The following is a 56373-nucleotide window of genomic DNA, read 5'->3' as shown; positions in this document are numbered from 1 at the left end:
GTCCGACCCGCAGCCACGGCGCCGAACACACCCGGAGGCACGGCGGCGATCCCGGCCAGGGCACCAACCACGGCGGCGAGCACGGGCATGGAAATGGGTTCAGCCCCCAGCACGGCCAGGGCGGTGGGCACGGGCATGGAAATGGGCTCAGCTCCCAGCACGGCCAGGGCGGCGGGCACGGGCATGGACCTGGGCTCGCCTCACAGCACGGCCACGGACACAGCGAGCACCGGGACCGAAATGGGCACGGCAGCGGGCACAGCGGCGGGCACGGGCACGGGCACGGCGGGGCTCCGCTGGGCGAAGGGCTGTCGGAGATGCTCGACCTGGATGCCGAAGTGGCGGCCGAACAGGTGGCCGACCTCACCCGGCGGATCGCCGAGTTCGCCGGTGAGCGCACGGTCCGCACCGTGATCGACCTGGGCGCCGGGACCGGAAGTGGCTCGTTCGCGCTGCTCCGCCGGTTCCCGGAGGCCACGGTGACCGCCGTCGACACCTCCCCGGAGATGCTGGCCCACCTGGCCGCGAGCGCACGCCGCCACGGTCTCGCCGACCGGATCCACCCCACCGAGGCCGACCTCGACGCCGGATGGCCCGCGACCGGATCAGCCGACCTGATCTGGGCCGCCTCCTCGATGCACCATCTGTCCGACCCGGACCGGGTGCTTCGGGACATCCACGCCGCGCTCGTCCCCGGCGGCCTCTTCGCGATGATCGAGATGGAGGCGATGCCCCGGTTCCTGCCTGACGACCTGGGCTTCGGCGAACCCGGCCTGGAGGCCCGCTGCCACACCGCCGCCGAGCAGGCCCGCGCCGAGCACCTCCCGCACATGGGTTCCGACTGGCCGGCCCGCCTGACCGCCGCTGGTCTCCACATCCTGGAGTCCCGTGACCTGACCGTCGACCTGCCTGCCCCGCTTCCCGAACCGGGGGTCCGTTACGCGCTGGCCACCCTGCGCCGGTTCCGCTCCGGAATCGCCGACCGCATCTCCCCCGACGACCTCGCCACCTTGGACACCCTGCTCGCCGACGACGGCCCGTACGCCCTCCGCCACCGCACCGACCTGACCGTCCGCAGCACCCGCTCCGTCTGGATCACCACCCGCACCGCCTGACACTCCCCCGGGAGCTCAGCAACCAGTGGCGGGCGGTTCAACCCCCGTACCCGCCGGAGATCCCACCCCGATCACCAGCCGTCGCCCAGCCCCGTCACCGCCAGCCGATAACCGGCCTGCCGCACGGCCGACCTCCCCAGCCGTCGCCCAGCCCCGTCACCGCCGGCCGATAACCGGCCTGCCGTACAGCCGACCTCCCCAGCCGTCGCCCAGCCCCGTCACCGCCAGCGGGAAGCCGGCCGGCCACGGGACGCGGCGCCGTGGGTCAGGCGGACGCGGTTTCGGCGGCGCGTTCCTCGATGGCCGCCTTCAGGCGGTCGGCCTGGACGCGGCTCTTGATGCCGGTGACCGCCTGCACCTTGTACCTGGTGAGCCGGCCGGTGGTACGGAGGTGTTCGAACAGTTCCGCGCCGTGCATCTCCAGCAGTTCCTCGTCGCTGGCCGGGCGGGCCGGCCGTGGGCGGGGCAGCAGGCCGGCCCACGGCTGGTCGCCGGTGACGGTCATGCCGTTCAGGGCGAGCAGGTAGTCGCTGATGAACTCGCGGATGGTCCGGTCGTCGAGGCGGGGCGCGCTCGGGGCGAGCAGTTCGGCGAGGGCTTCCGGGTCCATCGGCTGGCCTTCGCCGAGTTCGTCCTCGAGGGCGGCCCGGAGGGCGGCGAGGGCGGCGTGCCAGGCTTCCGAGCCGGGCGGGGCCGGGAGCGGTGCGGGCAGGAAGTCGCGCCACGGGTACGCCGATTCGACGTGCTCCCCGTCGAGTTCACGGACGTACTCGTTGATGAATGTCCGGACGACGCCTTCGCCGAGTTCCGACACCCGGGGCGCGAGTTTGCGGGCGAGTTCGTTGATCCGCAGGTAGTTCATCTCCGGCAGATCCTCGGCGTTGATCTCCTGGGCGACCATCTTGCTCAGCCGGTCGACGGCGAGCCGCCACCACGGCGATCCGGCGATGCTCACCGCCGGCCGCGCGCCGGTGACCGTCGACGCCCAGGCGGGTACGGCGGGAGGGGCGGCCGCCGAGGGGGCCACCGGGTCCGGGCCGGGCTCGGTGGGGACCGGTTCGGGCGCGGCGCCGGGAGAAGGGGCGGGCCGTTGCGCCGGGACCACCGCGACCCCGTTCGCGGGCATCGGAACGGTCTCCTCGACGGCGACGGCGGCGGCGACGGCGGCAGCGACGGCGGCAGCGGGCGGCGGTGACGGCTGAACGAACTGCACCGGTTCCACGAACTGAACCGCCTGCCCCACTGGTGGAGCAGCCGGCTCCACGGAGGACGCCGCCTGCTCCACGGGGGGAACCGGCTCGGCGGGGCGCACCGGTTCCGGAGCTTCGGGAGCCGGCGTGACAGGCGGGGCGGCGACGGTCACCGCGGTCAGGTCCCGTACCGGCACCGTGATCCGCGGCGCGCCGGGCACCAGCAGATCCATCACCCGCTGGATCCGGTCGAGCTGTTCGATCACCTCGTCGACCACCGGCTCGCCGGCGGTGCGGGCGTCCTTGAGCAACCGCGACCGCCACCACGCCTTCGGGAACCGGCCCGCGCTGACCCGGTGGTAGTTCACGACCATCCGGCGGACCTGGCGCTCGGCCCCCATCCGTACCAGATCGGGGTCGTCGTCGGGGATGAGCCATCCCCACCGCTCGGCGAGCCGGCGCGGGCTGTAGGCGAACCGTCCCCGCCGCACCCGCTGCCCCGCCGCGGTGAGGGCCGCCCACCACATCAGGAAGATCATGCAGGGTACGGCGAGCCGCAGCAGTTTCTCGGTGAAGGTGGCCGCGTTGCTGGCCACGATGACACCGGACAGTCCCGCGATGAGCGCCGCGATGTACAGCATCGCGCCGGGGTGGCCGGGTGTGACGATGGTGCCGTCGGGGGCGTGCACGGAGGTGCGCCGGTACTGTTCGGCCGCGAGGGACGTCGCCGTCAGGAAGCAGATCTCGAACACCGCGAAGACCAGCACCGCGAAGATCGCCGGCAGGTTGAGCTGGTCGATCGCGATGACCCACATGCCTTCGGCGTTGAGCAGCAGCGCCAGGTTCATGCTGAAGGCCAGGGCGAGGGGCCGCAGCGGCTTCTTCGAGCGTTTCGCCCAGACCGCGAAGGCGATCAGCAGCACCACGCCGAGCAGGCCGGCGGCCAGCAGGACCACTGCGGCGTAGTCCCGCCAGAAGTCCGCTATCAGGTCGTTGAACTGCTTCACTCCGGATGCCTTTCATCGCGGCCGGCCGCATGCCGGCCGGCTGGCTTTCTACCACGCCCGGGTTACGCCTACGAAGTCCTGCGAGCGACGAGGAAGACTAGCGGAACCCTCGATGGACGCGCCGTCTCCGGTGTCCGTCCTCACCTCGCGGCGGCGGCGGCGCGGATGAGACAGCGCTCACGGTTGATCGGCGTGTGCCGGAGTGGCGGGCGGCGGGCGATCCAACCTACGGTCGGAGGATCGATGGAAGTCGAGGCTGAAGGGGATCAGCGGGCGATGGTCTGGGAGTTGGCGGCCGTCGCGGCGATGGCGATCGGGGTGGTGCTGGCGTGCGTGGCGGTGGTGGCCGCCTGGCAGCGGCCACGTCGGGGGACGGCGCCGGGCGAGGTGGACGAGATGATGGCCGACGTCGAGGCGGTCCGGTCGGCGGCGAGCCGGGCGGCGGCGGAGGCCGACGAGGCACGGCGGCGGGCCGAGCAGGCCGCCGGTGTGCGGGACAAGGCGGAGGATCGTTATCTGGAGGCCCGCTGGGAGGCCCGGGTCGCCACCGCTGACGAGGCGCATCTGCTGGTCCAGCGGGCGGCGCTGGCCGCCTATCGGCGCGGTGAGCTGTCGGTGGAGCAGCTCAACGGCATCTGGCATCACGCCGGGCCGCCGGCGGAGGAACTGGACGACGGCCGGGTGCGTGCCGCCCGCCGGGCGTACGAGCGGGCGGTCGCCGAGACCGTTCAGGTGCGGGAGCAGGCGCACGTGGCCGCGGTGGCCGCGGAGGTGCTGGTGGAGGAGGCCCGGAACGCCGAGGAGGACGCGGTGGTGGCGTGGGAGGCCCGGGAGGCGGCCCGGCCCACCCTGGACAAGTTCTTCGACGAGTAGCCTCAGCGCCCGGCCACGTCGAGGTAGACGAGGAAGATCATGCCGGCCAGGACGAGCCCGAACGAGCCGACGATGACGGTGAGCTGGAGGGCGTTCTCGATCCGGTCGCGCCACGGCGTCTCCGGAGCCCGGGCCGGGGCGGGACGGGTGACCGGGGCTGCGCGCGGCGCCACGGGAGGGCGGTACGCGCGGACGGCCGGGGCGTCCCGGCGGACCCGCGCGGGGCGCGGTGGCTCGGTGGCGGCCTGTTCGGCCAGTTCGGCGTAGCGGGGCCCGGCGAGCGTCCCGAGTTCCGGCGGGTTCTCCCCGCGCAGGTTGAGGCTCCGCAACCGCTCGGCCGCGGACGGGTAGGCCCGGGTGAACGCTTGGATCTCGTCCGGTTCGGCCTCCTCGGTGAGGAAGGCCCAGCGCCCGGCCTGCGGCCGGTTGCCGATGTGGCGGTGCACGGCGGCGATCCGGGCACGTACGCCGAGGTCGCAGGGGTCGGCCGCGTGCAGGCCGGACAGGCGCTGGAGGGCGCGGCGGGTGTCGCCCCGTCGCAGGTCGGCGTCCACTCTGGCCAGTACGTCGGACTTCGCCATACGGGGATTGTCTCCGGGGCTGTCCACCCTCGGAGGAACCAGCGGACGACGGTGACGAGGCCGAGGCCCATCAGGGCCGCCAGCACGCAGAGCGCTCCGATGACGAGGGACACCCCAGCGGCCGGCTTCACGACGGTTGCCGGTCCGGCGGTGCACGGCGGCGAGGCGGGCAGGCCGCCGGGCGGAAGTGCGGGTACGGACGACGGCCCGGCTGCCAGGCAGCCGGGCCGTCGGTCTCGTCAGGCGGGACGCGTCACTTGTTCAGGTTGCAGGCGGACAGGCCTTCGGCGTTCAGGTTCGGCTTCGCGGCGTTGCGGCCGATCGCCGTCTCCATCCGGTTGATGGCCGCGAACCGCTTGTCCTTCAGCGGGCCGAGGATCGCGTTGTTGATGAAGTTCACGCCGCCCTGGAACGCCGTGCTCTTGATCCGGGCGTTGGCCTCGTTGATCTGGGTCTGCAGCAGCGCCAGGTTCTGGTTGACCTCGGCCGCGGCCTGCGCCGGGATCGCCCCGTTGATCACGACGGCCGGGCAGTCCACCTGCGCGGTGCCGTCGTTGATGCCGACGTTGCCGGTGTTGCGGCTGGCGGCGGCCTGGTTGTTGCCGTTGCCGTTGTTGCCGGCGTTGCCGTTGCCGGCCGGGGCCTGCGTGGTCGGGGCCGCGGTCGGCTGGGCCGCGGCGCCACCGCCACCGGCGTTGAGCGAGCAGGTCGACAGGCCTTCGGCGTTCAGGTTCGGCTTCGCGGCGTTGCGGCCGATCGCCGTCTCCATCCGGTTGATGGCCGCGAACCGCTTGTCCTTCAGCGGGCCGAGGATCGCGTTCTGGACGAAGTTGGCGCCGCCCTGGCCGACGGAGTTCTTGAGGCGGGTGTTGGCCTCGTTGATCTGGGTCTGCAGCAGCGCCAGGTTCCGGTCGATCTCGGCCTTCGCCTGCGCCGGGATCGCCACGTTGATGACGACGTTCGGGCAGACGATCGTGCCGGTGTTCCCGGCTGCGGCGGCGCCGGCCGAGACGGAGGCGGCGGGCACCTGGTTCGGCTCGGGCGAGGCGTTGCCGCCGCCCTTGGTGTTCAGGGTGCAGCCGGAGAGGCCCTCGGCGTTCAGGTTCGGCTTGGCGAGCGTACGGCCGATCGCCGTTTCCATCCGGTTGATCGTGGCGAACCGCTTGTCCTTCAGCGGGCCGAGGATCGCGTTCTGGATGAAGTTGGCGCCGCCCTGGCCCTGGGTGTTCTGGATCCGGGTGTTCGCCTCCTGGATCTGGGTGTTCAGCAGCTGCAGGTTGCGCGAGATCTCCGCCTGCGCCTGGGCCGGGACCGCGCCCAGCTTGTCGGCGACCGTCGGGCAGCTCACCGTGGGCACCGCGCTGTCGGCGGCGGCCGCCACGCCCAGTCCCACACCGACCAGGGCCACCGCGACACCCGCCACGCCGGCGACCCGCCAGCGCCGGATGTTGGATCCCCCCGTGTTGCTCCGGTAGCTCCGGTAGCGCTTCATCTGCGTGCCTTCCTGTTGAACCGCCTTCTCGATCGGTCCATACGGGAACGCTCCCAGCGCCGGATCACCCTAGATCGAAATAAAGAGAAACTTAAGGTTCCAGGGCTGGATCTTTAAAGGAACTTCACCATACGAAGGTCTCCTCGGCGCCCACGCTCGTCGCCCGGGCACGCAGGATCCCGTACTGGCTGCCGGTGAACGTGACCTCGGCGGACACCCAGCGCCTGGTGTGCCGGGCGTAGAACGAGAAATGCTCGCCGGGCGGGCTGTTGGAGTAGTACCGCTCCCAGCCGCCGACGTTCTCGGCCTGGGCGCGCAGGAGGCCGTACTTCGCGCCCGCGTTGTCCAGCTCGGCCGAGACCCAGTCGCCGTTGGCCTGGGCCCGGATCCGGGTCACGCCGGTCTCCGGATCCCGGCAGACGGTGAACTTCTCCCAGATGCCGGGGCTGGCCGACCGGGCCCGCAACGATCCGTGGTCGGCGCCGTCCCAGCCGATCTCCGCCGTGACGTACCTGCCGTTGGCGGTGGATCGGATGGTGATGTTGCGCCAGCACGGGACGTCGGCGCCGATCTCGTGGCGCATCTTCTCCAGGGCCGGGGAGCCGGCGCCGGGCGGGATCCGGATCGCTGCGGCGGAGGCGGGCGTGGCGAGACCGGTGAGAGGCAGGAGAGCGGCTGCGGACACCGCCGCGAGGCGGCGGGTGGCAGAATTCATGAGACTCACTCCGCACATTACGTAAATGTCGGGAATGAGTGGAGCGTAGTGGAGTGGCAACCCCGGTGTGTGGAGTTCGGCCGCTATGCGCGCCCGAACTCCACACACCGAAAGTCGCCGATCAGATCCGCCCGGCTCCGGCGCTCCGGGTGACCAGGTCCGGCACCTGCGCGGTCGGGGTGACCGGCCCGGCACGCAGGACGGGGGTCCATCCGGCGTCGGTGCCCAGGTCCGGGTCGTGGGTGGCGTTGTACTCGGCGAGCAGGCTGACCGCCCGCACCGGCCCGGTACCGACCCGGGTCAGCGTGCCGATCTCGGTGATCGCCGTGCCGCCCCAGTCGTAGACGAAGTCCTCGAGGGCCAGATCCGAACTGCGGAGCAGGAAGTTGTTCTCGGCGTAGATGGCCGAGTAGACGCCCGCGCCCCACGAGTACGCATAGGTGTCCTCGTCGGTCTGGTAGTAGTAGTTGTTGTAGACGTCGACCTGCCCGAAACGCACCCGCGGGACACGCTGCCCGACATTGGCGAAACGGTTGTGGTGCAGGGTGACCCGCAGTTTCCCGACATCCGCGCCGACCGTGTTCGTCGAACCGATCAGCATCGTCTTGTCGTGCTCGGAGAAGACGTTCCAGGAGGCGGTGACGTAATCGGACGCCCGGATGATGTCGAGCGCCCCGTCGTGCACCTGGTACGGCCGTCCGAAATAGAGCGGCTGGTTCTCGTCGACGTTGTTGCCGTCACTGAAGGTGTTGTGGTCCGCCCACACGTGTGTGGCCCCGGTCAGGGTCACCAGGTCGTAGGCGGAGTTCCAGTTCCCCTGCGATCCGTCGGTCGGGTCCCACAGCGGGAAACAGTCGGCCGCGTCCTCGAAGCGCACGTTGCGCACGATCACGTTGTCGACGTTCTGGACCAGCAGGTTCGCGCCGACCAGCCGGGCGTTGGGGAGTCCGTAGATCGTCGTGTTCGCACCGACCTTGAACTGGACCCGGGCCGCCTGGGTCCGCGCCGACCGCACGCGCGCCTCTTCGAGCGGCCCGCTCGGCCGGGTGGCACGGCCCCAGACCGCCGGGTCGTAGGCGGCCAGGTAGGCGTCCAGGGAATAGGCCGGATCCGCGTAGTCGTCACACGTCAGCGGATTTCCGGCGTCGTCCTCATTGGCCCGGATGGTGCCCTTGATCAGCACGATCCGAGGGGTCGGATCGGTTCCGCCGGCCAGGGCGGCGGCCAGTTCGGCACGGTTGCGCACGACGAACACGTGCGCGTCGTCGGCCGCGGCGCCACCGGTGGTCCCGGTCGTCGCGGCAGCCCATCCGTCATTGACGGGCAATACGTCCCGGGCCGCGGACGGAATGCCCGCGGACGCCGAGGCGGGAATGGCGGCGGCACCGGCGGTGAGGACGAGGCCGATGGCCGCTGCGAGAGCGGTTCGCACGGTATGCATCAATACCTTTCTTCTCGATTCGAACCCTTTCCCTGTACGGGACGGGCCGCCCGGTGAAAAGCGCCCGTCCCGCTTACTTCCGCGTGTGGGGTTCGGCCGCTATACGCGCCGCAACTCCACACGCTGAAACGGGGTGGACCAGGGGACGCCGAGTTCGGACGGGAGCCGTCCGGTGCCGGCGACCTCGCGGACCAGTTCGTCGATGCCGGGGACGACCGAGCCGCCGCCGTCCGGGTGCGGCTCCAGGAAGGTCTCCGGGATCCGTGCGGGCTCGGGCGCCGCGACGATCGCCTCGGCCACCGCTGTGAAACCTGACGTCCGTTCCAGGGGCGCGAGCAGCGGCTTCTTCGGGTCGTCCCGGTGTTCGAGGAGGTTCTCCAGCAGATTGACCCGGCCCGGTACGTGCGTGAAATCGTCCTCGCCGGGCAGCCGCAGCCGGTCGGTCGGGTACTCCAGGACGGCGTCGCCCGCACTGATCTCCCCGGCGATGAACACCTGCGACGCGAGCGTCACGGCGACCGTGATCCGCCGCCCGCCCGCTCCGGTGATGCGCAGGAACGTGGAGTCGTCGGTCTCGATGTCCCGGGACCGGTACCGTTCCAGCTCGAGCAGCTCCGGCCGGAAGTCCGGGCCGGCGCTGCCGGCCACCACCAGCGCCTGCATGAGCGCGTGCGCGAACGGGTTGACCAGCGCCCCGTCGAACACCGGCCGCCCGCCGACACTGCGCCTACCGGCCCAGGGGGTCCGCCGGTAGTAGGTGTCCGGCCGCCACCAGGCGCCGGAAACCCCGATGTCACCGGCCGGCGCGGCCACGCACAGTTCGGCCAGGGCCGCCGACCCGAGGGCCTGGAATCCGATCTGCAGGATCCGGCCGGTGGACGCGACCGCCGACGACAGGCGCTCGTGCTCGGCGAGGGACATCACCGGCGGCTTCTCCAGCAGCAGGTCGGCTCCGGCGGCGAAGACGTCGAGCGCGATCGGCAGGTGCGTGTGCGGGGGTGTGCAGACCACCACCACGTCCGGCCACACGGTCGACAGCAGTTCCCCGTGGTCGGTGAAGAACGGCACCCCGTCGAGCGGGGCGTCCGGGTGCGGCTCGACCGGCTGCCGGTCGCAGAGGCCGACGACGTTGATCTGCCCGTCGTCCCAGAGGCGTTGCAGCACCCGCCGGTGCCAGAGGCCGTGACCTCCGGCGCCGACGAGTGCCACCCGCGTCGCCACTGTGCCGGCCTTGGGCATGCCCTTCTGGCCCTCGCTGTCACGATCGCCGGCAGGTTGCGGTTGGCGCGGCTCGGTGCAGTCGGTCATGCCGCGAGACCCCGGATGGTGGCTTCCGCGCCGTGTCGTTCGAGTTCGCCGTACCACTTGATCAGCTCGCGCTTCAGCTCGTCGTCGCCGGCCAGGGCGGGCGGGAAGATCTGGTCCAGGGCGAGCAGCGCGCCGACCACGCCGGCCGGGGTGTCCGGGGCGGCGGCGAGCGCGGCCCGGATCCGGTCGGCCATCGGGTCGTCCAGCGGGAGGGTGGCGCCGGAGTCGGCGTACCCCCGCGCGAAGCGCATCCACGCGGCCAGCACGAAGGCCGCCCACCCGGGGAACGCGCCCGCCCGGCGCCGGTCGGCGATGGTGCCCAGCAGCCGGTGCGGCAGCTTCTGGCTGCCGTCCATCGCGACCTGCAGGTTGCGGTGGCCCAGCTCGCGGTTGGCGAAACGCTCCAGGACGGTCTCGCCGTAGCCCTCGACGGTGACGCCCTCCGGCGGCCGCACGGTCGGGGCGATGTCCTCGGCGATGAACCGGCGCAGCACCGCGGGCAGCCCGGCCAGCTCGAGCGAGTCGGCGATCAGCTCGCGGCCCGCCAGCGCCCCGAGATACGCGCACGCCGAGTGCACCGAGTTGAGGGTCCGCAGCTTCAGCTTCTCCCACGACGTGACGTCGTCGGTGAAGATCGCGCCGGCGGCGGCCCAGTCGGGACGGCCGCCCGGGAAGTCGTCCTGCATCACCCACTGGGTGAAGGGTTCCGCCACGACCGGCGCGGCGTCGTCGGCGCCGAGCGCGAGCGCTGTCCGCCGCAGGTGGTCGGCGCTGGTGGCGGGCACGATCCGGTCCACCATGGTGGCCGGGAACGACACCCCGCCCGGCAGTTGCGCGCCGGCCACGTCGAGGGCCTGTTCGACCAGGCCGCGGATGCGCGGGCCGTTGCCCTGCAGGTTGTCGCAGCAGAGCACGGTCAGCGGACCGGCGCCGGCGGCCTGGCGCCGCAACAGACCACGAACCAGGAGAGCGGGTACGGACACCGGTGGCGCGTCGCCGGTCAGCTCGGCCCGCAGCACGTCGTCGAGCAGCAGCCGGCCGGACGGGTCGAGCCGGTACGCCTTCTCGGTCACGGTCATCGACACGATGCGTACGCCGGGGTCCGCGATCGCGGCGACCACCCCGTACGGATCGCCCGCCGCATGCCCGAACCCGGCCAGGACGCCGACGGCCTTGGCCCGGTCCTCTCCCCCGCCGACGGTGAGGACGCTGTAGAGGCCGTCCTGGGCGCGCAGCTTGTCGAGGATCTGCCGGGAGCGCGGGGCCACCCCGATGATCCCCCAGTCGCCGCCGGACGCGGCGATCGCGGTCTCGGTGAAGACGGCCTGATGGGCCCGGTGGAAGGCGCCGAGTCCGAGGTGGACGATGCCGGGGCGGACGGAGCCGGGTTCGACGGCGGGACGGCTGGCGGCGGCGATCGAGCTGAGCGCGCCGCGGTCGAGTCGATAGGTCACCGTCACGAGTTACCCCCATCAAGGCGGAAGACCTTCTTGGGCAGGTGGTACGCCAGGTCGGCGATCGTCTCGGCGGCCTCGTCCAGCGGCAGGGTGCCCTGGGCGACCAGCTTCGCGAGGTATCCGGCGTCGACCCGGCGGGCCACGTCGTGCCGGGCAGGGATCGAGCAGAACGCGCGGGTGTCGTCGACGAAACCGGACGTGTTGTAGAAACCGGCCGTCTCGGTGACCGTCTCCCGGAACCGGCGCAGGCCCTCCGGGCTGTCCAGGAACCACCAGGGGGCGCCCAGGAACAGCGACGGGTAGCCGCCGGCGAGCGGGGCGAGTTCCCGGCTGAACGTGGTCTCGTCCAGGGTGTACAGCACGATCCGCAGGCGCGGGTCGGTGCCGTACGCGTCGAGCAGCGGCCGCAGCGCGTGCACGTAGTCGGTGGCCGACGGGATGTCGCCGCCGGTGTCCCGGCCGTGCCGCTCGTACAGCGCCTTGTTGTGGTTGCGCACCGAGCCGGGGTGCAGCTGCATGACCAGGCCGTCGTCGAGCGACATCCGGGCGAACTCGACGAGCATGTGCGCCCGGAACGCCTCCGCGTCGGCCGCGTCCGCGCCACCGCCGAGCGCCTTGCGGTAGAGCACCGCCGCGTCGGCGTCGGACAGCTCCAGAGTGCCGGCGGTCAGGTGGCCGTGGTCCGAGCTGGTCGCGCCGGCCTCGATGAACGCCTGGCGGCGGCTGCGCAGCGCGGTCAGGAAACCGGGGAAGGTGCCGACGTCGAGGCCGGTCAGCTCGCCCAGTTCGGCGACCCGCCCGGCCCAGCCCGGCCAGTCCGGGTCGACCAGGTTGTCCGGCCGGAACGTGGTGATCACCCGGCCGCCGGGACCGCCCCAGCCGTCGGCGGCCAGCTTGGCGTGCGCCTGCAGCTCGTCCAGGGGGCTCTCGGTGGTGGCGAGCACCTCGATGTTGAACCTGGTGAACAGGGCACGCGGCCGGTACTCCGGTTCGGCGAGACGGGCGGACAGCTCGTCGTAGATCTCGTCCGCCGTACTCGCGCTCAAGGTCTTCTCGATGCCGAAGACGTCGGCGAGCACCTTCTCGGTCCAGAGCCGCGACGGCGTGCCCCGGAACAGCTTCCAGTTGCCGGCGAGCAGCCGCCAGATCTCCCGGCCGTCGGTCTCCACCGCCGAGCCGTCCACACTGGGCACCCCGAGGCGCGCCGGCGGGATGCCCTGGCTGGCGAGCATCCGCGTGACGTAGTGGTCGGGGACCACGAACAGCCGGGCCGGGTCGGGGAACGGCTGGTCGTCGGCCAGCAACAGTGGGTCGACGTGGCCGTGCGGGCTGATCAGGGGCAGGTCCTTGGCGTGCCGGTACAGCTCACGCGCGATCTGCCGCTGGTTCGGCTCGGCGGGAAAGAGATGGTTCTCGTCGGTCACCTGATCTCCTCAAGATCTAGGAGGTCTTGCACGCGGATCGCCTGCCCTTGGGCCAGGGATTCGTTGGCGGCCAGACCGGTCAGCAGGGCGCGGGCGCCGTCGACGGCGTTCGCGGTCCGGCCGAGCGGGTCGGCCGGGGCGTCGGAGCGGATGAGGTCGGCGAGCATGCGCACGTCGGCGCCGCCGTGGCCGTGCCGGGACAGCCCGTCCACGGCGATCTCGCGCGGCGGCGCCCAGAACGGGCGGACCAGCAGGCGCTTGAAACCCTGTTCGGCTGTCGACTCGGCGCCCGGCTCGCCCTTCACGCCGGCGGCGGCGCCCGGGGCGACGTGGTCGCTCTCGACCACCTCGAGTTCGAGGCGGCCCTTACTGCCGTTGAACATGACGCGGTAGCCCTCCCACGGCGCGTACGCGGTGAGGTGGTAGGTCATCGACGCCCCCCGGGCGTAGCGGACCAGCACCGCCATGTCGTCCTCGATGGTCACGCCGGGCGCGAACACGTTGCGGTCGCGGTGGTAGCCGTCGTGGTCCTCGGCGTCGAGGTACAGCTCCTTCATGTTCGGCTCGTCGGCCATCCGCAACGCGAACGGGTCGCCCTCGGCGGCGGGGGCGCCGTGCGCGCGCTCGTAGTCGCGGGCGTACCCGTGCCGCCGCCCCTGATCGCCGTAGAAGAACAACCGTCCCGCCGCGAAGACCTGCGCCGGGCTGTCGTCGAGCCACCAGTTGACCAGGTCGAAGTGGTGGCCGGCCTTGTGCACCAGCAGGCCGCCGGAGTTCGCCTTGTCGCGGTGCCAGCGGCGGAAGTAGTCGGCGCCGTGCCGCACGTCGAGCAGCCACTCGAAGTGCACCGAGCCGATCTCGCCGATCTCGCCGGAGGCGAGGACCCGCTTCACCGCCTCGTGCAGCGGGTTGTAGCGGTAGTTGAACGTGACCCGGACGTCCCGGCCGGTGCGCCGTTGCGCGTCCAGGATGCGGCGGCAGCCGTCGGCGTCGACGGTCATCGGCTTCTCGGTGATGGCGTCGCAGCCGGCCTCCAGCGCGGCCACCACGTAGTGGTCGTGGTAGCGGTCCACGGTCGCGACCAGCACCACGTCGACGCGTTCCCGCTTGAGCATCTCGGTGAAATCGGCCGCGCCGTAGACCGGGACGGGTTCGGCCAGCCGCCTGTTGTGGGCGGCGAGCCGGGCGGGATTGATGTCGGCCATGGCCACCAGCTCGGCCACATCGGCGTGGTCATCGGTGATCGCCCGGACGAACATTCCAGCCCGTGCGCCGGCGCCCACTAGGGCGTACCGGCGACGTGGGGACGGGGGCATGCCGTCGCCTCCATTCGGCAAACGTTTGCAACAGATTAGGGAGTGGACTGCGACCAAAGTCAATGCACCGCACTGATTTGTCCAAGTTTGCCCGCGCTCAGTGATGATCACGCAACAGAGGCGACATCGAGAGGCGTTGACACCACCGCAACCGTTTGCATTAATGGCTCTCACCAAGAGATCCGGGTCACACCGGATCGCCATCGAGGAGGCATCGTGGCCGTGACCATCCGGGACGTCGCAAGGGCGTCCGGAGTGCACATCTCCACGGTGTCGCGCACCTTCTCCGCCCCGCATCTGGTCAACCCCGAGACCCGTTCCCGGGTGCTGGCCACCGCGGAGCAGCTCGGTTACCGCCCCAACCGGGCGGCCCGGGCACTGATCACCGGACGCACCCACAACATCGGCCTGATCGTGGCCGATATCGCCAACCCGTTCTTCCCGCCGCTGATCAAGGCGGCCGAGACCCACGCCCGGCGGCGGGACTACCACGTCTTCGTCGCCGACACCGACGAGGATCCGATGGTCGAGGCCGACCTGGTGCAGGCCCTGGCCAAGCAGGTCGACGGGATCCTCCTGTGCAGTCCCCGGATGAGCGACGACCAGATAGAGCTTCTGAAACGAGAGGTTCCGCTGGTCGTGATCAACCGCCCGATCACCGGCCTGCCGTCGGTGGTCATGGATGTGGGACTGGGGGCGCGGGAAGCCGTGCAGCACCTGCTCGGCATGGGCCACCGCCACCTGGTCTACCTGGCCGGGCCACGTGGCTCATGGACCAACCGGGAGATCCGCCGGGCCGCCGGGGCCACCGCCCGCACGGCAGGCGCGGACCTCACGGTCCTCGGCCCGAACCAGCCGGTCGAGGAGACCGGCGCCGCGGCCGCCGAGGCCGTGCTCAAGACCGGCGCCACCGCGGTGCTCGCCTACAACGACCTGATGGCCATCGGCCTGCTCCAGGCGTTGCAGGACCGCGGTGTCGAGGTGCCCGGGCAGGTGAGTGTCGTCGGGATCGACGACATCGCGTACAGCGGCCTGGTCCGCCCACGGCTGACCACCGTGGCGAACCCGACCGGCGCCGCCGGCCGCACCGCCGTCGACATGCTGCTGCAGCAGGGCGACGACGGGGCGACCGGGCAGGTCACCCTCCGGACCGACCTGATCATTCGCAACTCCACCGGCCCGGGGCCCTACGCCCCGGCCGGAGCGCTCAACGCTGAGGTTGCCGCACACGTCAAGGAGTGACGAACCCCATGACCGCATCCCACCCCCTTCCCCGGCGCCGCGTGCTCAGCGGCGTCGTGGCCGCCATGCTGGCGCTGCCCCTCGCCCTCGGTGCCTGTGGCAGCGACGACGACAAGGCCGCCGCCGACGGCAAGGTCGAGCTGAGCTTCTTCTGGTGGGGCGGCGAGGCCCGCGCCCAGCTCACCGAGCAGGCTCTCGCGCTCTACACCTCGAAGCACCCGAACGTCACGTTCAAGAAGACGTGGCAGGCCAACCAGGGCTACTTCGACAAGCTGGCCACCCTGACGGCCGGCAACGACGCCCCGGACATCTTCCAGATCGACGACAACTACCTGGCCGAGTACGCGACCCGCAACGTCACCGCCGACCTCGGCGAGTACACCAAGGCCGGAAAGATCGACACGTCGAAGTTCCAGAAGGGCCTCGTCGAGTACGGCACCGTCGACGGCAAGCTGGCCGGCCTGGCGATGGGTGAGAACACCCAGGGCCTGGTCTTCAACAAGGCCAAGCTGGACGCCGCCGGAGTCGCCGTGCCCAAGACCGGGCAGACCTGGGAGGAGCACATCGCCTGGGCCAAGGACGCCGCCGTGAAGACCAAGCTGGCCGGCACCATGGACCCGAGCGCCGACTACAAGGCGTTCTGGGTGTGGCTGCGCCAGAACGGCAAGGAGTTCTACAACGGCGCGGAGCTCGGCTTCACCCAGGAGGACGTGCAGAAGTGGTTCGAGCTGTGGAAGGGCGCCCGGGACACCCAGGCCACCCCGACCCCGGACGTGATCCACGAGGGCAACGCCACCGACGTCACCAAGCAGCTGGTGGTGACCAACAAGGCGCTCACCTCGTGGGTGTGGGCCAACCAGCTGCCCGAGCTGCAGAAGAACACCAAGGACGACCTGAGCGTCATCGCGTACCCGGGTGACGCCACCAAGCAGTGGGCGCGCGCCTCGATGTACTTCTCGGTCTACCGCGGCAGCAAGAACAAGGACGTTGCGGCCGACGTGCTGAACTTCCTCGCCAACGACCCGGAGGCCGGCAAGATCCTCGGCACCGACCGTGGCCTGCCGTCGAACCTCGACATCCGCACCCAGGTCGCCGCGACCACCGACAACGCGGCGATGAAGGAGAGCATCCAGGTGACCACCGAGCTCGGCAAGAACTTCGGCCCCGCGCCGTCGGTTCCGCCGAAGGGTCACAGCACCGTGCGTTCCGAGCTGATCAAGGCCGCGGAAGAGGCCCAGTACGGGCGTGCCACCCCGCAGAAGGCCGCCGAGCAGTTCTTCAGCGCCGCCCAGGCCGCGATCAAGCGGTGAGTCCAGTGGCAACAACAACGGCCCGGCCCCAGCCGACCCGGCCGACGGCCGGCCCCGCCGCTACCAAGCGGCGGGGCCGTCCCGCCAAGCAGAAGTCGGACGGCATCGCCGGTTACGTTTTCCTCTCCCCCTGGCTGCTCGGGCTGCTGACCATCACGGCCATCCCGATGCTGATGTCGCTGTACCTCAGCTTCACCAACTACGACGTGCTCTCGGACTGGGAGTCGATGAAGTGGGTGGGGCTGGACAACTACCGGACGATGTTCACCGAGGACCCGTCGTTCTGGCACGCGGTCCGTACCACCCTGGTGTTCGCTCTGGTGGCGACGCCGCTCAAGCTGGCCGCCGCGCTCGGCGTGGCGGTGCTGCTCAACGCGTCGTTCAAGGGATCCGGCCTGTTCCGGGGCCTGTTCTACCTGCCGTCGCTGCTCGGCGGCAGTGTGGCGCTGGCGATCGTGTGGGTCAACATGTTCAACCGGGACGGGGCGTTCAACTCGTTCCTGAGCTGGTTCGGCATCGAGGGCAAGGCCTGGGTCAACGACCCGGACTTCGCGCTCGGCACACTGATCCTGCTGGCGGTGTGGCAGTTCGGCGCCCCGATGGTGATCTTCCTGGCCGGCCTCAAGCAGGTGCCGGGTGAGCTGTACGAGGCCGCCTCGGTGGACGGCGCCAGCCCGTTCCGCAAGTTCCTCAGCATCACCCTGCCGATGCTGTCCCCGGTGATCTTCTTCAACCTGGTCCTCGAGACGATCAACGGGTTCCAGGGCTTCACCTCGGCCTTCGTGCTCAGCAACGGCACCGGCGGCCCGGTGGACTCGACCCTCATGTACACGCTGCACCTCTACATCAAGGGCTGGAACGAGTACCAGATGGGCTACGCCTCGGCGATGGCCTGGGTGTTCCTGCTCTTCATCGGCCTGGTCACCGCCGTCGTCTTCCGGACCGGCAAGTTCTGGGTGCACTACTCGGACGGAGAAGACTGATGACCCTCCAGCGCCTGGCCCGGCCTCTCACGCTGGTCCTGCTCTCGGCGGTGGTGCTCTACCCTCTGGTGTGGATGCTCGGCAGCTCGTTCAAGTCGCCTCAAGAGGTGCTGAACAACATGTCGATCCTGCCGAACGAGTGGACGCCGGGGAACTACTCCGACGGCTGGTCGAACTTCGACGTCAGCTTCGGCCGGTTCTTCCTCAACAGCGCGATGGTCGCCGGCCTCACCGTGGTAGCGAACTGCATCTCGTGCCTGCTGGCCGCGTACGCCTTCGCCCGTCTGAAGTTCAAGCTGCGCGGCTTCTGGTTCGCCATCATGATCGGGACGCTGCTGCTGCCCGGACACGTGCTGATCGTTCCCCAGTTCGTGATGTTCAAGACGTTCGGCTGGGTGGGTGGCGACTGGCCGTACGCCCCGCTGATCGTGCCGCAGCTGCTGGCCACCGAGGCGTTCTTCGTCTTCCTGATGGTGCAGTTCATGCGGGGTGTGCCGCGCGAGCTCGACGAGGCCGCCACGATCGACGGCTGCACGCCCTACGGCGTGTTCCGGCACGTCATCCTGCCGCTGTCGCGGCCGGCCCTGGTGTCGACGGCGATCTTCTCGTTCATCTGGACCTGGAACGACTTCTTCCGGCAGCTGGTCTACCTGTCCGACCTGGAGAAGTACACCGCCCCGGTGGCGCTGACGCTGTTCATCGACTCCAGCGGCCAGTCGTCGGTGGGCCCGATGTTCGCCATGTCGGTGCTGTCGCTGGCGCCGGTCTTCCTGTTCTTCGTGGCCTTCCAGCGCATGCTGGTGGAGGGCATCAACACGTCCGGGCTCAAGGGATGACCAGGCCACGGCCCGCTTCCGGTTCGCTCGCCGCCTCCGCGGCGAGCGGGCCGGACAGCCCCTTCTCCGGTACGGAGGACAGCGTGCCGTCTTCACCCGGGCCGGGCCGGCCCACCTCCTCCTCGCCCGGGCCGGACTGGCCCGCCGAGGAGGCGCCGGAGAACCGGCCGGACTGGCGGGAGAAGTTCGCCCTCGGCGCCGACCTCGCCCTGATCGGCATCGTAGTGACGGTCGCGGCGCTGCCGCTGCTGACCCTGCCGGCGGCGCTGGCCGCCGGCTCCACCGCCGTCCGGCACCGGTACGTCACCGGCCGGCTCCCGTCGTTCCGGCCCCTGCTGCGGCAGTTCGGCCGGTCCGTGCTGCCCGGCGTGCCCGCCGTCCTGATCGGACTGCTGCTCCTGACCGACCTGGTCGCGGTCAGCCGCGGCTGGGTGCCCGGCGGCATCCCCGTCCTGGCGCTGACAGCCGCCGCCGTCACGTGGCTGGCCGGAGCGGCCATGCTGACCCTGGTCGCCGTGGGCCGCGAACCCGCGACGCCGTGGCGGGCCGCCCTGGGCTGGGCCTGGAACCAGTCGATCACCCGGCCGTGGGCGGCGCTCGCCCCGGCCCTGGCCGGCGGCCTCGCCTTCTTCCTGGCCCTGTCGATGCCGGCGACGATCCCGCTCGTCATCGGCTTCCACCTGTTCGCGGCTCACGTGATCAGCGACAGGCTCGCCCCGCCTCCACCGCGGGTACCCCGCTCCGGCCATCATCCCGGAGCCTGACCGCCCACCTCTCGGGCGGGCATGACGCCGGTCACATTCAGGCAACGTCGGGGCCTGGTTCGGTCACTGGAGACCGACCGGCTCCGACGACCGCCCGAGAGATCAGTGCACCGTTTTCCCGCTTCCCGGCTGCGCCGGCCCGGCCCGCCCCGGCCACCCCGGCGCCCGCCGCCCCCGCCACGCCGTCCCGCTTCCCCACACTGCCCGACCGGCCACACCGGACCCCGCAACGCACGGCCGGCCTTGCCTGCCGTCGCCCAGACCGGTCAACCCACCCGCGAAAGCGGCCTGGACGACGGCTGGCGATCTGAGGGTGGCGGACCGGCGGCGCCTCTGGTCTTCAGTCGGTTCGGGTGGAGGAGTCCTTGGCGAGTGGGTTCGCGGGCGGCGTACGGCCAGGGAATGTGATCTTTGTGAAGCGCCACACCGTGACGGAGAACAGAACGGTGAGTGCCGCAGCGCAGATCAACAGCGGGATGAGCAGGACCGTCGTGTGGGTGAAGAACGGTGGGTCGCCGGGGCGGACAGCGCCGGAGGCCAGGATCTGCTCGGGGACGTCGAGGGATTCGACGGCGCCCTGGACCAGGGCCGGGCCGCCGGTGAGCAGAGCCCGGCCGGTGCCGAGGCCGATCAGGCGGGCGGCCTCGACCGCGGCCTGGGCGACCGGTTCGTCCTGGCCGGTGGGGCCGGTGAAGAGGGACGGGACGGTGCCGGGGACCGCGGTGTACTCGACGGCGACCGGGGAGCCGGAGGGCCACCAGCCGATCACCCGGAGCGCGTAGACGCCGTCGCGGGTGATCTCGGTGCCGGTGACCGTGCCGTCCGTGGCGGAGATCGTGGTGACCGTCCAGCGGACCGGGTAGCCGGGGCAGTCGCAGCGGGCGCCGGACACCACCAGCAGGTTCCGGCCGTCGCGGGTCCACGCGCCCTTTCCGGCGATCCGTGCGCCGGGCGGGAGCGGCAGGTCGGTGGTGGCGCCGTCGGTGAGCGTGCGGACGCGGAGCCGGTAGACGTCCGTGCCGCGGCCGGCCAGGCCGGCCGTCAGGTGGGATTCGTCGAACCAGGTGCCGGACGTGTAGTACACCGAGGCGGCGCCGATCGGGGACTGCTCCAGGTCGGGCGTCCACATCGCCGGGGCGCCGACCCGCGCCGGCAGCGACCCGGCTGCCTGAACCGGCGGGCGCTCCGGGCCGTCGATCGGCAGCCACTGGATCAGCACGGGGACCGCGGTCCAGATCGCCACCCCGGTCACCAGCGCGACCAGGGCCGCCCAGCTCGCCACTCGCCCCGCACGCATCGGCCGATCATAGGGACCGATGCGATCAGGCGCCGCGGCGGTGCTCGAAGATCAGGTAGGTCTCGGTGCCGGCGATCAGGCCGGTGCCGCTGAGCCGCTCGGTGATGACGGCGCGCAGGTCGTCGACGTCGGCGCAGGCCACGTGCAGCAGGAAGTCGTAGGAGCCGGAGATGAAGTAGACGTCCCGGACCGCCGGGATGCCGGCGAGGGACTCGGCGAAACGGCCGATCGCCTCGCGGGCGTCCGGCCGGATCCGGACGGCGATCATCGCCTGGATGGGGCGGCCGATCCACGCCGGGTCGACGTCGGCGTGGAAGCCGCGGACCGCGCCGATCTCCCGCAGCCGGCGGATCCGGGTCAGGCAGGTCGACGGGGCGATGCCGACGCGTTCGGCGAGGGCGTTGTTGGGCATCCGGCCGTCGGCGCGGAGCAGGCTCAGCAGCTCGAGGTCGATGGGGTCGAGGCCTCGAACATCCTTCGGCAGATCGGTCACCGGAGAGCACCCGGCCGAAGCATCTGCTTGCATGAGGTTGCTGACAGAATCATCTTCGACCGTCTTGCCGTACGCCGCACATCGTTTCACTCTATCGCCAACGGGAGCGGCGGCCGCACCCAAGGCGGAAGGAAGGTCCCATGCACATCGGCGTGCCTGCGGAGGTCAAGAACCACGAGTACCGGGTGGCGATCACCCCGGCCGGCGTGGTGGAAGCGGTCCGGCACGGGCACCGGGTGTCGGTGCAGACCGGAGCCGGGCTGGGTTCCGGGATCACCGACGACGACTACGAGGCGGCCGGCGCGGCCATCCTTCCCGGCGCCGACACGGTCTGGGACGCCGCCGACATGATCCTCAAGGTGAAGGAGCCGATCGCCGAGGAGTACCACCGGCTGCGGGAGGACCAGATCCTCTTCACCTATCTGCACCTGGCGGCCGACGCGGACGGGACGAAGGCGCTGCTGAACAGCGGGACCACTGCCATCGCGTACGAGACCGTGCAACTCGCCGACGGTTCCCTGCCGTTGCTCGCGCCGATGTCCGAGGTCGCCGGGCGGCTGGCTCCGCAGGTCGGCGCGTACAGCCTGATGAGCAACAGCGGCGGCCGCGGCGTGCTGCCGGGCGGGGTGCCCGGGGTGGCGCCGGCCAACATCACGATCATCGGTGGCGGCGTGTCCGGGGTGAACGCGGCGACCATCGCCCTCGGCCTCGGCGCCGACGTGACGGTGCTGGACCTGAGCATCCCGCGGCTGCGGCAGATCGACGAGCGGTTCGGCGGGCGGGTGAAGACGCTGGTGTCCAGCTCGTACGCGATCGAGCAGTCGGTCCTCGCCGCCGACATGGTGATCGGCGCGGTGCTGGTGCCCGGCGCGAAGGCCCCGACGCTGGTCGGCAACGATCTGGTCAAGCGGATGAAGCCCGGTTCGGTGCTGGTCGACATCGCGATCGACCAGGGCGGCTGCTTCGAGGACTCCCGGCCGACCACCCATCAGAACCCGGTGTACCGGGTGCACGACTCGGTCTTCTACTGCGTGGCGAACATGCCCGGGGCGGTGCCGAACACGTCGACGTACGCCCTGACGAACGCCACCCTGCCGTACGCGCTGCGCCTGGCCGACCTGGGCTGGCGCGACGCCCTGCGCGCCGACCCGGCCCTCGCGCTCGGCCTCAACACGCACGCCGGCGCGCTCACCAACGAGCTGGTCGGCTCGGCGCTGGGGCTGCCCACCGAGAAGATCAGCGCGGTGCTGGCCTGACCCTGGCGACATGGGTACGCCGCCGCACCCGGCCCGGGTGCGGCGGCGTACTCGGCCCGGGTCAGAACGCGGCGAGGACCGAGCCCTGGTACTTGTCCTCGATGAACTTCTTGACCTCGGCGGAGTGCAGCAGCTTCTCCAGCTTGACGACCCGCGGGTCGTTCTCCTCACCGGCGCGGACCACGACCAGGTTCGCGTACGGGTTGTCCTCGCCGGTCTCCAGCGCGAGCGAGTCGGTGGCCGGCTTGAGGCCGGTCTCGATCGCGTAGTTGCCGTTGATCACCGAGATCGCGGTGTCCTCCAGGCTGCGCGGCAGCTGGGCCGCTTCGAGGGCCTTGAACTGGAGGTTCTTCGGGTTCGCGGTGATGTCCTTCTCGGTGGCCTTGACACCGACGCCGTCCTTCAGCGTGAGCAGGCCGTTCTTGGCGAGCAGGTTCAGGGCGCGGCCCGAGTTCGACGGGTCGTTCGGGATGCCGACGACACCACCGTCCGGCACCTCGGCGATGCTCTTGACGGTCCTGGAGTAGACGCCGAGCGGCTCGATGTGCACCGGCTTGAGCGCGGTGAACGTGTAGCCCTTCGCCGCGACCTCCTCTTCCAGGTACGGGATGTGCTGGAAGTAGTTGGCGTCGAGCTGCTTCTCGCTCAGGGCCACGTTCGGCTGGATGTAGTCGTTGAACTCTTTGATCTCGAGCTTCAGGCCCTCCTTGCCGGCCAGGTTCTCCGAGACGTACTTGAGGATCTCGCCGTGCGGGACCGGGCTGACGCCGACCGTGAGGGTGTCGGTCGACGTGGCCTCGCTGTCGCCGGACGAGCCGCAGGCGGCCAGGCCCAGGGTGAGGGAGGCGGCGGCCAGGACGGCGGCGAGGGAGCGGCGGCGCATAGGTGAACCTTTCACATCGATGGGTCTTAGAGGAAATGGGACGGACTCCGGGGCCGTGCCGATGGCCGGGAGCCCGGGCTCAGCGGTGGGACAGCCTGCGGACGAGCAGGTCCCCCACCATCTGAACGAGCTGGACGAAGACCACGAGGGCGACCACGGTGGCGATCATGACCTCGGTCTCGAAACGCTGGTATCCGTACCGGATGGCCAGGTCGCCGAGCCCGCCGCCGCCGACCACACCGGCCATCGCCGAATAGCCGACCAGCGCGATGATCGTGATCGTCAGACCGGCGACGAGAGCCGGCAGCGCCTCACGGAGCAGCACCTTCCCGACGATCTGCCGCCGGGTCGCGCCCATCGCGGTGGCCGCGGCCACCACGTCCGCCGGCACCTCCCGCAGCGCCGACTCGACGATCCGGGCGAAGAACGGGATGGCGCCGATGGTCAGCGGCACGATCGCCGCGTCGGTGCCGATGGTGGTGCCGACCACGGCCCGGGTGAACGGGATGACCGCCACCAGCAGGATGATGAACGGCAGGGACCGGCCCACGTTCACGATCAGGCCGAGGACCGCGTTGACCGGCGGCGCCGGCAGCAGGCCGCCCCGGTCGGTGAGCACCAGCAGCACCCCGACGAGCAGGCCACCGACCGCGGTGATCAGCGCCGAGACGCCGACCATCCAGGCGGTCTCCTGGGCGCCCAGGTTCAGCAGTTCCAGGACTTCGGACCAGGTCATCGGGTGACTCCGCGCTCACGCAGGTATTCGAGGGCGGCACGGTTGTCGTCCGCCCGGCCGGGCAGGGCCAGACGCCAGCGCCCGGCTCGCGTCGTGGCGAGGGTCTCCACCGACCCGCCGAGGATCCGCACGTCCACGTCGAACCGCCGCGCCAGCTCGGCGATGATCGGCTCGTCCGCCGCGGGCCCGCTGACGGTGATGTCCACGATCGTGACCTCCCCGTCCGCCACGGCGACCCCCGCAGCGTTCGTCGCCGCGCCGTTCGCTGCCGGGCTGTTCGCTGCGGGGACGGGCGCGGTCGTTTCGGCGGGCGCCGGGCCCGGGAACGGTGTGGAGCCGAGGACCGCCGTGGTGGCGGTGTCCAGCGGGAACAGGTCGCGGGCCAGCTCGGAGTCGGGCCGCCGGAGCAGGTCGGCGATCGTGCCGGACTCGACGAACCGCCCGTCGCGCATCACCGCCGCCGAGGTGCAGATCCGCTTCACCACGGTCATCTCGTGGGTGATCAGCAGGATGGTCAGGCCCAGCCGCCGGTTGAGGTCGAGCAGCAGCCGCAGGATCGAGTCGGTGGTCTCCGGGTCGAGCGCCGAGGTCGCCTCGTCGGAGAGCAGCACCTTCGGCCGGGCGGCGAGCGCGCGGGCGATGCCGACCCGCTGCTTCTGGCCGCCGGAGAGCTGAGCGGGGTACGCCTCCGCGCGCTCGGTCAGCCCGACCAGCTCGAGCAGCTCCGCGACCCGGGCCTTGCGCTCGGCCCGCGGGGTGCCGATGACCTCCAGGGCGAACGCCACGTTGCCCGCGACGGTCCGCGACGACAGCAGCGCGAAGTGCTGGTGGATCATGCCGATGCCGTGCCGGGCGATCCGCAGCCGCTTGCCGCCGAGCGCGGTCAGCTCGAGCCCGCCGACCGTGACGGTGCCGGCGTCCGGGCGCTCCAGCATGTTGACGCACCGGAGGAGAGTGCTCTTGCCGGCGCCGCTGCGCCCCAGCACACCGAAGACCTCGCCCTCGCCGACGCTGAGGTCGACGCCGTCGACAGCAACGACGGAACCCCTCTTCGAGCGGTACGTCTTGCGAAGACCGCTTATTTCGATCACGTGAACACCCTGGTCAGCAGTTGTGACGAGCGTCGCAAAACATACTCAATCAGTGGGTTTTGCGGCGAGCCCCACGTTAGCCCCTGTCACCGCCGGAAGCCAACTCGTGTAACGACCCTCACGACTCCCGTCACTTTCATCGGGCCTCGTGGATGAGAATCGCGATCTGCACCCGGTTGCTGCACCGGAGCTTGTCCAGGATCCGGGAGACGTACGCCTTCACCGTCGGCACGCTCATGTGCAGTTCGCCACTGATCTCGGCGTTGGAGCGGCCGGTCGCCACCGCCTCGGCGACCTCCCGCTCCCGCTCGGACAGCCGCCCGAGCGCCGCTCGCGCACGCCGCCGCGCCTCCGCGTCCCGGCCCGAGTCATCCCGGCCGTCGTCACTCCGGCCACCGTCGTCCCCGCCGCCGGCCGGCCCGGCGGCTTCCGGCCCGTTCCCCGCGCCGCCGCGGCCGACGGCGTAGTCGATCAGGCGAGGCACCACGGCCGGGGCCAGGATCGACTCGCCCGCGGCCGCCCGCCGGACCGCGTTCAGGATCTCGGTGGGCGCGATGTCCTTGAGCAGGAAACCGTTCGCGCCGAGACGCAGCGCCCCGAGCAGGTTCTCGTCGGTGTCGAAGGTGGTCAGCACGATGATCGCGGGCAGCGGGCCGTCCCGCCGCAGCACCTCGGTGGCGGCGAGCCCGTCCATCCGGGGCATCCGCACGTCCATCAGCACGACGTCGGGTTGCAGGCCGCGGCACATCTCGACCGCCTCCGCGCCGTCCCCCGCCTCCCCGACGATCCGGATCTCCGGAGCCGCCCCGAGCACCAGCGACAACCCGACCCGGACCAGCGGGTCGTCGTCGGCGATCAGGACCCGGACGGTGTCGGCCATGGCAACCAGGCTTCCAGATCGAAGGTCAGGCCGGTCCGCGGGTCACCGTGCACACCGTGCCGCAGCCGGCCGTCGAGCAGATCGACCCGCTCGGCCAGCCCGATCAGCCCGCTGCCCGCGCCGGGGACCGGTGTCCGGCCGGCGTGCACGGGGATCCGGACGCCTGCCGCTCCCCCGGTGTCCCGGGCAGTCTCGGCGGACGCCGCGCCCCTGCCGCTCCTCGGGTCTCCGGCACGCGGAACGGCGGGCAGCGGGTTGGAGACCAGGACGTGCAGGTCCCCCGCGGGGCTCCGGTCGAGCAGCACCGTCACGAGAGTGCCGCCGGCGTGTTTCCCGGCGTTGGTCAGGCCTTCCTGGACGAGCCGGTAGACCGTGCGGCCCAGTGACCCGCTGACCGGGCGGTCGCCGAGGTGGTCGCTGAACGCGACACGCACGCCCGCCCGCTCGGCCTCCGCCACCAGCTCGCCGAGCTGATCCCGGCCGGGCTGAGGGCGCAGCGCGTCGCCGGGCCCGGCCCGCAGCACGCCGAGGATCTCGCGCAGGTCCTCGAGAGCGTGGTGGGCGCTGTCGCGGATGGTCGTGGCGGCCCGGGCCACGTCCTCCGGGGACAGGTCGGGACGGATCTGCAGGGCCCCGGCGTGCAGGCTGACCATGGAGATCCGGTGGGCGAGCGCGTCGTGCATCTCCCGGGCGATCCGCTCGCGCTCCAGCGCCCGGAGCCGGTCGGCCCGCAGGCGCGCCTCCTCCTCCGCGCGGGCCGCCCGCTCCCGCAACGACGCGATCAGCTCGCGCCGGGAGCGGGCCGCCATCCCGACGGCCAGGGTCGTCATGATGATCGCGACGACCAGCAGGACCCCGAACACCAGCGGCACGGACGGATCGGGGTAGAGCCAGAGATAGGCGACCCCGCCCACCAGGTTGACCAGGGTGACCAGCACGACGTCACGGCCGCGCCGGCGGGAGACCACCGTGTAGAAGGCGATCAGCGCGGCGAGGCCGGCCCCGTCGGTGACCACTGACGCGAGCGCGAGGAAGACGGCCACGGGCACCGGCCGGCCGCACCGCCACCAGAGCGCCAGCGAGCACAGGCAGCCGAGCACGAAGGACAGGAACATCTCCTCGTCGGAGAAGTGCCGGAACGACGAGGCGTCGCCGATCAGGAGCAGTCCGCCGAACCAGGACACCAGGATCGCCGTGACATCCCACGCCCGGCCCCGGATCCGTGCCGCCAGGCCGCGCCGGGCCGGGCCGGACTTGCCCCGCCCGGAAGGCGCCTCCGTGCCCGGATCGGCCGGCACGGAAGGCGCCTGCGCGCCCGAGCCGGCCGCTGTGGAGGCCGGGCGCTCGGCGGGACCGGCATCCGGCTCGGCGGGACCGGTATCCGGTGACGGCCGCGGCAGCTGGTGTGCGGTCATGAGCGGACCAGCGGGCGCCAGAACTGGCGGTCGCCCTCGTCACGGACGGAATAGCCCAGTTTCTCCAGGGAGTCGCGCAGCTCGGCGGCCTCGCGGGCGGCCCTCCTGCGGACCGCCACGGCCCGGGCGGACAGCACCGCCTCGGCGGCCACCGGCAGCAGGCCGGTGCCCGGCACCCAGGGCTGATACAGCTCGGTGAAGGGGTCGCCGTCGCGCCAGGGATAGCCGTGCTCCCGGAAGGCGCGCTCCAGCGGGGCGCCGTCGGCCTGCGGCTCGCCGTGGAAGATGTGCCGCGACTCCCGGTCGAGGATCACGAGCCGGTCGCCGGACAGGAAGACGAAGTCGATCCGGGTGCGCGGGACGGTGACCACGTCGTCGCCGGTCTGCAGGCGGACCTCGGCGGGGGCGATCGTCACGCGCGCGCTGCGGCGCACCATCTCGACGCTGGCCAGCGCGCCGAGGACGGCGAGGATGGCGGCCTGCACGGCGACCTCCCACCAGGTGTCGACCGCGGCCGCCACTTTCCACACGATGCCCAGGACCGGGAAGCGGACGTCGACGAGCCAGCGCGCCAGCACCGGCACCAGGACGGCCAGCAGCACCCCGAGCGCGGCCGGGCCGAACAGCACGAGGACCCGGCCGGCCGGGGAGAACGTGAGCACCGTGGGCCCCCGGTCGGTCGTCTCGCCGCTCATCGTGCCGCCTCCCCGCGTCCGCTGTGGTTCACGGCTGACGCTATGCCGCGGGCCGGATCCCCGGCCAGTCGTCCAAGGTCGATGGATCGCGACTTTGGTATATGCCTCAGGGCTCGGGGATGGCCAGGGCGATGGTCAGGGCGAGGATCCACTGCGGGTCACGGAGGCGGTCCCCGTACAGCTCACGCAGTTTCGCCATCCGGTATCGCACCGTCTGCGGGTGCACGAACAGCTCGGCGGCCACGTCGTCCCGCCTGCCGTGATGCAGCAGCCAGCTGCGCAGCGTCTCGACCAGCTTGGCGGCGGCCGCGCCGCGTTCCCCGGCGAGCGGGGTCAGCGCCCACGCCCGCAGGTCCTCCAGCGCGCTCGGATCGGCGGTGACCACGACCTCGGCCAGGTGCTCCTCGGTGTCGAGGACGGTCCCGCCGGCCGGGGGATGCAGCCGGTGCACGCGGATCGCCCGGTCCAGCGAGCTCCTCGCCTCAGCCCACGGCCGGGCCGGGCCGATCACCACGCTGTGGCCGGTGAGCAGGCGCGTCAGGGCGGGACGGGAGCAGCCCTGCGGATCCGGGACGAAGAGCACGGTCATTCCGGGCGGATCGGGTACGGCGTCGGCGAGCTGCAGCGTCCGCGGGTCGAGCAGGTCGATCACCCAGCGGGCCGCGCGTTCCGGCAGCAGCAGCGCGGTGAGGCTCTGCGGCGGCGTCCACTCGGCCTGCTCGGCCAGCCCCAGCAGCACGTGCGGCGGCTCCCCGGCCACCAGCGCCTGGGTCAGCTCCTGGAGGCGGCGCTGCCGGATCCGGCCGGAGGCGGCGAGCTCGTCGGCGTGCCCGGCGACGCTGGCGGCGGACAGCTCGTCGATGTAGGCGAAGACGAGCTCGGCGAAGTCGGCGATGGTGGCGGCGGGCTGACCGGCCCGGACGCTGATCGCGGCCAGTTCCCGCCAGGCCACCCGGGCGCCCACCCGGTAGGCCGCGAGCAGCGCGTCCAGGCTCCTGCCGTTGCGGGCCTCGCCCCGGCCGAGCGCGTAGGCGCCCTCGACCGCCGAGGCCATCGGGGTGCCGGGGTCTGCGCCGGCCCGGGAGACCAGGTTGAGGAAGGCGCCGAGCGCGGCCCGGACCGCTCGCGCGATCTTGAGGCCCAGCTCGCCGGCGAAGGGCTCCGCGTACGCCGGGACCTCCTCGATGATCGCCGCGATGGTCCGCGAGGAGACCTCCGCCAGCCCCTGCCGGAGCGGGTTCACGACCTCGACCGGCAGGCGGTAGGAACCTGCGTCCCGCAACGGTTTTTTCATGGCGCCCTCATGTTTGACCGGCCGAACTTGTTCGCTGCGAACAATAATGCCGTCCGCGATTCACTTCCACCGGTCAGGATTTTACGTCTGGTAGCGGGCAGTCTTGGTCATGTGCCTGCTACACAGAGATTGCGCGACGGCGCGTGGCGTGTGGTCGAGCTGCTCACCACTCCGGTGGTGCCGGCCGACTACCTCGACGTGATAGCGCCCCTGCGCAACCCGACCGTCCTGCGTGCCCGGATCGAAGCGGTGCGCCCCGAGACCGCCCAGGCGGTCACCCTGGAGCTGCGCCCGGGTCGCGGGTGGGAGCCACACCAGCCGGGGCAGTACGTTCGTCTCGGCGTCGACGTCGACGGGGTACGCCTGTGGCGCGCCTATTCGGTGAGCAGCCAGGCCGGCCGTACCGACGGCCGGTTCACCGTCACCGTCAACGCCGTGGAGAACGGCGCGGTCAGCTCGTACCTGCTGGCCAACGCCCGCAAGGGCATGATCGTGCACCTGGACCTGCCGACCGGCGACTTCACGCTGCCCGCCCAGCGGCCGGCGAAGGCGCTGTTCGTGACCGCGGGCAGCGGCATCACCCCGGTGATGGGCATGCTCCGCAGCGCCCTGCACGAGCTGTCCGACGTGGTCGTCGTGCACTCGGCGAAGACGCCGGAGGACGTGGTCTTCGGCGCCGAGCTGCGCGCGCTGGCCGCCGACGGCCGGATCCGCCTGATCGAGCGGCACACCCGCGCCGACGGCCGGCTCAAGCCGGCCGGGCTGGCCGAGCTGGTGCCGGACCTGTTCGAGCGGGAGACCTGGGCCTGCGGCCCCGGTGACATGCTCGACGACCTGCAGGAGCACTGGGCCGACGGGGGTGTCCCGGAGCGGCTGCACATCGAGCGGTTCCGGCCGACCGTGCTGGTCGCCGGCGACGGCGGCACGGTGACCTTCGAGAAGTCCGGCCTGGTCGTCGAGGCGCCGAGCGGCACGTCGATCCTGGACGCCGGGGAGGCCGCCGGTCAGCTGATGAAGTCCGGTTGCCGGATGGGCATCTGCTTCAAGTGCGTGCTGCCGATGCGTGAGGGCATCGTGCGTGACATGCGCGACGGCACGATCACCACCGCGACCGAGGTCGACGGTGACAACGTCCTGATCCAGACCTGTGTCTCGGCCGCCGCCGGGCCGTGCCGTCTGGACGCCTGACCACATATCCCCACCCCGGCCCCTCCTGGCGAGCCCGCAACCTCGCCAGCCCGCCGGATCTTTCGAAAGACGAGGAAGACCTGTGACGACGCTGCAGCGCAAGGAAGTCAACCCGATCGCCCACCTCTCCCCCGAGGACATCGAGCAGATCGGCCGTGAGCTCGACGCGATCCGCGACGAGACCCTGGCGGTCCGCGGCGAGAAGGACGCGAAGTACATCCGCCGGATGATCAAGATCCAGCGGCGTCTCGAGCTGAGCAGCCGGGCCGTGCTGCTGTTCTCGATCTTCCCGCCCGCCTGGATCCTCGGCACGGCCGGTCTCTCCATCGCCAAGATCCTGGAGAACATGGAGATCGGCCACAACATCCTGCACGGCCAGTACGACTTCATGCGCGACCCGAAGATCCACTCCACCACCTGGGAGTGGGACTTCGCCTCCCCCGCCGAGCAGTGGAAGCACGCGCACAACGAGCTGCACCACAAGTACACCAACGTGGTCGGCCGGGACAACGACCTCGGCTACGGCATCATGCGCGTCGACGAGCAGCAGCGGTGGGCGCCGGCGCACCTCGGCCAGCCGCTCTACAACTTCATCAACGCGTGCCTCTTCGAGTACGGCATCGCCGCGTACGACCTGGAGCTGGGCCGCAACCTGGCCACCAAGAAGCGGCGCAACAACCCCGACTTCCGGGCGCGCCTGCGCCAGGTCGGCCGCAAGATCCGCAACCAGGTGCTCAAGGACTACGTCGCGCACCCGGTGCTGTCGGTGCCGGTCGGCCTCGCCTTCGGCAACCCGTTCGGCGCGCTCTTCGGCACGATGGCGGCGAACGCGGTGGCCAACCTGGTCCGCAACCTGTGGAGCCACTCGGTCATCATGTGCGGCCACTTCCCGAAGGGCGTCGAGACCTTCGAGCGCACGTCGATCACCGGCGAGACGCGCGGCGAGTGGTACCTCCGGCAGATGCTCGGCTCCGCCAACATCTCCGGCAGCAAGCTGATGCACATCATGACCGGCAACCTGTCGCACCAGATCGAGCACCACCTCTTCCCGGACCTGCCGGCCAGCCGTTACGCGGAGATCGCGCCGAAGGTGCGGGCACTGTTCGAGAAGTACGAACTGAAGTACGTCACCGGGCCGCTCGTCGTGCAGGTCGCGTCGGCGTGGGCCAAGGTCTTCCGCCTGGCCCTGCCGAACCGCAAGCCGGCCCGCGCGATCGACCACTCGGTCCCGCCGCGCCACCCCGCCGAGGTCGCCGCCTGAGCCACCCCGCGCCGGAACGGACCGCCCGCCGTGTGCCACACACGGCGGGCGTTCGCCGTCTCAGCCCGGTGGAAGGCCGAGCCCATCACCCACACCTTTCAGCCACGCAGGTAGGCCAGCCCGGGAAGTTCCGCGCGGTACGCGTCGATCAGGCGGCGCGCGACCGGTTCGGAGCCGACGAGCGGATGGGCGGCCATCGCCCGTACCGCCGCAGCCCTGGACTGTGCCGTGACCGCCTGGAGCACCCACCGCTCGGCCGACTTGACCGCCTCGACCAGCCCGGCGCCGTGTGCCGGAAACGGCGCGACGCGCAGCGGCGCCGCGCCGCTGCCGTCCACCCGGCAGGGAACCTCGACCACCGCGTCGTCGTCCACCATGCCGATGGTGCCCCGATTGCGGACGTTGAGGATCAGGGTCGCGGGCTCGTCCCGGGCGAGCGCGCGCATCACCGCCAGGGCGACACCCTCGTAACCGGCCGGGCGGGACTCGTCGTGCTCGCGCTCGCCGGCGCCGGTGAGCTCCCGGTTCTCGGCCATGTAGGTGGCCTCGCGCTCACGCCACGCCGCCAGCCAGGCGTCGAGAGGATCGCGGGCGGGCGAAAGGATCTCGGCATAGCAATGGCTCTGCTGGTCGAGGAGGAACTCGCCGCGGGTCCGCCCGGCGTCCCGCACGGCGGCGAGGGTTCCGGACGGATCGTAGTAATAGTGCAGATACTCATTGGGTACGGCGCCGAGCTCCCGTAGCAACCCGGCGCCGAAGAGCCGTCCCTCCTCGAACGATTCCAGCCGCTCGGGAGCCGCCAGCAATCCGGCGAGCAGTCCGGCGGCCCCGTCCCCCCGCACCGCGTCCGGTCTCACCGGCCCGTCCGCAGCGCGGATCCTGAACGAATCGCCGTCGGATCCGGCGTTCGATCGCCCGGGATCCGCGGTGGCGCGGGGGCCGGACGCGTCGGTTCCGGTCAGCGGGTGGACGCCGTAGAGCCAGCCCAGGTGATTGAGGCCCGCGTAGTCGACGCGCACGGACGCGGGATCCGCGCCGATCGCCCGCACCACCCGGTCCACCAGCCCGGACGGCGAGTCACAGATGCCGATCACCCGGTCGCCGAGCACACCGGCCATGGCCTCGGTGACCAGACCGGCCGGGTTCGTGAAGTTGATCGTCCACGCGTCCGGGGCGAGCCGGGCGACACGCTCGGCGATGCGGCGGGCCACCGGGACGGTGCGCAGACCGTACGCGATACCGCCCGCCCCCACCGTCTCCTGCCCCAGCACGCCGGCCGCGAGCGCCACCCGCTCGTCGACGACCCGCCCGTGCAGGCCACCCACCCGGATCGCACAGAACACGAAATCCGCGCCGGTCACCGCCGTGTCCAGATCGGTGGTGGTGATCAGCGCGGGAGCGTCCGGCACGTCCCGGGCCTGCGCGGCGAGCACCCGGCCGATCGCGTCGAGCCGATCCTCGGCGACGTCGTGGAGAACCAGCTCGGTGATGCCGGTCCGCCGCCGGTCGGCGAGCAGCGCCCGGTGCACCAGCGGCACCCGGAACCCGCCGCCGCCCAGAATCGTCAGTCGCATCGCATCCCCCTACCTCGTCCGCCGGCGGGCTGCCGGTGCTTTCCCGTACTCCCCGCCGGACTCTCCGCACCCTGTCCCGCCACTGCGGTTCCCGGATGATCCGCTTCCGCCAGGGCCGCATCCACGATGCCTCGATACCGGCGGCAATCGCGCAAGATCGCCGCCCACCGCTGGTGATCTTGCGCGATTGCCGCCGGCGCTCCCAGTTCAAGATCAATAAGGGCTGCGATCTTGAGCTGGGAGAGCCGGATCGCCGGAGTCGATCGCACAACATGGAGCCGGAGTTCGATCTTGTGCGGCCGGCTCCGGCGCCCGGCGCACAAGATCGGGTTGCTCGGGAACGGGTGGCCGGCTGGACGCGCGCTGGAAACCCACACCGGCAACGGAAGACCAGAACCGGCCAAGAAGCCGAGCCGGACAAAGGACCGGATTGGGCAGAACAGCGGTCTGGGCACAGGACCGGGCTGAGCAGGAGACCGGGCCGGGCGAGCGGCAAGGCGGCCGAGCGGCCGGACGGACTGCGCGGCCGGACGGGCTGCGCGGCCGGACGGGCTGCGCGGCCGGACGGGCTGCGCGGCCGGACGGGCTGCGCGGGCTGGGCGACCGGGTGGGCGGGGAGACCGGCGCAGGCTGCCCCGGTGGTCAGTGTTCGGCCTGGGCGTCGGAGAGGCGTGCGATGGTCGCGGTTGCGCGGTGGACGGCGTTGCGGCTGCCCGGTGGGATCACGTCGGCGAGAAAGGCGAACCGCCGGGCCAGGTCGGCGCGGGACTCGTCGAGGCGGACGGCCTGCCACCAGTCGGCGATGTCGCCCCAGCCCGGCGCGGACAGTGAACCCCCGAAGTGCTGCACCGACAGGGCGCCGACCAGGGTGGCGAAGGCGACCCGGTCGGCCAGCGGCCAGCCGCCGAGAGTGCCGGTGATGAAGGCGGCGGTGAAGACGTCGCCGGCGCCGGTCGGGTCGAGGGCGTCCACCGGCACGCCGGGCACGGACGCCACCTCGCCGGTCGTGCCGTCGACGGCGAGGGCGCCGTCGGCGCCGCACGTCACCACCACGACCGGGACCAGGCCGGACAGTTTCTCCAGGGCCTGCCGGGGATCGTCGGTGCGGGCGTAGCGCATGGCCTCGACCGAGTTCGGCAGGAAGGCGTGACAGTCGGACAGCACCTCGAGCACGTCGGAGGACCACCGGTCGGTCTCGTCCCAGCCGACGTCGGCGAACACCAGGGTGCCCGCCGCCCGGGCGCGGCGCACCCACCCCATCCCCTCGGGCGCCAGGCTGACGGCGGCGCTGCGGGCCGCGGGCAGGCCGTTGACCAGCCCGTCGGCGTCGGTCGGCAGCGGATGACCGTGGGTGATCATGCTGCGGTCGCGGTCGTACGCCAGTGAGACCGTCACCGGGGAGTGCCAGTCGTCGACGCGGCGTGACGCGGACAGGTCGATGCCCTCCTGCCGGCTCAGCACGCGGTGGCAGAATTCACCGTACGCATCCGAGCTCAGCGCCGTGCCGAGGCCGGTGTGCAGGCCGAGGCGGCTCGCGGCCACGGCCAGGTTGGCGACGCCACCGGGGCACGAGCCCATGCCGGACGCCCACACCTCGGCGCCGGGCCCGGGCAACTCACGCAGACCGGTGAAGATCACGTCAAGATAGACGACTCCCGGGACGAACAGGTCGAGCTGTCGAGCCATCGTCCGATCTTAGCCCCGCTCCTATCGGCGAAGTCGCCATTGATCACCGCGCCTTCCGGAGGTCGGCATGGCTGGCACGCAGCGTGTCCGCGGACCGCTCGGTGCCGGGTGGCCGCATCGCGTCGATCAGCTGCCACGCCTCGTCCAGAGCCTGGGACAGCTCACCGATCCGCTGGGCGTGCTGACGCCGGACGTCCTCCCGCACCTTCTCGATGCGCCGCATCCACCCCTCAGCCGACGAGGAAGAAGAAGCGGAGGAAGAGGAAGACTGGACCGGACGGGCGGAGCCCGAGGGCTGGACCGGAACGGAAGGACGAGCGGGGGCGGCGGAAGACGGGGAAGAGGGGGACGGCCCGTCACCGAGCACGGTGGAGGCCGGAACGATGGCCGCGATCGGCCGGCCTCCGTCGACCACGACGGTGACCTGACCGGTCAGCCCGGTGACCCGGACGAGTTGCTGGAACCGCAAGCGAGCCTCAGCGACCGTGAGCTCGATCCGGCGGCGAATCGGCGTTGCTGGTTCTCCCATACCTCGATGATGCGCGGGGGGTATGACAAAAACGCGTGACCACCGATCCCCGTACCAATAAATTGCCGCCATGAAGCAGAACGCAGAGGATGTCCGCCTCGCCGTCGCCCTGGCCGTCGCCGCTCTCCGCACGGCCACCGACCGGGACTGGAGCGGGAAAGCGGGCGATCTCGAATGGTCGGTGGGCGAGACGGTGGAGCACATCGCCGACGATCTTTTCGCGTACGCCATGCAATTGACGCCGGAGAATCCCCCGCTGGACTCCTACGTCCCCTTCGGATGGCGGCGCGGCCGCCCCGGCGGCCCGGCGCTGACCCTGTACGCGCGGGACGGCGCCGGCCCGGACGGCATGCTGCGGTTGCTGGACGCCGCGGGCGGGCTGCTGGCGGCGGTCGTCGCGGTCACCCCGCCGGACCGGCTGTCCTGGCATCCCTACGGCACGTCGGACGCGGCCGGTTTCGCCGCGATGGGGGTGGTGGAGACGCTGGTCCACACGCATGACATCGCCGCCGGTCTGGGCCTGCCGTGGGACCCGCCGGAGGACCTGTGCGACCGGGTGCTGCGCCGGCTGTTCCGGGACGTTCCCCGGACCGCCGCCGGCGCCTGGCCGACCCTGCTCTGGGCGACCGGCCGGGGTGAGATCCCCGGCCGGTCGCGCCGCACCGCCTGGCAGTGGGACGGCACCCCGGTCAGGTGACGCGGTGCGACTCCAGCAGGGCCATCGCCTGTTCGGCGCCGTCGGTCACCACCGCCAGGTCGACGTCGCTGAAGATCCGCGCCCGTCCGTCGATCACGCAGTGGGCGCCGAGGGGCTGCCCGCCCGCGCCGATCAGGGGCACCCCGAGGTAGCTGCGCAGGCCGGTCATCTTCAGGAACGGGTTGTCGGTGTGCCGGGGGTCGGACAGCCCGTCGACCACGCAGTACGGCTCCCCGGCCAGCACCGTGTGGGCGCACATGGACCATTCGGCGGGAACGCCTCCCGCCTCGGCGACCCAGCTGCCGACCCCGTGCGAGCCGAGGATGAACTGCGAGGTGTCGAGCACCATCGACACCATGGAGACCGGCGCTTCGAGCAGGGTGGCGCTGCGCCGGGCGATGGCGTCGAGGCCGGCTCGCAGCTCGTCGTCCCACAGGTCGTATGCGGCGATGTCGCGGATCCGTTCCGGGATGCCGAGGCGGTCGAACAGTTCGGTGTTCACGTCAGCTCCTCAAGCTGCTGTGCGCGGCGGCGAGGTGGGTGTACGAGGTGACCCGGATCTGCAGGGCGGCTGCGCAGAGCCGGCTGGTCGGGTCGGCCTCGCACATCATCCGCAGCATCCGGTCGAGCGCGTCGGGTTCGTGCCCGGTCAGTCCGGTGGCCTGGAGCAGCCGGCTCCAGACCTGCGGCCCGTCCGGCCCGTGCACCCGGTGCACCGCGTCCCGCGCGTCGTCCAGGGTGGGCATGGTGAGTCCGTAGGGAGTCTGGGAAGACAACGCTGTCCCCTTCACGAATCAGTGGCGGAAGCCGCCGACCAGGTTGGTGAGGTCGCCGGCGAGCCGGGTCAGGTCGATGGCGGCCTGCTGGGTGGCGCGGGCGCCCTCGGCGGTGGCGGTGGCGATCTCGGCGACGCCGGAGACGGTACGGGCCACCTCGCCGCTGCTGGTGGCCGCGTCGGCGACGGAGCGGCTCATCTCCCCGGTGGTGGCGGTCTGTTCCTCGACGGCCGAGGCGATGGTGGTGGTGTAGTCGCCGATCCGCTGGATGACCTGGGTGATCTCGCCGATCGCCTCGGCCGCCTGGCCGCTGGACGCCTGGATCGCGCCGATCCGGCCGGTGATCTCCTCGGTGGCCTTGGCGGTCTGCTGGGCGAGTTCCTTGACCTCGCCGGCCACCACGGCGAAGCCCTTGCCGAGTTCGCCGGCGCGGGCCGCCTCGATGGTGGCGTTCAGGGCGAGCAGGTTGGTCTGCTCGGCGATGCTGGTGATCAGCCGGACCACGTCGCCGATCTCGGCGCTGGCCGCGCCGAGTTCGGCGACCTGGTTGTTGGTGCGTTCGGCGACCGACATGCCCTCGTGGGCGACGCGGGCCGCCTCGGAGGCGTTGGTGGCGATCTCGGCGATCGAGGCGCTCATCTGTTCGGCGCCGGCGGCGATCGACTGAACGCCGACGTTGACGTCCTCGCTGGCGGAGCTGGCGGAGCCGGCGCGTTCGGCGACGTTCGCGGCGCCGGACTGGAGCTGGGCGCTGACCGCGGAGAGCTCCTCGGAGGCGCCGGCCAGGGTGACCGCGGAGCCGCCGATGCTGCCGACCGCCTCCCGCAGGCGCAGGATCGCGGCGTCCAGGGCGCGGGCCATCCGGCCGGGCTCGTCGCGGCTGGTCAGGCCGCTGCTCTGGGTGAGGTCGCCGTCGGCGAGGCCCTCGCAGATTCGGGTCACCCGCTCCAGCGAGCGGACGATGGCGCGGGCCACCGCGAAGCCGAGGGCGAGCGCGAGGGCGAGGCCGACGACGAGCAGGATGATGGATTCGGTACGGCTGGACTCGTACCCGGAGCGGGCGTCGGCAGCGGCCGCGGCGGCGGCTTCGTCCTCCACGACGCCCAGGTCGGCGAGGTTCTGCTTGATGTCGGTGATGATCGGCTGGGCGGCCTCGGTGCGGGCCCGGGTCCAGGCGGCCACGTCGTTGCGTTCGGAGATCGGGATCAGCTGGTCCCGGGCGACCGTCACGTACTTCTGCCAGTCGGCCTTGATGTCGGCGATCATCGCCGGGTCGGCCGCGGGGAGGCTGGCCTCGTACGCGGCCTGGGCCTCCTCGACAGCCTGCAGCGTGGTCTCGAACGCCTTCTCGTACTCGGCCTTCGCTGCGGCGTCCCGGTAGAGGGCGTGGTTGAGGAGTTCCACCCGGGCCTGGGTCATCGCGGTGGAGAGGTCGCCGAGCGCTGTCACGCTCGCCACGTTGCTCCGGTAGATCAACTGGGCGGAGTCGCTGGCCGACGCGAGCGACCGCAGCCCGAGCACTCCGATCAGCAGCGCGACCAGGGCCGCCACCGCGATCGCGGCCATGATCTTGATGCTGACGCTGAGGTCAGCCCACAACCGCCGTCCCATGTCCCTCACCTGTCTCCTCGGTCCGGGCTGTCCGCGGCCACCCGCACTACTCACGTCGGCAACCCTCGGCAACCTCTGAGCAACCGCCCGGACCAGGCAGGGTCTACCGGCGGCGCACCCCGGCCGCGGCCACGACCGCCCCGAGGACGCAGAGCACCCCGGCGACCAGTGCGGCGGTGTGCACACCGTTGAGGAAGGCGGTGGCGGAACCCTCGACGATCGCCGCCCGTACCCGCTCCGGCATGTCGGCCGTGACCGGAGCGACCCCCATGGCCACCGCGTCCCGGGCCTCGCCGAGGCCCTGCGCCATCGGGGCCGGCACCCCGGCGGCAGTGAGCGAGTCCACCAGGGTGGCGCCGACCCGGTTGCTGATCAGCGAGATCAGCACGGAGGTGCCGAGCGCGCCGCCGACCTGCAGCATGGTGGCCTGCAGACCACCGGCCACCCCGGCGTCCTTGACCGGGGCGCTGCCGACGATCGCCTCCGACGAGGCGGCCATCACCATGCCGATGCCCAGGCCGAGACCGATGAAGCTGGGCCACATCGCCCCGTGGCCCGAGTCCGCCGACAGGCTGATCAGGCCGAACGAGGCGGCGCCCTGCAGCATCATGCCGAGCGGCAGGGTCAGGCGCGGGCCGTACCTGTCGGTGAGCGCGGCGCCGATCGGCGAGGCGACGACCGACGCGATGCTCAGCGGCAAGGTGATCACACCGGCCCCGACCGGGCTGTAACCGCGGACGTTCTGCAGGTACAGCATGATGTAGAAGATCGACCCGAGCAGCGTGAAGAAGTTGATCGCGGTGATCACGGCGCCGATGGTCAGCGCCGGGCTGCGGAACAGCCGCATCGGCAGCAGCGGGTGCTCCTGCCGGGTCTCGTACCATCCGAACAGGACGATGATCAGCAGGCCGGCGACGATGGTGCCGAGGGCGGCGGCCGAGCCCCAGCCCCACGTCTCGCCCTTGACCACGCCGAACACCAGCACCAGCAGACCGAGCGCGAGCAGCACCACACCGGGCACGTCGAACCGGTGGTGGCCGATGGAGTTCCTGCTCTCCGGCAGCACGTAGGCGCTGAAAGCGAGCGCGATCACGCCGATCGGCGCGTTGATGTAGAAGACCGACTCCCAGTTCACGTGCTCGACGAGCAGGCCGCCGACGATCGGGCCGAGCGCGGTGGACACCGACGAGACCATCGCCCAGATGCCGACCGCCATGCCGAACCGCTTCGGCGGGAACACCACGCGCAGCATGCCGAGCGTGTTCGGCATCAGCAGCGCGCCGAAGAAGCCCTGCGCGGCCCGGAACGCGATGACCCCCTCGATCGAGCCGGCCAGCCCGATCGCGACGCTCGCCACGGTGAATCCGGCGACGCCGATCAGGTAGTAGCGGCGCCGTCCGAAACGGTCACCGAGCTTGCCGCCGAGGATCAGCGCGGCGGCCAGCGCGAGCAGGTAGGAGTTGGTCACCCACTGCAGCTCCGCGGTGCTGGCGCCGAGGTCACGGCCGATCTCCGGGTTGGCGATCGACACCACGCTGCCGTCCAGGCCGACCATGAACAGGCCGAACGCGACGGCGATCAGAGACAGCCAGGGATTGCCGCGCCGCCCGGTGGCGGGCGGCGTCCCGGTGAGGGTTGCCGAGGACATGAGATCTCCGTATCTGGGCGTGCGCCGTCGGCTCCGGGTCTGCCCGGAGCTTCACGAACGAGGGGGTACGGGGTGGGCAGCGCCCCGCCGGGCGACGGCCGCCGTCGCCGGTTCGAGGCGGCGGCGTCCGCGGTGGCCCGGACCGCTCGGCGCCACCAGGTCATGCGTGGGTTTGTCCGGCTGGTTGTCAGGGCTGTCTCAGCTGCGCTGAGACAGCCCTGACAACCAGCCGGGGGTGTTCTAGCGGCCGCCGTCCCGCACGTGCTGCGCGATCAGGGCGAGCGCCGGGAGAGCCGCCTCGACGGACGCCCGCTGGCCCGGCTCCAGGGCGGCCAGGGCGGCGTCGAGGTACCCGCTGAAGTTGCCCTGCACCTCGTCGATGCGGCGCAGCGACTCCGCGGTGTGGTGCAGCCGGACCACCCGGCGGTCCCGCTGATCGGGCTCGCGGCGCAGCAACCCGCTGTTGACCATGGCGGTGACCAGGGCGCTGGCGTTGCTGGGTTTGAGCTGCAGCTCGCCGGCGAGTTCCCGGACGGTGATGCCCGGCCGCTCCCGCACGTGCCACAGCGCCACGATCTGCGCCTCGGGCGGTTTGGGGTGGGCGAAGTCGGCCTGCAGCCGGCGGTCCAGGTTGCGGTGCAACCGGTGGGCCAGGTGCATCAGGGCCACTGCCGTCTCCGTCATGCGCCCATTATTAGGTATGACAGCATACCTATTTCAAGGTCGTGCGTCTCTGATCACTTCGCCTTACGCGTGACCCGCCGGGGACGTTAGTCCCGCACGCGCGCGGGTAGGCACGTATCCATGACCACAGTTCACGAACAGGACGTCATCGAACTGCTGCTCAGCCAGCATCAGGAGATCAAGGCGCTCTTCACCCGGGTGAACCGGTCCACCGGGGAGCCGAAGCGCGACGCGTTCCATGAGCTGACCCGGCTGCTCGCCGTGCACGAGAGCGCCGAGGAGCAGGTCGTGCACCCGGCCGCGCGCGACGACGCCGGCGACGAGGTGGTGGCGGCCCGCCTCGAGGAGGAGAACGAGGCCAAGCGGGCCCTGGCCGCGCTCTACGACCTGGGCGTCGACTCGCCGGAGTTCGACGCGCGGTTCGCCGAGTTCGAGGCCGCGGTGCTGAGCCACGCCCTGCACGAGGAGCAGGAGGAGTTCCCGCTGCTGCGCACCCGTACCGACCCGAAGACCCTGGTCCGGATGGCCGGCGCGCTCCGCGCGGCGGAGGCGGTGTCCCCGACCCGCCCGCACCCGAACGCCGGCGAGAACCCGGTCGCGAACCTGATCGCCGGCCCGCCGCTGGCCATCTTCGACAAGACCCGCGACGCCGTCCGCGACTGGCGCCGCTCCCAGAAGGACTGACCCCGATGGCGTGTGGATTTCGGCCGCTATGCGCGCCCGAAATCCACACGCCATCGGGTTCTAGCGCCGCACCGCCCGGCCGTGGCGCACCGGTGGGGTGATCCGGAGGCGGCGCAGGAACGGGGCGAACGGGTCGCCGAACGTGCGGGCCGCCGTGCTCAGCAGCAGCGCCGCCGCCACCATCCCGACCGACGGCATCCCCACCAGCAGGGCCCCGACCACGACTGTCAGCCCGCCCCACACCATCACCCGCAGGCCGATGTCGGCGACCGGGATGCCACTGGGCCGGGCCCGCGTCCAGACCGGCAGGAACGACGAGGCGAGGGCGAGCGCCACCGCCCCGAGCACGGCCGCTGCCGTGAGGAACATCCGCGGCCAGTCGAAGTGCAGCCCGATCGCGTAGGCCCCGGACACCACGATGCCGAACCAGATCTTCGCGACCGCCCAGCGCCCGAGCCGGAACAGCACGTCATCGGCATCCGTCGTCATGAGCGCTCCAGCCAGGCGGACAGGCGGTAACCGTCACCCTACCTTTAGTGACGCACTCCGGTCAGGCTGGTTCTCCCCGAAGACGGCGCGGAACGCGTCGCGGACCGTCTCGCGGCGGTCCATGATCGCGAAGACGATCCGGTCGAACCACTGCCGCTCCCGCAGCGCGCCCGCGAACACCCGGGCCACCGCACCGGGGTCGTTGCCGAAGACGCCGCAGCCCCAGGCGCCCAGCACCAGGTCACGGTGGCCGTGCGCGGCGGCCACGTCGAGAATCCGCGCCGCCCTCCGGGCGAGCGTTTCCGGCACGCGCGGGAGGAGCGCGGGCTGGTCGCGGGCGATCATCGCACGGTTGGGCGCGGCCGCGGTGAGGAACGAGACGGGGTACGGGTACGCCAGGAGCCGCCCGCGGTCGTCCCGGAACACCGGCACCCGCGGCGAGTAGATGACCCGGTCGGTGTAGAGGATGCCCCGGTCGGCCCGGTGGAAGGCGTAGAAGTCCCCGGCCGCCAGCAGCGACGCGTAGATCGCCGAGCTCCGCGCGATGCTCTCCTCCTGTGCCTGCGCGCCGTTGCGGAACCCGCCGCCGGGATTGCGGGCGGACGCGAAGTTGAGGCAGGCCACACCGTCCCCGAGCCGTCGCGCCGCGGCGAGACTGGACTCGCCGGTGACCTCGATCCCCGGCGCGACGGGCGGCCCGGGCGGTGGGGCCGGCGTCTCGTCCGGCAGGTGCAGCCGGGTGCCGGCCACCGCTGCCGCCACGTCCGCGCCGATGTCGACACGGCCGTCCGGTCCGTCGTACCGTCCACCCTCGATGATGGCGACCGTCTCCTGCGCGATCGCCCGCAACCTGCCACTCATGCCACAGATCATGATCGGTGCGGCGCCCGCGCTCCACCGATTTGCACCCGCCCCGGACCGCGATCGACACCCTGTTCGAGCCGAAGTACGCGACCGCCCGGAGCGCTTCGTGACGCTCCCGGCCGCGGGCCGCATCGCCGCCGGGGCGCTCGTCCCGGCGGCGCTGCTGGCCACCTGGCAGCTGACCGCGTCGGCCGGGCTCTACTCCGCCGCGCAACTCCCGCCGCCCGGCGAGGTGGTGTCCGCGCTCGGTGAACTGCTGCGGCGCGGCGAACTGTGGCACCACCTGGCGATCAGCACGCAGCGGGTGCTGATCGGGTTCGCCGCCGGGTCGGTGCTCGGGCTGGCGCTGGGCGGGCTGTTCCTGGTCGCCGCGGAACTCATTGCGTCGTCGATGGGCCTGGGTTTCCTGCTGATCGACAGCCAGAACACCGGCCGTACCGATGTGATGCTCCTGGCCATCATCCTGCTCGCGGTGCTCGGCAAACTCAGCGACACCGTGCTCGGCCTCGGCGAGAAGCGCCTGCTGGCAACCTTCTGAAGGGGGCACGATACTGATCGGCATGACTGATCAGGATCTGCTGCTGGTCGCGGTGGTCGAGATGGCCGACGGCGAGGCCGCGGCGGGACAACGGTACGAGGACACGGTCCTCGCCCTGCTGGAACGCCACGGCGCGACCCTGGAACGCCGGATGCGGGAGACCGGGCCGGCCGGGACGGAAGTGCACGTGATCCGGTTCCGGGACCGGGCCGGGCTGGCGGCGTACATGGCGGACCCGGAACGTCTCGCCCTGCGGGCCGCCGCCGGGCCGGCCGCACCCGCCACCCGTGTGCTCGAGGTCCGCGACCAGCCGACTCGGTAGCATCCCTCTCCATGATCGAGTTTCCGGTGATCCGGGCCCAGTCGCGGGTCACCCCCGAGTTCTTCCACGCCCGGTGGTGTGACGTGGCGACACATCCGGAGTGGGCGCCCGGCATGGAGTACATCCGGCTGGACGGCCCGGTGCGGGCCGGCGCCACCGGCGTGATGAAGACCCGGGACGGAGCGGAGACCCCGATGCGGGTCAGCGACCTGGTGCCGGGGGTCGCCTTCCAGGACACCGTGGTCCTCGACGGCGGCGAGCTGACGGTACGCCACGAGTCGCACCCCGACGGCACGGGCAGCCGCCTGGAACTGCACGCGCGGATCGAGGGCCCGAAGGCCGCCGAGCTGGCCGCGTCGATGGCCGGCCTGGACAAGGTCCTGGCCGCCGACCTGGCAAGCCTGATCACCCTGGTGGAGAGCGAACACTAGACCCGTCACGGCGCCCGGCCTCACCAGACCCGGTCGCTCGCTCCGAGTGCTGCGGTCACACCACCACCGAAACCGGTCGCCGCTCCCGCTGCCCGCTGTTCCCGCTCCCCGCTCCACCTGCTGCCCGCTGTTCCCGCTCCTCCCGCTCCGCCCGCTCCACCCGCTGCCCGCTCCGCCCGCTGCCTGCTGCTCCCGCTCCTCCCGCTGCACCCGCTGCCCGCTGCCCACTGCTCACGCTCCACCCTGCTCCCGCTGCTCCCGTGCTCGCGATCTTGGGTGATGCGCACCGGCATCACCGGCCCAAGATCGGCAAGGCCCTCGATCTTGGATTCGGAACACCGGCTTCCCGGAGCGAGGGGCACAAGGTCGGACACGATCCCGATCTTGTGCGCCGCAATCCGGTGCTTCCTGCCCAAGATCGATAAGGCTCGCGATCTTGGTCAGGAAGCACCGGCACGAATCGCACAAGATCTGCCGGCGGGTAGATGAGCGAGCCGGTGACGTCATCACACAGCGATCCGGATCCTCCTGGCCTCCGAGCCGCACGCGACAGCCCCTCGGCTGACCGATCACCCCGCGCCGGTGACGGTGACGGTGCGTGTGGCGGTCCGAGAGCCACTCAGACGATGCGCCCTGACGGCCGGAGACCGGGAGGACGACTCCATCCGCGCGAGCGCGGGTGAGACGGTCGTGAGAGGACACCGCTGCGCCGGAGCGGCGCTTCGCGTGTGGATCAGGCGCCACCGGCCAGGCGGAACAGCTCGGCATGCACCTGGCGGGACGGGACCTTCAGGGTGCGCAGGGTGGCGAGGACCGCCCGGGTGAGGGCGGCCGGGCCGCACACGTACACGTCGCGGTCGGTGATGTCGGGGATCAGGCGGCGCAGGTTGTCCGGGTGGAACGGCTGGTTGGCGCCGCCGGTGCGGCCGGTGATCAGGTGGAGGCGGGCGCCGCGTTCGCGGGCGAGGTTGCGCATCTCGCCGAGGAGGACGGCGTCGGCGCCGCTGCGGACCCGGTAGATGATGATCACGTCGGTGCCGAGGCCGGGGTCTTCGAGGAGGGCCCGGACCGGGGTGACCCCGATGCCGCCGGCGATCATGAGGGTGCCGGGGCGGGTGCGGCGGGCCAGGGTGAACGCGCCGTACGGGCCTTCGGCGAACACCCGCGCCCCGACCGGCAGGTCTCGCAGCCCGGCGCTGGTCGTCCCGACGGCTTTCGCGGTGAGCCGCAGTGACCTGCCGTTCGGCGCGGCGGACAGGGAGAACGGGTTCACCTGCCACCACCGGTTGTGGCCCGGGAACCGCCACAGGAAGAACTGCCCGGCCCGGGCCCGGAGCCGGTCCAGGTCGCGGCCGGTGACGTGCACCGACACCACGTCGCCGGATTCGGGGACGACGGCGGCGACGCGGAGCCGGTGCCGCCGGTTGCGGATCAGCGGCAGGATCAGACGGCCGGTGAGCAGCGCGCCGATCGCGAACGTCCACAGGCCCCACCAGTAGATCCGGGTGATCGGGTTGACGGTGAAGGCGGTGCCCTCGTAGACCTGGTGCACGATGCCGAGCGCCAGCACCACGTACAGCAGCAGGTGGATGGTGTGCCAGGTCTCGTAGGACAGCCGCCGCCGGGCGGCCCGCAGGGACAGCGTGACGACCACGGCGATCACTGCCACGGCGATCATGCCGAGCAGCACCGGGATCTGACCGGCCAGGGACAGGACGGTGGCGGGCACCGGGGCCCGGTCGTGGCGGGCGAATCCGGCGATCACGAACGACGGGTGCAACAGCGCGAGCCAGAAGACGGTGAGGCCGGTCCAGCGGTGCCAGCCGGTCAGCCGGTCCATGCCGAACGCCCGGTCCAGCGCCGGCACCCGGGCGACCAGCAGCACCTGCACGACGAGCGCGAACGCGAGGTAGAGCCCGAGCAGCCGGCCGGCCTGCCCGGCAATGTCGGGCGCGGGCGGCCCGGCGGTGACGAAGAGCAGATGGATGATGGCGAGATTGACGAGCAGGAACACCCACACCACGGCGCGTACGAGGGTCATCCGGTCTCCCCTGCTGGACCTCCATCTTGCGGGGTGTACCACCGGGGACGCCATCGGGTTCACGACAAACGAGACCGCAGCCGGATTCGAACCGGCGTGGACCGCTTTGCAGGCGGTTCCCTGACCACTCGGGCATGCGATCGGAATCAATGCACAATGCATTTGCGTGCGGGCGGCAGGATTCGAACCTGCTCAGCGCTTGGCAACCGGTTTACAGCCGGCCCCGACTCTCCCACTTCGGCGCACCCGCTCGGATAACCACAGGTAGAACGAGAAACGCCGCCCACCCCGGACGGGGACGGGCGGCGTGGAGAAGATCGCGAGGGCGAACTCAGCCACACCACCCGGCGGGCCGGCAACAGGTGCGGTACATGGCTGGTCTCCTCAGACTCTCGCTCGAAGCTGGGCCCCACATTAGTAGCCGCCCCGAGAAAGGGCAACCGTAAAAATGACGGCAGGCCCCCGTCGCGGGCCGCGGATCGTAAATCAGGCCGGGAGAATCGGCATCTTGAGCGGGAAAAAATACATCGCCCGTACATCGCTAATTGATTTCCCTCATCACCGAGCCGGTCCGGGAAGTGCATTTAAGGCTATAAAACGGGCCGCAGAGCCGATGCTAAACCGCAGGTAGATGCCGTTGCGGTGGACTTTGCACCTTTATTCCGATCTTCTGAATAGATCGACGATCATTGACCCGATAAAACGTCTGCCCCTACGGTCTGATGATCGCTTCTCCCTATTCGGACCTGGAGGTCCAGCGATGAATCCTGCCCATTTTCGGCGGACCGCGCCGTGGAAGAGACGGATGGGGGTGGCGGTCGCCCTGACCGTCACCGTGGCCGGTGTCCCGGCGCCGGCACGGCCCGCGGTGGCCGCGCCGGCACACACGCCGTCCGTAGCGACGGCATCGGCGGCACCGGACTGCTCGCTGCCCGCACAACCGGACGAGGCGAGCGCGATGGCCGCGGCCCGGGCCTGCGGCAAGGCGGTGGAGAACGCCGGCGCCCGCTCGGAGACGCAGGACGTCGTCGCCAACCCGGACGGCACCTGGACCGCGAAGATCTTCGCGGGCCCGGTGCGGATGCGCGACGGCGCGGGCGCCTGGAAACCGATCGATCCGACCATGCGAGCGGAGGCGGATGGTTCGATCGCACCGGTGGCGCACCCCGGGGGCCTGCGCCTGTCCGGCAAGGCCGGTCCCGGCCAGCACGAGCTGCTGAGCATCGGGGTCGGCACGGAGCGGGTCGGCATCGGCTGGGACGGGCCGCTGCCCGAGCCGGCCCTGATCGGCAACCGGGCCGTCTACGCGGAGGTCCGGGCCGGCGTCGACCTGGTCGTGGCGGCCTCGGCGACCGGTGTCGAGCAGTTCTTCGTGGTGAAGAACCGCGCCGCGGCGGCGCATGTGGCGTCGCTGCGGGTGCCGGTGCGGGCGGCCGGGCTGTCCACCGAGGCGGACGGCAGCGGTGGCCTGATCTTCACCGATGCCCAGGGGCGGACGGTCGGCACCTCGCCCACTCCGGAGATGTGGGACGCGTCGATCGACCCGGCCACCGGCGGGCCGAAGCGGATCGCGAAGGTGGCCGTGAAGCAGACGGCACGCCAGGCCGGCCGGACGGATCTGGCGCTGAGCCCGGATCAGAGGTTCTTCGACGACCCGGCGACGGTGTACCCGGTGACCGTGGACCCGCAGATCAACCCGCTGGGCACCACGTTCGACACGTACGTCAAGCAGGGCGACACGACCGACCGGTCCGGCGCCAACAACCTGCAGTTCGGCCTGACCTCGGGCGACGTGGCCCGGTCGTTCGTCAGCTGGAACACCGGCGCGCTGGTGGGCCGCCAGGTCACGTCGGCGACCTTCCACTTCTGGAACTGGTACTCGCAGTCCTGCACGGCGGCGCAGTGGGAGGTGTGGACCACCGGCGCGGCGAACGCGAGCACCCGGTGGACCAACCAGCCGGCCTGGCAGACCCGGGAGGCGACCAGCACCGCCACCAAGGGCTTCAGCTCGTCCTGCAACGACGGCTGGGTCTCGGTGAACGGGACGTCGTTCCTGCAGCGGGCGGTGAACGCGAAGCAGTCCACGGCGCACATGGGGCTGCGGGCCACCGACGAGACGTCGGACAACAGCATCGGGTTCAAGCAGTTCCGCTCCAGCCAGCCGGCCGAGCCGGAGCAGCAGGGCCAGCAGCCGTACGCGGTGGTCAACTACAACAGCTATCCGAACGCCCTCGACGCGCTGAAGCTGCAGCCCGGTGACGCGGCCGAGACCGAGACCCGTACCCCGGTGATGAAGGGCGTGTTCAGCGACCCGGACGGCGGCACCGGGCGGGTGGACTTCGAGGTCTACGACCGGACCGGCGCGACGCTGATGGTGTCCGGCGCCGGGTCGGCGGTGGCCGACGGCGGCGAGTCGTCGTGGACGGTGACCAGCGGCAAGCTGAACGCGAACACCACCTACCGGTGGCGGGCCCGCGGCCATGACGGCAGTCTTGCCGGGCCGTGGTCGGGGTGGCGGTTCATGACGACCTCCGACGGCTCGCCGGCCGGCGAGCAGGGCCGGTTCTCGTTCCAGGAGCTGAAGCTCACCGACCGGCTCGAGCTGAAGGCCAACGTCGCCAACGGCAACCTGCTGCTCACGGCGACCGACCTGCAGATCCGCGGCACCGGCACGGACCTCACCCTGGACCGGTACTACAACTCGCGGGACACCTCGACGACCTCCCTCGGCAAGGGCTGGACGCTCGGCACCGCGCAGGACGTGCGGCTGAGCTACTCGAGGAGCGACCACGCGACAGCGGACGTCACCTACCACGCGCCGACCGGGTTCACCGCGAAGTTCATCAACAGCGGGACGAACTCCTGGCGTACGCCGCCAAGCATCGACGCCGACCTGACCCGTGACACCGGCACCGGTGAGCTGCGGCTGGAGTTCGACAAGAGCGAGGCGAGCTTCTTTTTCGCCGACAGCACCGGGCGGCTGCTGCGCAACGTCGACAAGAACGACAACAAGATCACTTTCGGGTACGACGGGTCCGGCAACGTCACCACGATCACCGACACCCAGAGCCGGGTCACCACGCTCGCCTACACGTCGGGCCGGCTGTCCTCGGTGACCGACCCCGCCGGCCGCCGGGTGGCCTACACCTACAACGGCGACCGGAACCTGGAGACCGTCACCGACACCGCCGGCGGCGTGACCCGCTTCGACTACACCGGCGACCGGCTCACCAGGATCACCACCGCCGAGGGCCGGGTCACGAACGTCGGCTACGAGCCGGACACCTCCCGGATGATCGACTACTTCGAGCAGACCAACCCCGGCGGCACCCCGGACGCGGCGCGCTGGACGTTAACGTACGCCACCGGCAGGACCGAGGTGACCGACCCCAACGGCAGCGCCACCACGGCCACCACCGACGGCGTCACCACCCACACCTACGAGACCCGCGACCGGGTCACCGAGGTCAAGGACGCCCTCAACCACAAGCGGTCCAAGAAGTACAACGCCAACGACAACGTCGAGAACACGACCGACTCGCTGACCAACACCACGTCGTTCGGCTGGGACCCGAACACCGACAACCTCACCTCGGTGGGCATCGCCACCGGCGCGAAGTCGTCACTGGCCTACAACAACACCTCGCACCCGCACTCGGTCAGCTCCTCGACCGACCCGCAGGGCAACACGAAGAGCTACTCCTACGACGTCAAGGGCAACAAGACGGCAGAGGAGAGCTCGCAGTACCCCGGCCAGAAGATCTTCGAGGCCGACCACAACGACAACGGCACCGTCAAATGGCAGGACGACGCCAAGGACGTGCGCACCAGCTACACCTACGACGCCAAGGGCAACCTGACCAAGGTGGACAACCCGGCGCCGCTCGGTGACATCACCATCGTCCCCGACAACCTGTCGCGCATGGCGGAGCAGACCGACGGCAAGGGGCAGAAGACCCAGTACACCTACGACCGGCTGGACCGGATCGACCGGATCACGTTCCACGGCGGCGCGGTCGTCGACTACGACTACGACAAGGACGGCAACCTGGTCCGGCTGAGCGACCCGACCGGCGTCACCGTCTTCACCTACGACAGGTTCGGCCGGCAGACCGCCAAGCAGCTGCCCGGGGCGGCGGCGATCGGCTACGAGTTCGACCGCAACGGCAACCTGACCCGGTACACCGACGGCGGCGGCACGGTCACCTACGCCTACAACGCCGTCAACCTGGTCACCTCGCTGCAGGAGCCCGGCGCGACGAGCCCCGTCACGTTCACCTACGACGACAACAACCGCCGCACCCACATGTACCTGCCGACCAGCCCACGGATCACCGTGAAGATGGAGTACGACAAGTCGGGCCGGCAGAAGTCGATCGTGGCCACCAACGACTCCACCGGCGCGAAGCTGACGTCGTTCAGCTACGACTACACCAAGGGCGGCGCCGACACCGCGCTGCGGAACGCGATGACCGACCTGTCCGGCACCACCAGCTACACCTACGACAAGTCGAACCGGCTCACCGGAGCGTCCGGGCCGAGCCTGTCACGCAGCTACGGCTACGACGCCAACTTCAACCGCACCTCGAAGACCGAGAACGGCGCCACCACCGACTACGACTACAACGACGCCCACCAGCTCACCAGCGGCGGATCCACGAGCTACCAGTACGACGCCAACGGCAACCTGACCGGCTCCGGCAACGGCTGGGCACTCACCTACAACACGGTCAGCAACCAGACCACCGGGATCACCGCGCCCGGCAAGAACCTGCACGCCCCGCTGCAGTACGGCGGAGCCGACCAGACCGAACGCCGCCGCGCCGGCAGCGTCCACTACACCACCAGCGCACTCGGCGTCGCCTCCGCCAGCCGGCCCGTGGCGACCGGCGTCAGCACGATGACCACCGTCGGCCCCGACGCCATCGAGCCGCCCTGGGGCACCTCCGACTACTACACCAGGGACAACACCGGGAACCTGATCGGTTTGCGCGCCAACGGGGTGCGGTACTACTACCTCGTCGACGGGCTCGGTTCGGTGGTCGGGCTGGTGAACACCAGCGGCGCCAAGGTCAACTCCTACAGCTACGACCCGTACGGCAATCAACTGTCCGCGTCCCAGCAGATCCACAACCCGTGGCGTTACGCCGGCGGCTTCTTCGACAGCTTCACCGGGCTCACCAAGTTCGGCGCCCGCTACTACGACCCGGGGCTGGGCCGCTTCACCCAGCGCGACCCCAGCGGAAAGGACATCCCCTACCCCTACGCCGGCTGTGACCCCGTCAACAAGAGCGACCCCACCGGCCTGGACTCGTGTGCCAGCTCAGCGTTCGGCTTCGGGGCGGCGGCCCTGGGCTGGACCGCGACCATCGGTGCGATGTTCTTCACCGCTGCCGGCGCCCCACTGAGCGGTGGAGCATCTCTGGTACTGGGCATCGAGATCGGGGTGTTCATGATCGAGACGCTGGCGATCGGGGACACCACCAGCGACTTCGTGGAGGACTGTTTCTAGTGGACGCGAGACGGCGAAAGACCGTTCTGTACGCGCTCTTTCTCGTCCTGGCGCTGAGCGGCGCCGGTCTCCTGGTGGTCAATCACGACGACCCGGTGGACCTGGCCCTCGGTGCGGTGATGGTGATCGGCGGGCTGGCCATGGCCGCCGTGCTCCGCCGGGACAGGTAAGGACGACGGGCCGGCCCGGTGGCGGTCCGGGCCGGCCGATCACGCGGCTACTTGGGTGCGCCCAGGTCGTCGAGGGCCTTGGCGGCGCCCCGGTGGATCGTCACCGGGGCGGTCTTGCGGGCCGTCTCCAGGCTGATCTCCTTGGCCGCCGCGTTGGCCTGCTCCAAGGTGCTCTTCTTGTCGAAGAGCACCTTGGTGAGCACACAGGCCACGTTCGCGTCCAGGTCCTCGCGGACCAGCAGGACGTTCGGGACCACGATGGTCTTCACGTCGGCCGGGGTCTGGTAGGTGGCCGCCGGGACGACACCCTCCTGATAGACCTCGTTGATCTTCTGCATCTCCGGCAGCAGCGGGGTGATGTCCAGGAACTCCACCTGGTCCTTGCTGGTGGTGAGCAGATCGGTGATGCCGGGCGTGGGCAGGCCGCCGGACCAGAACAGGGCGTCGATGCTGCCGTCCTTGATCCCGTCGACGGTCTTGGTCAGGTCCAGTTTCTGCGCCTGGACATCGGTCTCCGGTTTCAGGCCGGCCGCGGTGAGCAGCCGGTTCGCGATCACCTCGGTGCCGGACTTCGGGGAGCCGGTGGAGACCCGCTTGCCCTTCATCCCGGCGACGTCCTTGATCCCGGACGCCTTCCGGACGATCACCTGCGTGTAGTTGCTGTGGATCCGGGACAGCGCCGCCACCGGCTGCTTCTCCTTGAAGCTGCCGGTGCCGTTCACCGCGTCGGCCGCCGTGTCGGCCAGCGAGAACGCCACCCCGTACGTGCCGGCCACCAGCGCCTGGATGTTCTGCACCGAGGCGCCGGTCTCCGAGGCGGTGGCCTGGACGTTCTTGTTCGAGGCGTTGACCTGCTCGGCGTACGCGTTGCCCAAGGCGAAGTAGACGCCGGTGGAGTTGCCCGTCGCGATGCCGACCCGGGTGGCCTGGCCCACCTCGCAGGTGACCTCGCCTCCGGTGTCGGTGCTCGCCGCGTCCTGCCGGCCGCCGCACGCCGCGGTGGCGGCCGCGAGCGTGCTGACCAGCGCCCAACTCAGTATTCGTCTCATGCTTCCTCCGGGGATGACTGCTGCGAAGGCGAACTTCCAAGGGGGGTCTGAGGGGTACGCCCGGCGAAGGCGACCGCCACGGCCGCGAGCAGGGCCGTCACGCCGGCGGCGATCGTTACCGGCTCCAGGTAGAGCAGCAGCAGCCCGGCCAGGCCCGCCAGCACCCGGCTCACCGGCCCGGCCGCGCCGGCGCCCGGCACCCACGCGCCGGTCGCGACGGCCAGCGCGAACACCGCGAGCATCGCCACCGCCGTGGTCCACAGCACGCCCAGGACCGGGCCGCGGGCCAGCAGGTACTCGCCGTTGCCGGTCAGCACGAACGCGATCGGCACCAGGAACGCGGGCAGCGCGTACTTCAGCGCCTGCCACATCGTCGCGATGGCCCGGCCACCGGTGATCGCGCTGGCGCCGACCGCGGCGAGCGCGGTCGGCGGGGTCACCTCGGACAGCACCGAGTAGTAGAAGACGAACATGGCCGCCGCCGGCGCCGGCACCCCGAGGGTCAGCAGCGCCGGGCCGATGATCACCCAGCCGATGATGAAGCTGGCGGTGACCGGCACCGCCAGGCCGAGCAGGGCGAGGGCGAACGCGGCCAGCACCACGGTCAGCGCGAGCACCGCCCGCGGTTCGTCGGTGATCGCCTTCGCCCCGTTGACCAGCAGCGACGCCAGCTGGGCGCCGAGTCCGGTCTTCGTCGTGGTGGCGGTGATGATGCCGGCCGCGGCACACACCGCGACCACCGGCAGCACCCCGCGCACCCCGGCCGCCAGCGCCGCGAAGATCCGCGGCGGGGTCAGCCGGGCGCTGCGGTCCAGGAAGGACAGGGCGGCCGACAGGATCGTCGCGTACACCACCGAGCGGGTGGCGCTCTCGCCCAGCGCGAGCAGCACCACGATGACGATCAGCGAGGAGAAGTGGTACCCGAACCGGCCGAGCAGCCGCCACGCGCTGGTCGGCGGGGCGTCGATCGGGCGTACCCCGTACCGCCGCACGTCGATCTCCACGGCCAGCAGGATGCCCAGGTAGTAGAGGACGGTCGGGATCGTCGCCCAGCCGAGGACGGTCAGGTAGGAGACGTTCAGGTACTCGGCGACGATGAACGCGGCGGCGCCCAGCGTCGGCGGGGACAGGATCGCGCCGACCCCGGCCGCGGCCAGCATGCCGCCCGCCTGCTCGGCCGGATAGCCGGCCCGCCGGAGCATCGGCCAGGTCACCGCGCCGACACTGACGGCGGTGGCCGTACCCGATCCGGAGACCGTGCCCAGCAGGAACCCGGCGGCGACGGCGGTCCGGCCCGCCGCGCTGCGCGACCTACGGAACGCGGCCACCGACAGGTCGACGAAGAACCGGCTCGCGCCGGACAGGTCGAGGACCGCGCCGTAGATGGTGAACAGCACGATGTACGTGGCCGCCACGTCGAGCGGGGTGCCGTAGAACCCGCTGCCGGAGTTGAAAAGGGCGTCGACGATCTGCGCGAAGTCGAATCCGGCGTGCGCGATCGGCCAGGTCTGGGGAAGCAGGCCGCCGTAGTAGGCGTACCCCAGGAAGAGAAGGCAGACGAGGGGAAGCGCCCACCCGGTGGTGCGCCGGCAGGCCTCGACCACCAGGATCAGCAGCACGGCGCCGAAGGCGACGTCGGCCGGCGCGAGCAGCCCCTGCCGGTCCAGGAACGCGTTGTACCCGCTGACCACCGGATAGAGACAGACCACGAGGCCGGTGCCGGCGAGCAGCCAGTCGGTCACGGTGGGCGTCTCCCGCCCTTTGCCGGCCCCGCTCCTGTACGCCAGGAAGACCAGTGGCAGCGTCCCCGCCAGGAAGATGATCAGGTAGTACTGGCTGCCCTGCGACAGCGGCCGGAACACCTGCCACAGCACCAGCAGCGCCACACCGAACGCGACGACCGAGACGAGAGCCCCGACCCGGCCGCCGAGTTCCCGCGCCGGACGTTCCTCGTCGTCGTAGTGCACGGCCGGCGCACCGGCCTCCACTTCGGCCAGGCGCTGCGCGGACCGGGCCGAAGATCGATCGTCGCCCATGAAACGGACAGTACTATGCGGTCTCCTCCCGGGTCATGATCGCCACCCGCTCTAACGGGCGATCTCGAAGCGGCGGACCGCGCCGGTCAGGCCGCCGGCCATGCCGGCCAGCTCGTGGGCGGCGGCGCGGGAGCTGTTCAGGCCGGAGGCGGTGGCCTGGGCCGCGTCGGCGACCTGCGCCTCGGGCAACCGTGGCTCCGTGCAAGGCTCCTCCACGGTTGCCCGAGGTCCCGTCAGCCGGGCGCCGAGGGCGAGAACGCGATTCTTACCGTGTGGGCTCTCCAACGAAGCGCGCGCCCGATCTTGGGGATCTGACACCGCAGCCGAGCGCACAAGATCGAATTACCGCCCTTTCTTGTGCGCTGAGCTGCGGAAATGCGATACCGCCTGCCCAAGACCGCCAGCTCTACCGATCTTGGGCAGGGAATGTCGGCGCGAATCGCACAAGATCGCCTGTGCGGGCCGATCTTGGTGGTGGCAGACGCGGAGGCCAAGGACGCGGCGGGAAACGGCTGGGCGTTGTAGTCCCCGCCGATGATCACGGCCCGGAAGGCCACGGGACGCTGGAAAGGCCGCCGGTGAAGCTGAAACGCCATGGGAAACCGGAAACGCCGCGGGAAACGGGAAACGCCGCAGGGAAACCGGAAACGCCCCAGTAGGCCAGGAATGCCCCGGTGAGACCGAAACGCCGCACGGTAGGCCGGGAACGCGGCGCTGGTGGCGCCGCGCTCCCAGGGCTGGCGGAGTCAGATGGCGGTGGAGACAGTGCGGGTGATCAGCTCGACGGTGTCCAGGGACAGGAGCTGGGTGTCGGTGGTGCGGAGGCGGGCACGGGCGGAGTCCGGGACCGCGACCGGGGAGCCCGCGGCCAGCGGCAGCACGTGCAGGGTGAGCTGCGTGCCGGGCAGGTAGCCGGCGTCGGTCAGGTTGATCAGCCAGGTGGAGCCGTCCCAGTAGCGGTCGGTGACGGTACGGCCGTCGATGCGGAGTTCGGCGACGTCGCCGGCCCAGACGACACGCAGGAGCGGGTCGCGGGCGGGGTCGGTGGCCGGCAGCCGGAGCCGGTAGACGGCGGCCAGCTCGTCGAACACGTCGGCGGCAGGGGCGGACGGGCGGCCCTCGTGCTTGCCGTAGGTGACCGGGACGGTGGGGGCGGCGGGGCGCAGCTCCTCGACGGTCACCGGCTCGGTCGCCGGGGGGAACGGCTGGGGGACGGTCACGTCGGCGAAGGTGCGGGTGGCGGGGTCGTAACGGCGTACCGAAGCAGGCTTCCCGGCTTTGACCGTGATCTGACCGGACGCGTCCCACTGCAGCTCGTCGTCGGTGAGGAACAGGCGGCGGCCGCCGTCCTCGGTGACCCACACGGAGGCGGCCAGGGCGGCGGGGAGGACGAGCACGTCCAGGCCTCCGAACCGGAGCGGCTCCGGTCCGGGGGTGATCCGGTGGACCGTGCCGGAGACGCTGATCTCCGGGTCGATGCCGGGTTCGG

Annotated in this window: 50 protein-coding genes and 2 tRNA genes (1 of these 52 only partly in view); 17 read left to right on the top strand and 35 right to left on the bottom strand. The window is 71.2% G+C overall.

From position 1 onward, the window contains the following. Window positions 1-317: 317 nt before the first annotated feature. Complete coding sequence (locus ACZ3II_RS22210; RefSeq protein WP_465519604.1) at window positions 318-1115, top strand: class I SAM-dependent methyltransferase; 798 nt, start codon at window positions 318-320, stop codon at window positions 1113-1115. Between the two features lie 265 nt (window positions 1116-1380). Here ACZ3II_RS22210 and ACZ3II_RS22205 read toward each other — a convergent pair whose 3' ends face one another. Next, window positions 1381-3312, bottom strand: a complete 1932-nt coding sequence (locus tag ACZ3II_RS22205; RefSeq protein WP_465519603.1) for an MFS transporter — start codon at window positions 3310-3312, stop codon at window positions 1381-1383. Window positions 3313-3555: 243 nt separating this feature from the next. On the opposite strand from ACZ3II_RS22205, the gene ACZ3II_RS22200 reads away from it, so the two are divergent. After that, a complete protein-coding gene (locus ACZ3II_RS22200) occupies window positions 3556-4185 on the top strand; it encodes a hypothetical protein (RefSeq protein WP_465519602.1) in 630 nt (209 codons plus the stop codon). Between the two features lie 2 nt (window positions 4186-4187). Here ACZ3II_RS22200 and ACZ3II_RS22195 read toward each other — a convergent pair whose 3' ends face one another. The 8 genes from ACZ3II_RS22195 to ACZ3II_RS22160 all read right to left on the bottom strand — a co-directional run bounded on the left by ACZ3II_RS22195 (window position 4188) and on the right by ACZ3II_RS22160 (window position 13919). Then, entirely contained in the window at window positions 4188-4766 is a 579-nt protein-coding gene (locus ACZ3II_RS22195; protein WP_465519601.1) for a DUF6584 family protein, read from the bottom strand. Window positions 4767-5019: 253 nt separating this feature from the next. Continuing rightward, the gene (locus ACZ3II_RS22190; protein ID WP_465519600.1) at window positions 5020-6258 is read right to left on the bottom strand and encodes a hypothetical protein; all 1239 of its coding nucleotides are present in this window, start codon (window positions 6256-6258) and stop codon (window positions 5020-5022) included. A gap of 124 nt (window positions 6259-6382) precedes the next feature. Then, the gene (locus ACZ3II_RS22185; RefSeq protein ID WP_465519599.1) at window positions 6383-6973 is read right to left on the bottom strand and encodes a fascin domain-containing protein; all 591 of its coding nucleotides are present in this window, start codon (window positions 6971-6973) and stop codon (window positions 6383-6385) included. Window positions 6974-7094: 121 nt separating this feature from the next. Then, window positions 7095-8414, bottom strand: a complete 1320-nt coding sequence (locus ACZ3II_RS22180) for a pectate lyase family protein (RefSeq protein WP_465519598.1) — start codon at window positions 8412-8414, stop codon at window positions 7095-7097. Window positions 8415-8513: 99 nt separating this feature from the next. Continuing rightward, window positions 8514-9722, bottom strand: a complete 1209-nt coding sequence (locus ACZ3II_RS22175; RefSeq protein WP_465519597.1) for a Gfo/Idh/MocA family protein — start codon at window positions 9720-9722, stop codon at window positions 8514-8516. Further along, on the bottom strand, window positions 9719-11182 hold the full coding sequence (locus ACZ3II_RS22170; protein WP_465519596.1) for a mannitol dehydrogenase family protein: 1464 nt from the start codon (window positions 11180-11182) through the stop codon (window positions 9719-9721). The genes ACZ3II_RS22175 and ACZ3II_RS22170 overlap by 4 nt, the downstream gene beginning before the upstream one ends. Beyond that, entirely contained in the window at window positions 11179-12603 is a 1425-nt protein-coding gene (uxaC, locus tag ACZ3II_RS22165) for a glucuronate isomerase (RefSeq protein ID WP_465519595.1), read from the bottom strand. The genes ACZ3II_RS22170 and uxaC overlap by 4 nt, the downstream gene beginning before the upstream one ends. Then, window positions 12600-13919, bottom strand: a complete 1320-nt coding sequence (locus tag ACZ3II_RS22160; protein ID WP_465519594.1) for a Gfo/Idh/MocA family protein — start codon at window positions 13917-13919, stop codon at window positions 12600-12602. The genes uxaC and ACZ3II_RS22160 overlap by 4 nt, the downstream gene beginning before the upstream one ends. 216 nt (window positions 13920-14135) lie before the next feature. Between ACZ3II_RS22160 and ACZ3II_RS22155 the strand changes: the two genes are divergently transcribed. From ACZ3II_RS22155 to ACZ3II_RS22135, 5 genes are all read left to right on the top strand, one after another. After that, window positions 14136-15161, top strand: coding sequence for a LacI family DNA-binding transcriptional regulator (locus ACZ3II_RS22155; RefSeq protein WP_465519593.1), 1026 nt, complete (start codon window positions 14136-14138; stop codon window positions 15159-15161). An 8-nt stretch (window positions 15162-15169) separates the two neighbouring features. After that, window positions 15170-16471: an ABC transporter substrate-binding protein gene (locus ACZ3II_RS22150; protein WP_465519592.1), complete on the top strand. Its 1302-nt coding sequence runs from the start codon at window positions 15170-15172 to the stop codon at window positions 16469-16471. 5 nt (window positions 16472-16476) lie between these two features. Further along, complete coding sequence (locus ACZ3II_RS22145; protein WP_465519591.1) at window positions 16477-17454, top strand: carbohydrate ABC transporter permease; 978 nt, start codon at window positions 16477-16479, stop codon at window positions 17452-17454. Further along, window positions 17454-18290 (top strand): carbohydrate ABC transporter permease, encoded by an 837-nt coding sequence (locus ACZ3II_RS22140; protein WP_465519590.1) that lies wholly within the window; start codon window positions 17454-17456, stop codon window positions 18288-18290. Before ACZ3II_RS22145 ends, ACZ3II_RS22140 begins: the two co-directional genes overlap by 1 nt. Window positions 18291-18373: 83 nt before the next feature. Then, on the top strand, window positions 18374-19054 hold the full coding sequence (locus ACZ3II_RS22135; RefSeq protein ID WP_465519589.1) for a hypothetical protein: 681 nt from the start codon (window positions 18374-18376) through the stop codon (window positions 19052-19054). Between the two features lie 340 nt (window positions 19055-19394). Here ACZ3II_RS22135 and ACZ3II_RS22130 read toward each other — a convergent pair whose 3' ends face one another. Both ACZ3II_RS22130 and ACZ3II_RS22125 read right to left on the bottom strand, forming a co-directional pair. Further along, window positions 19395-20351 carry a hypothetical protein gene (locus ACZ3II_RS22130; protein ID WP_465519588.1) on the bottom strand — a complete coding sequence of 319 codons (957 nt, stop codon included), beginning with the start codon at window positions 20349-20351 and terminating at the stop codon, window positions 19395-19397. A 25-nt stretch (window positions 20352-20376) separates the two neighbouring features. Next, window positions 20377-20844, bottom strand: coding sequence for an Lrp/AsnC family transcriptional regulator (locus tag ACZ3II_RS22125; protein ID WP_465519587.1), 468 nt, complete (start codon window positions 20842-20844; stop codon window positions 20377-20379). A gap of 140 nt (window positions 20845-20984) precedes the next feature. On the opposite strand from ACZ3II_RS22125, the gene ald reads away from it, so the two are divergent. Continuing rightward, a complete protein-coding gene (gene ald, locus ACZ3II_RS22120; protein ID WP_465519586.1) occupies window positions 20985-22100 on the top strand; it encodes an alanine dehydrogenase in 1116 nt (371 codons plus the stop codon). 61 nt (window positions 22101-22161) lie between these two features. Here the strand turns inward: ald and ACZ3II_RS22115 are convergent, their stop codons facing one another. The 7 genes from ACZ3II_RS22115 to ACZ3II_RS22085 all read right to left on the bottom strand — a co-directional run bounded on the left by ACZ3II_RS22115 (window position 22162) and on the right by ACZ3II_RS22085 (window position 29094). Beyond that, a complete protein-coding gene (locus ACZ3II_RS22115) occupies window positions 22162-22983 on the bottom strand; it encodes a MetQ/NlpA family ABC transporter substrate-binding protein (protein WP_465519585.1) in 822 nt (273 codons plus the stop codon). Window positions 22984-23062: 79 nt separating this feature from the next. Then, window positions 23063-23719, bottom strand: a complete 657-nt coding sequence (locus tag ACZ3II_RS22110) for a methionine ABC transporter permease (protein WP_465519584.1) — start codon at window positions 23717-23719, stop codon at window positions 23063-23065. After that, complete coding sequence (locus ACZ3II_RS22105; protein ID WP_465519583.1) at window positions 23716-24810, bottom strand: methionine ABC transporter ATP-binding protein; 1095 nt, start codon at window positions 24808-24810, stop codon at window positions 23716-23718. The genes ACZ3II_RS22110 and ACZ3II_RS22105 overlap by 4 nt, the downstream gene beginning before the upstream one ends. Before the next feature lie 136 nt (window positions 24811-24946). Next, on the bottom strand, window positions 24947-25690 hold the full coding sequence (locus ACZ3II_RS22100; protein ID WP_465519582.1) for a response regulator: 744 nt from the start codon (window positions 25688-25690) through the stop codon (window positions 24947-24949). Then, window positions 25666-27105, bottom strand: a complete 1440-nt coding sequence (locus ACZ3II_RS22095) for a sensor histidine kinase (RefSeq protein WP_465519581.1) — start codon at window positions 27103-27105, stop codon at window positions 25666-25668. The genes ACZ3II_RS22100 and ACZ3II_RS22095 overlap by 25 nt, the downstream gene beginning before the upstream one ends. Further along, window positions 27102-27800 carry a YqeB family protein gene (locus ACZ3II_RS22090; protein ID WP_465519580.1) on the bottom strand — a complete coding sequence of 233 codons (699 nt, stop codon included), beginning with the start codon at window positions 27798-27800 and terminating at the stop codon, window positions 27102-27104. The genes ACZ3II_RS22095 and ACZ3II_RS22090 overlap by 4 nt, the downstream gene beginning before the upstream one ends. A 106-nt stretch (window positions 27801-27906) precedes the next feature. After that, the gene (locus ACZ3II_RS22085; RefSeq protein ID WP_465519579.1) at window positions 27907-29094 is read right to left on the bottom strand and encodes a PucR family transcriptional regulator; all 1188 of its coding nucleotides are present in this window, start codon (window positions 29092-29094) and stop codon (window positions 27907-27909) included. Window positions 29095-29205: 111 nt separating this feature from the next. Between ACZ3II_RS22085 and ACZ3II_RS22080 the strand changes: the two genes are divergently transcribed. After that, complete coding sequence (locus ACZ3II_RS22080) at window positions 29206-30282, top strand: ferredoxin reductase (protein WP_465519578.1); 1077 nt, start codon at window positions 29206-29208, stop codon at window positions 30280-30282. An 82-nt stretch (window positions 30283-30364) separates the two neighbouring features. Next, window positions 30365-31543 (top strand): fatty acid desaturase family protein, encoded by a 1179-nt coding sequence (locus ACZ3II_RS22075; protein WP_465519577.1) that lies wholly within the window; start codon window positions 30365-30367, stop codon window positions 31541-31543. Window positions 31544-31641: 98 nt separating this feature from the next. Here ACZ3II_RS22075 and ACZ3II_RS22070 read toward each other — a convergent pair whose 3' ends face one another. The 3 genes from ACZ3II_RS22070 to ACZ3II_RS22060 form a co-directional block, all read right to left on the bottom strand. Beyond that, entirely contained in the window at window positions 31642-33117 is a 1476-nt protein-coding gene (locus tag ACZ3II_RS22070; RefSeq protein ID WP_465519576.1) for a family 4 glycosyl hydrolase, read from the bottom strand. 642 nt (window positions 33118-33759) lie between these two features. Further along, the gene (locus ACZ3II_RS22065) at window positions 33760-34803 is read right to left on the bottom strand and encodes a PfkB family carbohydrate kinase (protein WP_465519575.1); all 1044 of its coding nucleotides are present in this window, start codon (window positions 34801-34803) and stop codon (window positions 33760-33762) included. 43 nt (window positions 34804-34846) lie between these two features. Further along, window positions 34847-35332 carry a hypothetical protein gene (locus ACZ3II_RS22060; protein ID WP_465519574.1) on the bottom strand — a complete coding sequence of 162 codons (486 nt, stop codon included), beginning with the start codon at window positions 35330-35332 and terminating at the stop codon, window positions 34847-34849. 70 nt (window positions 35333-35402) lie between these two features. Between ACZ3II_RS22060 and ACZ3II_RS22055 the strand changes: the two genes are divergently transcribed. After that, window positions 35403-36029 (top strand): maleylpyruvate isomerase N-terminal domain-containing protein, encoded by a 627-nt coding sequence (locus ACZ3II_RS22055; RefSeq protein WP_465519573.1) that lies wholly within the window; start codon window positions 35403-35405, stop codon window positions 36027-36029. Here ACZ3II_RS22055 and ACZ3II_RS22050 read toward each other — a convergent pair. From ACZ3II_RS22050 to ACZ3II_RS22030, 5 genes are all read right to left on the bottom strand, one after another. After that, complete coding sequence (locus ACZ3II_RS22050; protein WP_465519572.1) at window positions 36022-36531, bottom strand: GAF domain-containing protein; 510 nt, start codon at window positions 36529-36531, stop codon at window positions 36022-36024. The genes ACZ3II_RS22055 and ACZ3II_RS22050 overlap by 8 nt on opposite strands. Window position 36532: 1 nt before the next feature. After that, the gene (locus tag ACZ3II_RS22045; protein ID WP_465519571.1) at window positions 36533-36775 is read right to left on the bottom strand and encodes a hypothetical protein; all 243 of its coding nucleotides are present in this window, start codon (window positions 36773-36775) and stop codon (window positions 36533-36535) included. A 48-nt stretch (window positions 36776-36823) separates the two neighbouring features. Beyond that, the gene (locus ACZ3II_RS22040) at window positions 36824-38416 is read right to left on the bottom strand and encodes a methyl-accepting chemotaxis protein (RefSeq protein ID WP_465519570.1); all 1593 of its coding nucleotides are present in this window, start codon (window positions 38414-38416) and stop codon (window positions 36824-36826) included. 103 nt (window positions 38417-38519) lie between these two features. Beyond that, the gene (locus ACZ3II_RS22035; protein ID WP_465519569.1) at window positions 38520-40064 is read right to left on the bottom strand and encodes a DHA2 family efflux MFS transporter permease subunit; all 1545 of its coding nucleotides are present in this window, start codon (window positions 40062-40064) and stop codon (window positions 38520-38522) included. Window positions 40065-40304: 240 nt separating this feature from the next. Further along, complete coding sequence (locus ACZ3II_RS22030; protein ID WP_465519568.1) at window positions 40305-40748, bottom strand: MarR family winged helix-turn-helix transcriptional regulator; 444 nt, start codon at window positions 40746-40748, stop codon at window positions 40305-40307. A gap of 120 nt (window positions 40749-40868) precedes the next feature. Here ACZ3II_RS22030 and ACZ3II_RS22025 point away from each other — a divergent pair, with 120 nt between their 5' ends. After that, complete coding sequence (locus tag ACZ3II_RS22025; protein ID WP_465519567.1) at window positions 40869-41432, top strand: hemerythrin domain-containing protein; 564 nt, start codon at window positions 40869-40871, stop codon at window positions 41430-41432. 60 nt (window positions 41433-41492) lie between these two features. Here the strand turns inward: ACZ3II_RS22025 and ACZ3II_RS22020 are convergent, their stop codons facing one another. Further along, window positions 41493-41921 carry a hypothetical protein gene (locus ACZ3II_RS22020; RefSeq protein WP_465519566.1) on the bottom strand — a complete coding sequence of 143 codons (429 nt, stop codon included), beginning with the start codon at window positions 41919-41921 and terminating at the stop codon, window positions 41493-41495. Window positions 41922-41954: 33 nt separating this feature from the next. Continuing rightward, window positions 41955-42782 (bottom strand): TIGR02452 family protein, encoded by an 828-nt coding sequence (locus ACZ3II_RS22015; RefSeq protein WP_465519565.1) that lies wholly within the window; start codon window positions 42780-42782, stop codon window positions 41955-41957. Window positions 42783-42891: 109 nt separating this feature from the next. Here ACZ3II_RS22015 and ACZ3II_RS22010 point away from each other — a divergent pair, with 109 nt between their 5' ends. The 3 genes from ACZ3II_RS22010 to ACZ3II_RS22000 are packed head-to-tail and all read left to right on the top strand — an operon-like array spanning window position 42892 to window position 44076. Continuing rightward, window positions 42892-43323, top strand: a complete 432-nt coding sequence (locus ACZ3II_RS22010; RefSeq protein WP_465519564.1) for a hypothetical protein — start codon at window positions 42892-42894, stop codon at window positions 43321-43323. A gap of 22 nt (window positions 43324-43345) precedes the next feature. After that, complete coding sequence (locus tag ACZ3II_RS22005; RefSeq protein WP_465519563.1) at window positions 43346-43645, top strand: hypothetical protein; 300 nt, start codon at window positions 43346-43348, stop codon at window positions 43643-43645. 11 nt (window positions 43646-43656) lie between these two features. Then, the gene (locus ACZ3II_RS22000) at window positions 43657-44076 is read left to right on the top strand and encodes an SRPBCC family protein (RefSeq protein WP_465519562.1); all 420 of its coding nucleotides are present in this window, start codon (window positions 43657-43659) and stop codon (window positions 44074-44076) included. 733 nt (window positions 44077-44809) lie between these two features. Here ACZ3II_RS22000 and ACZ3II_RS21995 read toward each other — a convergent pair. The 3 genes from ACZ3II_RS21995 to ACZ3II_RS21985 all read right to left on the bottom strand — a co-directional run bounded on the left by ACZ3II_RS21995 (window position 44810) and on the right by ACZ3II_RS21985 (window position 46367). Next, the gene (locus tag ACZ3II_RS21995) at window positions 44810-46117 is read right to left on the bottom strand and encodes a ferredoxin reductase family protein (RefSeq protein WP_465519561.1); all 1308 of its coding nucleotides are present in this window, start codon (window positions 46115-46117) and stop codon (window positions 44810-44812) included. A 71-nt stretch (window positions 46118-46188) separates the two neighbouring features. Then, window positions 46189-46259, bottom strand: a tRNA-Cys gene (locus ACZ3II_RS21990). Window positions 46260-46284: 25 nt separating this feature from the next. Next, window positions 46285-46367, bottom strand: a tRNA-Tyr gene (locus tag ACZ3II_RS21985). 555 nt (window positions 46368-46922) lie between these two features. On the opposite strand from ACZ3II_RS21985, the gene ACZ3II_RS21980 reads away from it, so the two are divergent. Next, a complete protein-coding gene (locus tag ACZ3II_RS21980) occupies window positions 46923-51629 on the top strand; it encodes an RHS repeat domain-containing protein (protein ID WP_465519560.1) in 4707 nt (1568 codons plus the stop codon). Continuing rightward, window positions 51629-51799, top strand: a complete 171-nt coding sequence (locus ACZ3II_RS21975; RefSeq protein ID WP_465519559.1) for a hypothetical protein — start codon at window positions 51629-51631, stop codon at window positions 51797-51799. The genes ACZ3II_RS21980 and ACZ3II_RS21975 overlap by 1 nt, the downstream gene beginning before the upstream one ends. A 47-nt stretch (window positions 51800-51846) precedes the next feature. Here ACZ3II_RS21975 and ACZ3II_RS21970 read toward each other — a convergent pair whose 3' ends face one another. The 4 genes from ACZ3II_RS21970 to ACZ3II_RS21955 form a co-directional block, all read right to left on the bottom strand. Continuing rightward, entirely contained in the window at window positions 51847-52848 is a 1002-nt protein-coding gene (locus ACZ3II_RS21970) for a TAXI family TRAP transporter solute-binding subunit (RefSeq protein ID WP_465519558.1), read from the bottom strand. Then, the gene (locus tag ACZ3II_RS21965; protein WP_465519557.1) at window positions 52845-54884 is read right to left on the bottom strand and encodes a TRAP transporter permease; all 2040 of its coding nucleotides are present in this window, start codon (window positions 54882-54884) and stop codon (window positions 52845-52847) included. The genes ACZ3II_RS21970 and ACZ3II_RS21965 overlap by 4 nt, the downstream gene beginning before the upstream one ends. Window positions 54885-54935: 51 nt before the next feature. Further along, entirely contained in the window at window positions 54936-55073 is a 138-nt protein-coding gene (locus tag ACZ3II_RS21960) for a hypothetical protein (protein WP_465519556.1), read from the bottom strand. Window positions 55074-55630: 557 nt separating this feature from the next. Continuing rightward, window positions 55631-56373, bottom strand: partial view of a beta-galactosidase gene (locus tag ACZ3II_RS21955; protein ID WP_465519555.1) — the end only. The gene runs 1504 nt beyond the window's last position; the window shows 743 of its 2247 coding nt (coding positions 1505-2247); its start codon lies off the right edge, out of view — the gene reads right to left on this strand; its stop codon occupies window positions 55631-55633.

This window comes from Actinoplanes sp. NPDC019969 (assembly GCF_055562375.1).
The sequence above is the reverse complement of the archived record's forward strand: the minus strand, read 5'-3'. Positions and strand labels throughout refer to the sequence as shown.

What these genes read in the sequence shown, in the direction of transcription:
- ACZ3II_RS22210 (WP_465519604.1), top strand. Translation starts at nt 318, where the DNA reads ATGCTCGACCTGGATGCCGAAGTGGCGGCCGAACAGGTGGCCGACCTC.
- ACZ3II_RS22200 (WP_465519602.1), top strand. Translation starts at nt 3,556, where the DNA reads ATGGAAGTCGAGGCTGAAGGGGATCAGCGGGCGATGGTCTGGGAGTTG.
- ACZ3II_RS22195 (WP_465519601.1), bottom strand. Translation starts at nt 4,766, where the DNA reads ATGGCGAAGTCCGACGTACTGGCCAGAGTGGACGCCGACCTGCGACGG.
- ACZ3II_RS22190 (WP_465519600.1), bottom strand. Translation starts at nt 6,258, where the DNA reads ATGAAGCGCTACCGGAGCTACCGGAGCAACACGGGGGGATCCAACATC.
- ACZ3II_RS22185 (WP_465519599.1), bottom strand. Translation starts at nt 6,973, where the DNA reads ATGAATTCTGCCACCCGCCGCCTCGCGGCGGTGTCCGCAGCCGCTCTC.
- ACZ3II_RS22180 (WP_465519598.1), bottom strand. Translation starts at nt 8,414, where the DNA reads ATGCATACCGTGCGAACCGCTCTCGCAGCGGCCATCGGCCTCGTCCTC.
- ACZ3II_RS22175 (WP_465519597.1), bottom strand. Translation starts at nt 9,722, where the DNA reads ATGACCGACTGCACCGAGCCGCGCCAACCGCAACCTGCCGGCGATCGT.
- ACZ3II_RS22160 (WP_465519594.1), bottom strand. Translation starts at nt 13,919, where the DNA reads ATGCCCCCGTCCCCACGTCGCCGGTACGCCCTAGTGGGCGCCGGCGCA.
- ACZ3II_RS22150 (WP_465519592.1), top strand. Translation starts at nt 15,170, where the DNA reads ATGACCGCATCCCACCCCCTTCCCCGGCGCCGCGTGCTCAGCGGCGTC.
- ACZ3II_RS22140 (WP_465519590.1), top strand. Translation starts at nt 17,454, where the DNA reads ATGACCCTCCAGCGCCTGGCCCGGCCTCTCACGCTGGTCCTGCTCTCG.
- ACZ3II_RS22130 (WP_465519588.1), bottom strand. Translation starts at nt 20,351, where the DNA reads ATGCGTGCGGGGCGAGTGGCGAGCTGGGCGGCCCTGGTCGCGCTGGTG.
- ald (WP_465519586.1), top strand. Translation starts at nt 20,985, where the DNA reads ATGCACATCGGCGTGCCTGCGGAGGTCAAGAACCACGAGTACCGGGTG.
- ACZ3II_RS22115 (WP_465519585.1), bottom strand. Translation starts at nt 22,983, where the DNA reads ATGCGCCGCCGCTCCCTCGCCGCCGTCCTGGCCGCCGCCTCCCTCACC.
- ACZ3II_RS22110 (WP_465519584.1), bottom strand. Translation starts at nt 23,719, where the DNA reads ATGACCTGGTCCGAAGTCCTGGAACTGCTGAACCTGGGCGCCCAGGAG.
- ACZ3II_RS22100 (WP_465519582.1), bottom strand. Translation starts at nt 25,690, where the DNA reads ATGGCCGACACCGTCCGGGTCCTGATCGCCGACGACGACCCGCTGGTC.
- ACZ3II_RS22095 (WP_465519581.1), bottom strand. Translation starts at nt 27,105, where the DNA reads ATGACCGCACACCAGCTGCCGCGGCCGTCACCGGATACCGGTCCCGCC.
- ACZ3II_RS22090 (WP_465519580.1), bottom strand. Translation starts at nt 27,800, where the DNA reads ATGAGCGGCGAGACGACCGACCGGGGGCCCACGGTGCTCACGTTCTCC.
- ACZ3II_RS22085 (WP_465519579.1), bottom strand. Translation starts at nt 29,094, where the DNA reads ATGAAAAAACCGTTGCGGGACGCAGGTTCCTACCGCCTGCCGGTCGAG.
- ACZ3II_RS22070 (WP_465519576.1), bottom strand. Translation starts at nt 33,117, where the DNA reads ATGCGACTGACGATTCTGGGCGGCGGCGGGTTCCGGGTGCCGCTGGTG.
- ACZ3II_RS22065 (WP_465519575.1), bottom strand. Translation starts at nt 34,803, where the DNA reads ATGGCTCGACAGCTCGACCTGTTCGTCCCGGGAGTCGTCTATCTTGAC.
- ACZ3II_RS22060 (WP_465519574.1), bottom strand. Translation starts at nt 35,332, where the DNA reads ATGGGAGAACCAGCAACGCCGATTCGCCGCCGGATCGAGCTCACGGTC.
- ACZ3II_RS22055 (WP_465519573.1), top strand. Translation starts at nt 35,403, where the DNA reads ATGAAGCAGAACGCAGAGGATGTCCGCCTCGCCGTCGCCCTGGCCGTC.
- ACZ3II_RS22045 (WP_465519571.1), bottom strand. Translation starts at nt 36,775, where the DNA reads ATGCCCACCCTGGACGACGCGCGGGACGCGGTGCACCGGGTGCACGGG.
- ACZ3II_RS22040 (WP_465519570.1), bottom strand. Translation starts at nt 38,416, where the DNA reads ATGGGACGGCGGTTGTGGGCTGACCTCAGCGTCAGCATCAAGATCATG.
- ACZ3II_RS22035 (WP_465519569.1), bottom strand. Translation starts at nt 40,064, where the DNA reads ATGTCCTCGGCAACCCTCACCGGGACGCCGCCCGCCACCGGGCGGCGC.
- ACZ3II_RS22030 (WP_465519568.1), bottom strand. Translation starts at nt 40,748, where the DNA reads ATGACGGAGACGGCAGTGGCCCTGATGCACCTGGCCCACCGGTTGCAC.
- ACZ3II_RS22025 (WP_465519567.1), top strand. Translation starts at nt 40,869, where the DNA reads ATGACCACAGTTCACGAACAGGACGTCATCGAACTGCTGCTCAGCCAG.
- ACZ3II_RS22020 (WP_465519566.1), bottom strand. Translation starts at nt 41,921, where the DNA reads ATGACGACGGATGCCGATGACGTGCTGTTCCGGCTCGGGCGCTGGGCG.
- ACZ3II_RS22015 (WP_465519565.1), bottom strand. Translation starts at nt 42,782, where the DNA reads ATGAGTGGCAGGTTGCGGGCGATCGCGCAGGAGACGGTCGCCATCATC.
- ACZ3II_RS22005 (WP_465519563.1), top strand. Translation starts at nt 43,346, where the DNA reads ATGACTGATCAGGATCTGCTGCTGGTCGCGGTGGTCGAGATGGCCGAC.
- ACZ3II_RS22000 (WP_465519562.1), top strand. Translation starts at nt 43,657, where the DNA reads ATGATCGAGTTTCCGGTGATCCGGGCCCAGTCGCGGGTCACCCCCGAG.
- ACZ3II_RS21995 (WP_465519561.1), bottom strand. Translation starts at nt 46,117, where the DNA reads ATGACCCTCGTACGCGCCGTGGTGTGGGTGTTCCTGCTCGTCAATCTC.
- ACZ3II_RS21980 (WP_465519560.1), top strand. Translation starts at nt 46,923, where the DNA reads ATGGGGGTGGCGGTCGCCCTGACCGTCACCGTGGCCGGTGTCCCGGCG.
- ACZ3II_RS21970 (WP_465519558.1), bottom strand. Translation starts at nt 52,848, where the DNA reads ATGAGACGAATACTGAGTTGGGCGCTGGTCAGCACGCTCGCGGCCGCC.
- ACZ3II_RS21965 (WP_465519557.1), bottom strand. Translation starts at nt 54,884, where the DNA reads ATGGGCGACGATCGATCTTCGGCCCGGTCCGCGCAGCGCCTGGCCGAA.